At 68.2% G+C, this 56,348-nt stretch carries 54 protein-coding genes and 1 pseudogene; 28 read left to right on the top strand and 27 right to left on the bottom strand.

The window, feature by feature from the left end:
- Positions 1-490: 490 nt before the first annotated feature.
- The 5 genes from BQ8420_RS00855 to BQ8420_RS00840 form a co-directional block, all read right to left on the bottom strand.
- Positions 491-988 carry a cytochrome ubiquinol oxidase subunit I gene (locus BQ8420_RS00855; RefSeq protein WP_369825456.1) on the bottom strand — a complete coding sequence of 166 codons (498 nt, stop codon included), beginning with the start codon at positions 986-988 and terminating at the stop codon, positions 491-493.
- A gap of 230 nt (positions 989-1,218) precedes the next feature.
- Positions 1,219-1,533, bottom strand: a complete 315-nt coding sequence (locus tag BQ8420_RS33120; protein ID WP_304528874.1) for a response regulator transcription factor — start codon at positions 1,531-1,533, stop codon at positions 1,219-1,221.
- Complete coding sequence (locus tag BQ8420_RS33115) at positions 1,530-1,796, bottom strand: response regulator transcription factor (RefSeq protein WP_304528875.1); 267 nt, start codon at positions 1,794-1,796, stop codon at positions 1,530-1,532. The genes BQ8420_RS33120 and BQ8420_RS33115 overlap by 4 nt, the downstream gene beginning before the upstream one ends.
- Positions 1,765-2,421 (bottom strand): sensor histidine kinase, encoded by a 657-nt coding sequence (locus BQ8420_RS00845; RefSeq protein WP_087095862.1) that lies wholly within the window; start codon positions 2,419-2,421, stop codon positions 1,765-1,767. The genes BQ8420_RS33115 and BQ8420_RS00845 overlap by 32 nt, the downstream gene beginning before the upstream one ends.
- 102 nt (positions 2,422-2,523) lie before the next feature.
- Positions 2,524-3,513: a lytic polysaccharide monooxygenase gene (locus BQ8420_RS00840; protein WP_087095861.1), complete on the bottom strand. Its 990-nt coding sequence runs from the start codon at positions 3,511-3,513 to the stop codon at positions 2,524-2,526.
- Positions 3,514-3,913: 400 nt separating this feature from the next.
- On the opposite strand from BQ8420_RS00840, the gene BQ8420_RS00835 reads away from it, so the two are divergent.
- Both BQ8420_RS00835 and BQ8420_RS00830 read left to right on the top strand, forming a co-directional pair.
- Positions 3,914-4,846: an ABC transporter ATP-binding protein gene (locus tag BQ8420_RS00835; protein WP_087095860.1), complete on the top strand. Its 933-nt coding sequence runs from the start codon at positions 3,914-3,916 to the stop codon at positions 4,844-4,846.
- A complete protein-coding gene (locus tag BQ8420_RS00830) occupies positions 4,843-5,664 on the top strand; it encodes an ABC transporter permease (RefSeq protein WP_087095859.1) in 822 nt (273 codons plus the stop codon). Before BQ8420_RS00835 ends, BQ8420_RS00830 begins: the two co-directional genes overlap by 4 nt.
- A 61-nt stretch (positions 5,665-5,725) precedes the next feature.
- On the opposite strand, the gene BQ8420_RS00825 is transcribed toward BQ8420_RS00830, so the two are convergent.
- Positions 5,726-7,441, bottom strand: coding sequence for a hypothetical protein (locus BQ8420_RS00825; RefSeq protein WP_369825455.1), 1,716 nt, complete (start codon positions 7,439-7,441; stop codon positions 5,726-5,728).
- 115 nt (positions 7,442-7,556) lie between these two features.
- A complete protein-coding gene (glpX, locus tag BQ8420_RS00820; protein WP_087095858.1) occupies positions 7,557-8,582 on the bottom strand; it encodes a class II fructose-bisphosphatase in 1,026 nt (341 codons plus the stop codon).
- A 171-nt stretch (positions 8,583-8,753) separates the two neighbouring features.
- Here glpX and BQ8420_RS00815 point away from each other — a divergent pair, with 171 nt between their 5' ends.
- Both BQ8420_RS00815 and BQ8420_RS00810 read left to right on the top strand, forming a co-directional pair.
- On the top strand, positions 8,754-9,395 hold the full coding sequence (locus BQ8420_RS00815; RefSeq protein WP_087095857.1) for a TetR/AcrR family transcriptional regulator: 642 nt from the start codon (positions 8,754-8,756) through the stop codon (positions 9,393-9,395).
- Between the two features lie 49 nt (positions 9,396-9,444).
- Positions 9,445-10,029 (top strand): DUF4245 domain-containing protein, encoded by a 585-nt coding sequence (locus tag BQ8420_RS00810; RefSeq protein ID WP_087095856.1) that lies wholly within the window; start codon positions 9,445-9,447, stop codon positions 10,027-10,029.
- A 4-nt stretch (positions 10,030-10,033) separates the two neighbouring features.
- Here BQ8420_RS00810 and BQ8420_RS00805 read toward each other — a convergent pair whose 3' ends face one another.
- Both BQ8420_RS00805 and BQ8420_RS00800 read right to left on the bottom strand, forming a co-directional pair.
- A complete protein-coding gene (locus BQ8420_RS00805; protein WP_087095855.1) occupies positions 10,034-10,426 on the bottom strand; it encodes a VOC family protein in 393 nt (130 codons plus the stop codon).
- 254 nt (positions 10,427-10,680) lie between these two features.
- Complete coding sequence (locus BQ8420_RS00800; protein WP_200815735.1) at positions 10,681-11,652, bottom strand: 4-hydroxy-3-methylbut-2-enyl diphosphate reductase; 972 nt, start codon at positions 11,650-11,652, stop codon at positions 10,681-10,683.
- A 298-nt stretch (positions 11,653-11,950) separates the two neighbouring features.
- Here BQ8420_RS00800 and BQ8420_RS00795 point away from each other — a divergent pair, with 298 nt between their 5' ends.
- The 6 genes and pseudogenes from BQ8420_RS00795 (at position 11,951) to BQ8420_RS00770 (ending at position 16,609) form a co-directional block, all read left to right on the top strand.
- Positions 11,951-12,694, top strand: a complete 744-nt coding sequence (locus tag BQ8420_RS00795; RefSeq protein WP_087095853.1) for a hypothetical protein — start codon at positions 11,951-11,953, stop codon at positions 12,692-12,694.
- 154 nt (positions 12,695-12,848) lie between these two features.
- Positions 12,849-13,397, top strand: a complete 549-nt coding sequence (locus tag BQ8420_RS00790; protein ID WP_087095852.1) for a TetR/AcrR family transcriptional regulator — start codon at positions 12,849-12,851, stop codon at positions 13,395-13,397.
- Positions 13,398-13,524: 127 nt separating this feature from the next.
- Positions 13,525-14,379, top strand: a complete 855-nt coding sequence (locus BQ8420_RS00785) for an SDR family oxidoreductase (protein ID WP_087095851.1) — start codon at positions 13,525-13,527, stop codon at positions 14,377-14,379.
- 98 nt (positions 14,380-14,477) lie between these two features.
- A complete protein-coding gene (locus BQ8420_RS00780) occupies positions 14,478-14,747 on the top strand; it encodes a hypothetical protein (RefSeq protein WP_143847046.1) in 270 nt (89 codons plus the stop codon).
- A gap of 63 nt (positions 14,748-14,810) precedes the next feature.
- Positions 14,811-16,022 (top strand): annotated as a pseudogene (xseA, locus tag BQ8420_RS00775) (exodeoxyribonuclease VII large subunit); the annotation flags it as partial.
- Positions 16,023-16,366: 344 nt separating this feature from the next.
- On the top strand, positions 16,367-16,609 hold the full coding sequence (locus tag BQ8420_RS00770) for an exodeoxyribonuclease VII small subunit (RefSeq protein WP_087095849.1): 243 nt from the start codon (positions 16,367-16,369) through the stop codon (positions 16,607-16,609).
- Between the two features lie 24 nt (positions 16,610-16,633).
- Here BQ8420_RS00770 and BQ8420_RS00765 read toward each other — a convergent pair whose 3' ends face one another.
- The 3 genes from BQ8420_RS00765 to BQ8420_RS00755 form a co-directional block, all read right to left on the bottom strand.
- Positions 16,634-17,242, bottom strand: coding sequence for a DUF6542 domain-containing protein (locus BQ8420_RS00765; RefSeq protein WP_087095848.1), 609 nt, complete (start codon positions 17,240-17,242; stop codon positions 16,634-16,636).
- Between the two features lie 465 nt (positions 17,243-17,707).
- Entirely contained in the window at positions 17,708-18,949 is a 1,242-nt protein-coding gene (gene rmuC / locus BQ8420_RS00760; RefSeq protein WP_087095847.1) for a DNA recombination protein RmuC, read from the bottom strand.
- A 200-nt stretch (positions 18,950-19,149) separates the two neighbouring features.
- Positions 19,150-20,115, bottom strand: a complete 966-nt coding sequence (locus tag BQ8420_RS00755; RefSeq protein WP_087095846.1) for an FkbM family methyltransferase — start codon at positions 20,113-20,115, stop codon at positions 19,150-19,152.
- Positions 20,116-20,325: 210 nt separating this feature from the next.
- Here BQ8420_RS00755 and ychF point away from each other — a divergent pair, with 210 nt between their 5' ends.
- Entirely contained in the window at positions 20,326-21,411 is a 1,086-nt protein-coding gene (gene ychF / locus BQ8420_RS00750; protein WP_087095845.1) for a redox-regulated ATPase YchF, read from the top strand.
- Positions 21,412-21,545: 134 nt separating this feature from the next.
- Positions 21,546-22,526: an LLM class flavin-dependent oxidoreductase gene (locus BQ8420_RS00745; RefSeq protein ID WP_087095844.1), complete on the top strand. Its 981-nt coding sequence runs from the start codon at positions 21,546-21,548 to the stop codon at positions 22,524-22,526.
- Positions 22,527-22,575: 49 nt separating this feature from the next.
- Here BQ8420_RS00745 and BQ8420_RS00740 read toward each other — a convergent pair whose 3' ends face one another.
- The 3 genes from BQ8420_RS00740 to BQ8420_RS00730 all read right to left on the bottom strand — a co-directional run bounded on the left by BQ8420_RS00740 (position 22,576) and on the right by BQ8420_RS00730 (position 24,297).
- Positions 22,576-23,187 (bottom strand): NAD(P)-dependent oxidoreductase, encoded by a 612-nt coding sequence (locus BQ8420_RS00740; RefSeq protein ID WP_160049262.1) that lies wholly within the window; start codon positions 23,185-23,187, stop codon positions 22,576-22,578.
- Positions 23,188-23,323: 136 nt separating this feature from the next.
- A complete protein-coding gene (locus BQ8420_RS00735) occupies positions 23,324-23,668 on the bottom strand; it encodes a DUF6204 family protein (protein WP_087095842.1) in 345 nt (114 codons plus the stop codon).
- Positions 23,668-24,297 (bottom strand): TetR/AcrR family transcriptional regulator, encoded by a 630-nt coding sequence (locus tag BQ8420_RS00730; protein WP_087095923.1) that lies wholly within the window; start codon positions 24,295-24,297, stop codon positions 23,668-23,670. The genes BQ8420_RS00735 and BQ8420_RS00730 overlap by 1 nt, the downstream gene beginning before the upstream one ends.
- Before the next feature lie 391 nt (positions 24,298-24,688).
- Between BQ8420_RS00730 and BQ8420_RS00725 the strand changes: the two genes are divergently transcribed.
- Complete coding sequence (locus BQ8420_RS00725; RefSeq protein WP_087095841.1) at positions 24,689-24,946, top strand: DUF2798 domain-containing protein; 258 nt, start codon at positions 24,689-24,691, stop codon at positions 24,944-24,946.
- A 17-nt stretch (positions 24,947-24,963) separates the two neighbouring features.
- Here the strand turns inward: BQ8420_RS00725 and BQ8420_RS00720 are convergent, their stop codons facing one another.
- Genes BQ8420_RS00720 through BQ8420_RS00710 form a run of 3 tightly spaced genes read right to left on the bottom strand, consistent with a single transcriptional unit; the run spans position 24,964 to position 26,851 of the window.
- A complete protein-coding gene (locus BQ8420_RS00720) occupies positions 24,964-25,407 on the bottom strand; it encodes a VOC family protein (RefSeq protein ID WP_087095840.1) in 444 nt (147 codons plus the stop codon).
- A 27-nt stretch (positions 25,408-25,434) separates the two neighbouring features.
- The gene (locus BQ8420_RS00715; protein WP_235005847.1) at positions 25,435-26,145 is read right to left on the bottom strand and encodes a hypothetical protein; all 711 of its coding nucleotides are present in this window, start codon (positions 26,143-26,145) and stop codon (positions 25,435-25,437) included.
- Positions 26,146-26,155: 10 nt separating this feature from the next.
- Positions 26,156-26,851, bottom strand: a complete 696-nt coding sequence (locus BQ8420_RS00710) for a lysoplasmalogenase (RefSeq protein WP_087095838.1) — start codon at positions 26,849-26,851, stop codon at positions 26,156-26,158.
- Positions 26,852-27,250: 399 nt separating this feature from the next.
- On the opposite strand from BQ8420_RS00710, the gene BQ8420_RS00705 reads away from it, so the two are divergent.
- From BQ8420_RS00705 to BQ8420_RS00695, 3 genes are all read left to right on the top strand, one after another.
- Entirely contained in the window at positions 27,251-28,195 is a 945-nt protein-coding gene (locus BQ8420_RS00705; protein WP_087095837.1) for a conjugal transfer protein, read from the top strand.
- Positions 28,196-28,267: 72 nt separating this feature from the next.
- Positions 28,268-28,588, top strand: coding sequence for a hypothetical protein (locus tag BQ8420_RS00700; protein WP_087095836.1), 321 nt, complete (start codon positions 28,268-28,270; stop codon positions 28,586-28,588).
- An 18-nt stretch (positions 28,589-28,606) separates the two neighbouring features.
- Positions 28,607-32,134, top strand: a complete 3,528-nt coding sequence (locus BQ8420_RS00695; RefSeq protein ID WP_087095835.1) for a TcpE family conjugal transfer membrane protein — start codon at positions 28,607-28,609, stop codon at positions 32,132-32,134.
- A 250-nt stretch (positions 32,135-32,384) separates the two neighbouring features.
- Here the strand turns inward: BQ8420_RS00695 and thpD are convergent, their stop codons facing one another.
- A complete protein-coding gene (gene thpD, locus BQ8420_RS00690; RefSeq protein ID WP_200815734.1) occupies positions 32,385-33,290 on the bottom strand; it encodes an ectoine hydroxylase in 906 nt (301 codons plus the stop codon).
- 468 nt (positions 33,291-33,758) lie between these two features.
- Here thpD and BQ8420_RS00685 point away from each other — a divergent pair, with 468 nt between their 5' ends.
- The 4 genes from BQ8420_RS00685 to BQ8420_RS00670 all read left to right on the top strand — a co-directional run bounded on the left by BQ8420_RS00685 (position 33,759) and on the right by BQ8420_RS00670 (position 39,690).
- Positions 33,759-34,418 (top strand): HNH endonuclease family protein, encoded by a 660-nt coding sequence (locus tag BQ8420_RS00685; protein WP_087095834.1) that lies wholly within the window; start codon positions 33,759-33,761, stop codon positions 34,416-34,418.
- 149 nt (positions 34,419-34,567) lie between these two features.
- Positions 34,568-37,018, top strand: a complete 2,451-nt coding sequence (locus BQ8420_RS00680; protein WP_087095833.1) for an ATP-binding protein — start codon at positions 34,568-34,570, stop codon at positions 37,016-37,018.
- A 64-nt stretch (positions 37,019-37,082) separates the two neighbouring features.
- Entirely contained in the window at positions 37,083-38,126 is a 1,044-nt protein-coding gene (locus BQ8420_RS00675; protein WP_087095832.1) for a hypothetical protein, read from the top strand.
- A 262-nt stretch (positions 38,127-38,388) separates the two neighbouring features.
- On the top strand, positions 38,389-39,690 hold the full coding sequence (locus BQ8420_RS00670) for a DUF6891 domain-containing protein (RefSeq protein WP_087095831.1): 1,302 nt from the start codon (positions 38,389-38,391) through the stop codon (positions 39,688-39,690).
- A gap of 93 nt (positions 39,691-39,783) precedes the next feature.
- Here BQ8420_RS00670 and BQ8420_RS00665 read toward each other — a convergent pair whose 3' ends face one another.
- From BQ8420_RS00665 to BQ8420_RS00635, 6 genes are all read right to left on the bottom strand, one after another.
- Positions 39,784-41,877, bottom strand: a complete 2,094-nt coding sequence (locus BQ8420_RS00665; RefSeq protein WP_087095830.1) for a serine/threonine-protein kinase — start codon at positions 41,875-41,877, stop codon at positions 39,784-39,786.
- Between the two features lie 367 nt (positions 41,878-42,244).
- On the bottom strand, positions 42,245-42,664 hold the full coding sequence (locus tag BQ8420_RS00660) for a hypothetical protein (RefSeq protein WP_087095829.1): 420 nt from the start codon (positions 42,662-42,664) through the stop codon (positions 42,245-42,247).
- Entirely contained in the window at positions 42,640-42,951 is a 312-nt protein-coding gene (locus BQ8420_RS00655) for a hypothetical protein (protein ID WP_087095828.1), read from the bottom strand. Before BQ8420_RS00655 ends, BQ8420_RS00660 begins: the two co-directional genes overlap by 25 nt.
- A 40-nt stretch (positions 42,952-42,991) precedes the next feature.
- A complete protein-coding gene (locus BQ8420_RS00650) occupies positions 42,992-44,164 on the bottom strand; it encodes a hypothetical protein (protein ID WP_087095827.1) in 1,173 nt (390 codons plus the stop codon).
- A gap of 107 nt (positions 44,165-44,271) precedes the next feature.
- Positions 44,272-44,742, bottom strand: a complete 471-nt coding sequence (locus tag BQ8420_RS00645; protein WP_087095826.1) for a hypothetical protein — start codon at positions 44,740-44,742, stop codon at positions 44,272-44,274.
- A 371-nt stretch (positions 44,743-45,113) separates the two neighbouring features.
- Positions 45,114-45,899, bottom strand: a complete 786-nt coding sequence (locus BQ8420_RS00635; RefSeq protein WP_143847044.1) for a hypothetical protein — start codon at positions 45,897-45,899, stop codon at positions 45,114-45,116.
- Between the two features lie 638 nt (positions 45,900-46,537).
- On the opposite strand from BQ8420_RS00635, the gene BQ8420_RS00620 reads away from it, so the two are divergent.
- From BQ8420_RS00620 to BQ8420_RS31215, 4 genes are read left to right on the top strand one after another with little or no spacing between them, the layout of a single operon-like run.
- Entirely contained in the window at positions 46,538-48,871 is a 2,334-nt protein-coding gene (locus BQ8420_RS00620; RefSeq protein WP_143847042.1) for a type IV secretion system protein, read from the top strand.
- Between the two features lie 33 nt (positions 48,872-48,904).
- The gene (locus tag BQ8420_RS00615; protein ID WP_200815733.1) at positions 48,905-49,576 is read left to right on the top strand and encodes a hypothetical protein; all 672 of its coding nucleotides are present in this window, start codon (positions 48,905-48,907) and stop codon (positions 49,574-49,576) included.
- A 4-nt stretch (positions 49,577-49,580) separates the two neighbouring features.
- The gene (locus tag BQ8420_RS00610) at positions 49,581-50,747 is read left to right on the top strand and encodes an NlpC/P60 family protein (protein ID WP_235005846.1); all 1,167 of its coding nucleotides are present in this window, start codon (positions 49,581-49,583) and stop codon (positions 50,745-50,747) included.
- A 2-nt stretch (positions 50,748-50,749) separates the two neighbouring features.
- A complete protein-coding gene (locus tag BQ8420_RS31215; protein ID WP_143847039.1) occupies positions 50,750-51,535 on the top strand; it encodes a hypothetical protein in 786 nt (261 codons plus the stop codon).
- A gap of 25 nt (positions 51,536-51,560) precedes the next feature.
- Here BQ8420_RS31215 and BQ8420_RS00600 read toward each other — a convergent pair whose 3' ends face one another.
- Positions 51,561-52,112: a thymidine kinase gene (locus BQ8420_RS00600; RefSeq protein WP_087095820.1), complete on the bottom strand. Its 552-nt coding sequence runs from the start codon at positions 52,110-52,112 to the stop codon at positions 51,561-51,563.
- A 495-nt stretch (positions 52,113-52,607) separates the two neighbouring features.
- On the opposite strand from BQ8420_RS00600, the gene BQ8420_RS00595 reads away from it, so the two are divergent.
- Complete coding sequence (locus BQ8420_RS00595) at positions 52,608-53,495, top strand: ion transporter (protein WP_087095920.1); 888 nt, start codon at positions 52,608-52,610, stop codon at positions 53,493-53,495.
- A gap of 303 nt (positions 53,496-53,798) precedes the next feature.
- Here the strand turns inward: BQ8420_RS00595 and BQ8420_RS00590 are convergent, their stop codons facing one another.
- Positions 53,799-54,065: a GntR family transcriptional regulator gene (locus BQ8420_RS00590; protein WP_087095819.1), complete on the bottom strand. Its 267-nt coding sequence runs from the start codon at positions 54,063-54,065 to the stop codon at positions 53,799-53,801.
- A 173-nt stretch (positions 54,066-54,238) separates the two neighbouring features.
- Here BQ8420_RS00590 and BQ8420_RS00585 point away from each other — a divergent pair, with 173 nt between their 5' ends.
- The 3 genes from BQ8420_RS00585 to BQ8420_RS31760 form a co-directional block, all read left to right on the top strand.
- The gene (locus tag BQ8420_RS00585; protein ID WP_235005845.1) at positions 54,239-54,442 is read left to right on the top strand and encodes a hypothetical protein; all 204 of its coding nucleotides are present in this window, start codon (positions 54,239-54,241) and stop codon (positions 54,440-54,442) included.
- Entirely contained in the window at positions 54,439-54,915 is a 477-nt protein-coding gene (locus BQ8420_RS00580) for a hypothetical protein (protein ID WP_235005844.1), read from the top strand. Before BQ8420_RS00585 ends, BQ8420_RS00580 begins: the two co-directional genes overlap by 4 nt.
- Positions 54,916-55,767: 852 nt before the next feature.
- On the top strand, positions 55,768-56,348 hold a 581-nt coding region (locus BQ8420_RS31760), incomplete at its 3' end, for a hypothetical protein (protein ID WP_160049261.1).

Raw genomic sequence — 56,348 nt, 5'->3', positions numbered from 1 at the left:
ATACCCACCTGTCCTAACGTCCGGGGAGCCTGGCCCCGGATCGAGTCCGTGTTCCGATCCGTCCCGTCGACGGTAGCCGGGCGGTCCCGGGCACGGCAACGGGTTTTCCATGGCCCACCCGGAACACGGCGGCGCGGCCCTCAGAAGAACGATCGCCGGGTCGACTCGGCCCGCTCGAAGTTCCGGGACATCCAGCGCAGCCCCCACCATTGCACCGCCACGACCAGGGTGTAGCACGGCAGCGCGAACACGGTCAGGACCAGAAGGGTGTTGGTGGAGGTAACCGACCAGCACCGTCACGAAGACGACGAACCATAGGACGCTCATGTGTTCTCTCCGGAGATCGAGACGGGGGAAGGGGGCTCTGGCTCGACCGGTTTCGAGCCCAGGAGGACGTCGCCGGGGCCCGGGCGGCGGCCTTGAGGATCAGGACGACGTCGGTCAGCGTGAGCGAGCCCAGGACCAGGGTGAACACCACGAGGGAGACCGATCACCATCGGTGCGGAGACATGGGGAGAAAGCCCCTCCGCGACGGTGAGGTGTTCGTACACCAGCCACGGCTGCCGACCCATCCCAGGGCGGAGGCCACCACCGGCAGCGGGGCGAGGGCGATGAGCACCAGACGGCCGTCCACCACCCGGGACCCCACCGGGTTCTGGAGGTAGGAGTTCGCGGTGAGGATCCAGAACGCCGACACCGTTTCGATGGCGAGAGGGGCTCCGAAGACGTCCCCCGAGAAATGTGACAGCCCACTCCAGTTCATGCCGAACTGGAATTCCAGGACCAGTCCCGTGACGATTCCCAGGGCATAGTTGATCAGGTAGATCTGCCCCCAGAAACGGGTCGACAGCTCGTCGCGATCACGTCCGGTGAACGTGTGCCGGGTCTGCATGATCGCCACCATCGGGACGAGCCCGAGCGTCAGTGCGACGAAGACGAAGTGCAGGTTCGTGGTGATCGCGAACTGAAGCCGTGCGAGGTCCAGCACATCCACAGTTCCTCCCCATGACGGGGCCGGAGAATTCCGGCCGCCACCGATATTCCATCGGGAAAGGGTGTGGATTCGGAAGATCGGAAAGGAGGGGACGCCCCCTACGAAAGTAGCGATCCGAATTTCCCGGTCGGGCGTCGTCGACGCACACGGTGAGTTCATGTACTGGCGGTAAAGGGGTTCACCACGTGGTGTCGCGCCCGGCGGTCGTTCGGGAGCGGCCGTTCCTACCGGTTCCGATCGAGGCCGGCCTCGTAGGCGAGCAGCCCGGCCTGGGTCCGATTGCCGCAGCCGAGCTTCTCCAAGAGCCGGGAGACGTGGCCCTTGACCGTGGCCTCGGTCAGGAAGAAGCGTCGGGCGATCTGTCCGTTGGTCAGGCCCTCGCCCAGACAGGTCAGGACCTGGACCTCCCGGTCGGTCAGGGTGGACACCAACGTCGCCCGGTCCAGGCGGTGCTTCCGGTCCGTCCGCGCTGAGACGATCAGGCGCTGGGTGGCCTCGGGCGACATCACCGTGTGCCCCTGGGCGGCGACTCGGATCACAGAGCCGCCAGTTCCTCCGGCGGGGTGGACTTGAGGAGGAAACCCGCGGCTCCCGCGCGCAGGGCGCGCAGTACGTACTCGTCGGTGTCGAAGGTGGTCAGGGCGACCACGACCGGCGGCGCGGTCAGGGAGGTGATCTCCTCCGTCGCGCCGATGCCGTCACGGATGGGCATGCGCAGGTCCATCAGGACGAGGTCGGGTCGGTGGCGCCGTACCGCTTCGACGGCCGCGTCACCGTCGTGCGCTTGGCCGACGACGTCGATGCCCGGGTCGACGCTCAGGATGGTCCGCAGGTGGGAGCGAAGCGGTGGGCCCGTAGGACAGCTGGATCGAAACCCGTGACCCGGGAGCGTGCTTGTGGGCGTTGGTCAGTGATTCTTGGAGCAGCCGGTACAGAGTGGCGGCGACCAAGGGGGAGGCCGATGAGGGGTCGCCCTTGGTCTCCAGTTCCACGGGCGTGCCGGTGCGGCGGGTGTCCTCGACGAGCGCACGGGGGTCGGGGTCGGTGAGGGGTTCGAGCCCGTGCCCTTGGGAGAGCACCCCGGTGAGGTCGCGGAGTTCCCCCAAGGCTCGGTACCCGGTGCCGCGCATTTCCTCGGCCGCGGAGCGGACGGCGTCGTCGGTCGCGGTGACGCGCAACGCGCCGGCCTGGAGCACGATCAGGCTGACCCTGTGGGTGACGATGTCGTGCATCTCGTTGGCCAGCCGGGCACGTTCCTCGGCGCGGGCCCGTTCGGTGCGCAGGTGCTGTTCGTTCTCGGCCCGCTCCGCCCGTTCGCCCAAGGCCTCGACCAGGCGGCGATGGGTGGACAGGTACAGGGCGCTGACGCCGATGGCGATCGCGTCCATCCAGGTGCGCCGGTCCAAGGGGGGAAGGCCGAGACGCATACGCCCAACCTAGCGCAGGGCCCGGGGGGAGTCTCGGGTCTTGTCGGTGCCCCGGTCGAGCCGTTGCCCGCTCGACCGGGGCACCGATGGCACCAGGGGTTCCTAGACGGTGCCGCGGCGCTTGCGGGCCAGGTGCAGGGCGCCCGCGCCGGCGGCCATCAGGGCGATGGCGGTGACGAACAGACCGGTGATGGCGGTGCCGGTCTCGGCCAGTTCCGAGCCGCCGGAGGCGTGCGTGCCGTGGTCGGCGGCGGGCGCCTCCTCGGGCTCTTCCGCCTTCTCCTCGGTGGGCTCCTCCGCGGCCTCGGCCCCTTCGGCGCTCTCGGCGTCCTCTTCGACCGGGGCCTCGGCGGCGTGGTCGCCGTGGTCGTGGTCGAGGTCCTCGTGGGCGGCCGGGTCCACGGAGAACGCCTCGGTCTCCTCCACGGCGGTGTTCACCGCGTCGCCCTCACCACCGAAGGTGACGTCGGAGCAGCTGTAGAACGCCTCGGGGCTGTCGGTGCGCTGCCAGACCGTGTAGATGAGGTGCCGGCCGCTCTTCTCCGGGAGCTGGGCGGTCATGGTGTAGCTGCCGTCCTCGGCGACCGGCTGGTCGTCGACGGCGAACGGCTCGGCCTCCAGATCACCCCAGGTGAGCGGGGTGCTCGGGTCCCAGCCGTCGGTGGTGACGTAGTACTCGATGTAGCCGGCGTGGGGGACCGCCGCGGTGTAGTCGAAGGTGTACTCGGAGCCGGAGGGCAGCTCGGTGACGGCGGTGCTGGCCCAATCGCCCGGGTTGTCCAGGGCGGAGTACTTGTCGCGTCCGGCGCTGCACAGCTGACCATCGGGGATGATCTCGCGGTGCTGCCCGTCGGCGTTGGCGATGTTGACCTCGTGCCAGTCGTAGAGCGGCTGGGTGCCGTTCTCCTCCACGAGCCGGACGCACATCTCGGACCGGGGACTCTCGGGGCCCTCGGCGTAGCAGGCGGCGATCCTGCTGATCGGGTCGCCCAGGGTTCCGTGGGCCTGCGCCGGTGCGGCCACCAGACCGGTGACGGCGATGGGGGCGGCCACCAGGACGGCGGCGGAACGGGCGAGTCGTCCGAACCTCATCGGGGTTCTCCTCAAGTCGTGGACTAGCGGGGGCCGTGCGGGTCGCGAACCCGCACGGTCGTCCGGGCTGGAGGGACCACCTTTCGGACAGTCCATGAGCGCAAGGGTCATGGGGTTCCAGCCCGTCCGAAAGGTGTGGGTGGCGACTATACAGACATGAATCCGAAAAGGAAGCTTTCGCCTGATAAAAGGCACTGACCTGTGGATTTGACGGATGATCCTGCGATCAGTAAGGTTTGTTTTCGGTTGATTATGGAACTCTGACCCGAGCTGCGGCAGTGTGTCTCTAAAGGGCGATGACGCCCTTCTTTCGCAATGGTCGAAACCCCCGGAAAACGGACACGCGATCCGCTCGGAAAACCAGTGGAAATCCCGAGCCGGCTCTCCTTACTGTGTTTCCATGACCACACCAGAGCCCGGACGCCACGTACCGGCGATCCGGCTGAGCGGGGTCGTCAAGCGCTTCGGCCCCCTCACCGCCGTCGATGGCCTCGACCTCGAAGTGCCCCAGGGAATCGTGCTCGGGTTGCTCGGCCCCAACGGAGCCGGCAAGTCCACCACCATGAAGATGCTCACCGCGCAGGCGATCGCCGACGAGGGCACGATCAGGATCCTCGACCACGAGATCCCCGCCGAGTCCAAGTGGGCCCGCGCCCGCATGGGTGTCGTCCCCCAACACGACAACCTCGACGAGGAACTCACCGTCGAGCAGAACCTGCGCATGTTCTCGTTCCTGTACCGGGTCCCGCGCCGGCAACGCCGCGAGGCCATCGAACGCACCCTGCGCCTGGCCCAACTGAGCGACCGCGCCGACACCCCCGTCGACGACCTGTCCGGGGGCATGCGCCGTCGGCTGCTCATCGTCCGGGCCCTGTTGCACCGCCCCGAACTCGTCCTCATGGACGAACCCACCGTCGGCCTCGACCCGCAGGTGCGTCAGGACCTGTGGGGCGTCATCTCCGCACTGCGCGACGAGGGCGTCACCGTCCTGATGTCCACCCACTACATCGAGGAGGCCGAGCGCCTCTCCGACGAGGTCGCCCTCATGGCCAAGGGCCGGGTCGTCGAACGCGGCACCCCGGTCGACCTCGTCGCCAAGTACGCCGGCACCACCGTGGAGGAGTACACGCCCCAGGGCTCGGGTGGCATCGCCGAACTCGAACGCCTGGTCCACGAACAAGGCTTCGACACCCGACGCACCGGCACCAGCCTGTCCGTCCTACGCGCCGAGGAACTCCCCGACTCCCTCCGGGACCGCCTCGGTGAACCCGAACGACGCGCCGCCAACCTGGAGGACGTCTTCGTGACCCTGACCGGGGAGGCCGTCGTATGAGCCTGACGCAACAGCGCGCGGACGCAAGACCCGAGCGCCACACCCGCCCCGGCCGGTTCGAGGCCGACGCCGTCCTGGGGGTGGTCGCCCGGGAGTGGATCCTCTACGGGCAGTCCTGGCGGGCCACCACCTTCGCCGCGATCGTCGAGCCCACCCTGTACCTGCTGTGCTTCGGCTTCGGCATGGGCGCCCTCATCGGCACCCTCGCCGGGTTCAGCTACATCGACTTCCTCGGCACCGGCATCGTCGCCGTGTCGGTCATGTTCCAGTCGATGATGCCCGCCGTCATCAACACCTTCATCAAGCGCCGCTTCCTGCACACCTACGAGGGCATCCTCGCCGCCCCGGTGGACGTGCGCGAACTGGTGACCGGGGAGGCGCTGTGGTTGGCCCTGCGCTCCGGTGTCTACGGGTGCGTGCCGCTGCTCGTCGCGATGGGCTTCGGCCTGCGACCGGGCCCGGGCATGCTGCTGGTGCCGTTCGTCGCCTTCCTCGCCGGGTTCGCCTTCGCGCTCTTCGGCATCTGGATCTCCGCGGTGATCACCTCGGTGCGCTCCATGGACTACGTGTTCAGCGGCCTGTTCACCCCGTTGTTCCTGGTGGCCGGAACGTTCTTCCCGATCACCGAACTGCCCGCCTGGGTACAGACCGCGGCCATGGCCAACCCGCTCTTCCATGCGGTCGAGCTCATCCGCGGTTGCGTGTTCGGCGGACTGGGACCCGGTACGGCCCTGCTGCACGTGGCGGTCCTGGCCGGGTTCTCGTTCCTGATGTGGAACCTGGCCGCGTTCCAGATGCGACGCCGGGTCGTGGACTGAACGCCGACGGCGCGGCGAGGATGGTTCCTCGCCGCGCCGTCTCTCGGGTCGGGTTCGCGGGTCAGGCGCCGCTGGGCGCCCACCGCAGCTCGAACACGGCGCGCTCGCCGCCCTCTGCCACGCTCAGACCCACACCGACCGCCCCCCACTGCTCGGGGGCTTGGACGTCGTCGCGCGTGACGGCTTGGCGCATGTCCACGTAGCCGGCCATGACGGCGTCGTCCATGTCGGCCATGGTCTGTTGGAAGACCTCGTCGTCGGCGAGCACGCCACCACCGGCGTCTCCACTGGTGACGACCACGGTGTCGCCGTCCTCGGTCACCGTCGGTGCCGGGACGGAGGAGTACGGATTCGCCACGATCTCGTCGACGAACGAGTTCAGAGCGGTGGCGTCACCGCCCACGGCACGGAACACGACCGTCGGGTCGGCTGCGGCTCCGGGACCGTTCATCCCGCCCATGTCGAAGTCGGACAGGCCGACGGCGGTGGAACCGCCCAACAGGGAGGTGAACCCTTCCGGCAACGGGGCGCCGATGGAGTTCATCTCGGTCTCCATGCTCTGCCGGTCCTGCTCGTCGAGGAACGGCAGTTCGTCGTTCTCCCAGGCGGTGCCCAACATCTGGTCCAGGCCGCTGCCGCCCAACGCGACGGTCGTGTTCTCCGGCAGACCGCCGATGGCGTCCAGGCTCGCCCCGGACCCCTCCGCGAGCCAGCTGACGTCGGTGCCCTCGACCTCGAAGCCGAACACGTCCATCCGCGCCTCCAGGTAGTCGCCGGTGACCCGGAAGGAGGCGGTCATGCGGCCCTGGAGGGAACCGGCGGAGCCGAGCTCCGAGGCCAGTTCCTGCTCGATGGTGCTGATCTGGCCCAGGGCTCCCAGGTCGGCCCAGGCCAGGGCGATGCTGCCACTGGCGACGCCGTCCAGGTCACCGCTGTAGGTGTCGTCGCTCTCCAGGTCGCCGTTGGTCGACATCTGGTCGTTGTAGTCGGCGATCCCGCCGGGCTGGTCGGTGAACACCACGAAGTCGTCGACCATCGTGTACTCGACGTCGTGGGACTGCGTCAGGTCGGTGAACTGCTCCTCGGCGGCACCGGCGTCGTTCACCGCCAGGGCGATCGCGTAGGTCGCGCCCTCGCTCGACTCGAACTCCGGGTTGTCGGTGATCCAGGAGGCCGCGCCCACCTTCTGGCCGATCCACCCCTCGACCGCGGAGGGGTCCAGGTCGTAGGACTCGGCGAACGCCTCGGCGAAGGGGGCCGAGGTGTCGTCCTCGTCCACGTCGCCGATCTCCTCGCTGACCTCGTCGGGGAGCTTCTCGACGAAGCGGAGCAGGTCCATGGCCTGGGAACCGTCGATGTCGAGGTCGGCCTTGGCGAAGGCGACCGAGTTGCCCGGCAGCACCGACTCGGGCTGCGGGCCACCGAAGCTCACCAGCGACACGGTCGCCCACACGGTGCCGGCCATCAAGACGACGGCGGTGACGGCCGCCGCGGGGATCAGCCACTTACGGCCGCCACCGCGACCGTCGCCGCCGGGCGGCATCGGGGCGCCCTGGTACTGGCCGCCGTAGGGAGGCTGGCCGGGGCCCTGCGGGCCACCGGGGAAGGGTGGTCCGGGCTGACCGGGACCCTGCGGGAAGCCCTGTTGGGGACCCTGCGGGGGAGGGAACGCCTGTCCCGGTTGCTGCGGCGGCTGCCACTGAGGCTGCTGCGGGGGATCAGGGTAGGACATCGGACCTCCGGCGAGGGTGGTGCAGAAGAAGGGATCACCGGCCACGCGGCCAGTGTGGAATACGACGCCGTCCAAGGTCGGAAGGTTCCGAGAATAACCCCGGGAACAGCACCGACGCCGCCTGAGCGGCGCCGGTGACCGAATCCGGAGAGGCCCTGATCTACTCCGGGGCGGAGGTCAGATCGACACCGCTGTAGGCGGACAGCTTGCTCAGCCGGTGTTCGCTGCGCACCTGGCGCACGGTGCCGCTGCGGCCGCGCATGACCAGTGAGTCGGTGATCACACCCGTGGACTCGTAGCGCACCCCGCCCACCAGCTCACCCTCGGTGATGCCGGTCGCCGCGAAGAACACGTCGTCGGAGGTGACCAGGTCGTTCGTGTACAGGACACGGTCCAGGTCGTGCCCGGCGTCGAGCGCCTTCTTCCGCTCCTCGTCGTCCTTGGGCCACAACCGACCCTGGATGACGCCGCCCAGGCACTTCATGGCGCACGCCGTGATGATGCCCTCCGGGGTGCCGCCGATGCCCAGCATCAGGTCCACACCCGTGCCGGGGCGGGCCGCCATGATCGCGCCCGCGACGTCACCGTCGCTGATGAACTTGATGCGGGCGCCCGCGTCCCGGACGTCCTGCACCAGCTGCTTGTGGCGCGGACGATCCAGGATGACGACCGTGACGTCCTGCGGGGACTTGCCCTTGGCGCGGGCCACCGCGCGGACGTTGTCGGCGACCGGGGCGGCGATGTCGACCACGTCCGCGGCCTCCGGACCTGTGGCCAGCTTCTCCATGTAGAACACCGCGGACGGGTCGAACATGGTGTGGCGCGGGCTCATCGCGATCACCGCGATGGCGTTCGGCATGCCCATGGCCGCCAGGGTGGTGCCGTCGATCGGGTCGACCGCCACGTCCCAGTCGTGCCCGCCGCCATCGCCGACGCGCTCGCCGTTGTAGAGCATGGGGGCGTTGTCCTTCTCGCCCTCGCCGATCACCACGGTGCCGTTCATGGACACGGTGCTGATCATGTGGCGCATCCCGCGCACGGCGGCGCCGTCGGCCCCGAGCTTGTCACCTTTGCCGACCCAACGGCCCGCGGCCAGTGCGGCGGTCTCGGTGACGCGGACCAGTTCCAGCGCGAGGTTGCGGTCGGGCACCGAGTGCTGCGCGGGTGGGTTACTGGGCTGCGACATGGAGGTGACACCTTCCGTCTGTGAACAGGGTGGAGTTCACGCCTTAGGGTAGTCACCTCGGGTGTTCCCTGGTCATCGCGGGTGGGCGCGTCCAACCGGGATGTAGCCGCCCCCCAGTGGCCTGCGACGGTCTACCCTGGCGGGGAGCCGGACAGGAGTGAGGGCGTGACAGTGGACAAGACGGACAAGCCCGCGCGGGTCTCCTCGCGAGGCGCGGCCACCCGCACCTCCCTACTGAAGGCGGCGACCCAGGTGTTCCGCACGGTGGGGTTCGCGAAGGCGGGTGTGAGCGAGGTCGTCTCGGTCGCGGGCGCCAGTGTGGGCAGCCTCTACCACCACTTCACCGGTAAGGCGGACCTGTACCTCGCCCTGTACGAGGAATTCCAGCAGCGACAGCAGGAACGGACCCACCAAGCGGTGCGCGACGCTCGTTCCGGCGGTGAGAGTGATCCCACACGGCTGATGAACATCGCGGCCCACGCCTACCTGCTCGGCGCCATAGAGGAGAGGGAGACCACTCGGCTGTTCTTCAGCGGCGACGGTCCTCCCGGGTTCGACTACCAACTGCGGTCGCGGCTCACCCAGTGGACCGACCGCAACGTGGCGCTGTTCCGTAAGGCCGACGAGCCGGTCGACGAGGCGTTGCTGATCGTGGTGAGCGGATCGATGCTGCTGGCCGTCGCCGAGGTGGTCAACCGCGACGACATCGACTCCCGCAAGCTCGCTGACGACATCACCGGCCTGCTCACCGAGTTGGAACCCCGCAACCGCCGCCCCGAACACCCGGAAACCTCCGTCCAGGATCCCTCTTGAGGGACCCCGGGTCGAAGGGGCTGTGGACCTGCGGCAAGCTGGACGGGTCATGAGTAAGTACAGCAGGGCCAACGCCACCTTCAAGAACTACGCCATCTCCCTCGGGGTCGTCGTCGGCATCCTTTTGGTGATGGCCTTCGTTGTCTCCACGCGTTCGGGCGAGAACATCCCCACCGTGGACTATCGCCCGGACATCGAGGTGATGCGTCAGTCCGCCGACTACGAGGTGACGGCGCCCTCGGAGGACATGCCGGACGGGTGGACCCCCACCAGTTCGCACCTGAACGTGACCGGCCCGGTGTCGTGGAGCATCGGCTTCGCCACACCGCAGGACAGTCACGCCATGTTGACCCAGAGCGATGACGACCCGGAGACGGTGATCGCCGACCGCGTCAAGGATGCGGAGCCGGTCGGTTCCGTGATGGTCGCCGACCAGGAGTGGGAGCAGTTCGAGTCCGACGACTGGGGCGCCCTCGTCCAGCGCGGCGACGACCGGACCCTGATCATCTCCGGCAGTACCTCCCTGGACGAGTTCGCCGTCCTCGCCGAGCACATGGAGACCTACCCCGTCCCCGAGAAGGACGACGAGGCCTCCGAGGAACCCGAGGAGTCCGAGGAGTCCGAGGAGTCCTGAGCGGTCAAGCGCCGCTCTCTCCCATGGCCTCTCGGTCGGACGCGCTGCGAAGTACGCAGAACTCGTTGCCCTCGGGATCGGCCAGGATCGCCCACCCCGAGCCGTCGGGCTCGCGGTGGTCGCCGACGAAGGCGGCGCCCAGCTCCAGCAGCCGTTCCACCTCCCGTTCACGGGTGGTCTCCGGGCGCAGGCACAGATGGATCCGGTTCTTGCTCTCCTTGGACTCGGGCACCTGGTTGAAGTGCAGCACCGGGCCCTCCGCCAACAGCACTTCGGTCTCCGCGTCACCCGGTTCGCTCTCCGGATGCACGGGACGGCCGGTCACCGCGCTCCAGAACCGGGCCATTTCATAGGCGTCCGCACAGTCGATCGCCACGTTCTGCACTATCGAAACCATGGGCGTGAGTATCGTGCACCCGTGCACCGGACACAAAGGGTTTACGTGCCCCTGGGCGGTCGTCGGTGAGTTGTCCACAGGCGGGAGGGGCAGGGGTGGCGCCCGCCCGGCGAAGTGGTGTCTCCTTGTTATCGGGGGAGCCCGGGCTTTCCCCGACTTCGTGCTGCCCACCCCCCGCTCGCGAAACGGGCCCCGAGCAACCTCGGAGGTTCCTCGGGGCCCGCTCGTCACGCAGGTCGTACTCGCACCTCGCGCTACTCGGCGCGCAGGTCGCGGCGCAGTTCCTTGGGCAGCGAGAAGGTGAGCTTCTCCTCGGCGGTGGTCACCGGGGTGACGGAGCCGTACCCGTGCGCGGAGAGCTTCTCGAGAAGCTCGCGCACCAGGATGTCGGGGACGGACGCACCACTGGTCACACCCACGGTGGTGACGCCCTCCAGCCAGGCCTCTTCCATGAGGGTGGCGTTGTCGATGAGGTAGGAGGCGTTCGCGCCGGCGTCGAGGGCGACCTCGACCAGGCGGACGGAGTTGGACGAGTTGTCCGAACCCACCACGATGACCAGCTCGCACTCGGGCGCCATGGCCTTCACGGCGTCCTGGCGGTTGGAGGTGGCGTAGCAGATGTCGTCGCTGGGCGGAGCCAGCAGGTTCGGGAACTTCTTGCGCAGAGCGTCCACGGTCTGGTTGGTCTCGTCCACCGAGAGGGTGGTCTGGGACAGCCAGGACACGTTGTTCGGGTCGCGGACCTGGACCTTGTCGACCTCGTCCGGGCTCTCCACGATCTGGATGTGCTCGGGGGCCTGGCCGCTGGTGCCTTCGACCTCCTCGTGGCCGATGTGCCCGATGAGGACGATGTCGCGGTCCTCGGAGGCGAATCGCTGCGCTTCCTTGTGGACCTTGGTCACCAGCGGGCACGTGGCGTCGATGGTCTTGAGCTGACGCTTCTCGGCCTGCTCGTGAACGGCGGGCGATACACCGTGGGCGGAGAAAACGACGATGGCGCCCTCGGGCACCTCCTCGGTCTCCTCGACGAAGATCGCGCCGCGCTCCTCCAAGGTGCGTACGACGTGCGTGTTGTGCACGATCTGCTTACGTACGTAGATCGGGGAGCCGTACTGTTCGAGGGCTTTCTCGACGGTGATGACCGCTCGGTCGACACCGGCGCAGTAGCCCCGGGGGTTGGCCAGGAGCACACGACGTTGGTTCGTGGCAGTCGTCATCGCAGTCATGGGATACATCCTAGGTGCGATCGTGGGATGTGGAAGTGGGTGTGGGATACGGCACCGAAGCGGACATGGCTATCGTGGAGGCCACGACCAGGTGACGTCACCGCAACAGAACGTACCCGGTCGGGCCGCGACGTGGCGAAATCGTTCACTTCCGGCCCGCTTATGGTGATCCTCCCTCATCTATCCTGGTTCACCATCGCATCAGTTCATGAGGCGGTTCGCCCTCAACTCGGCCTTGCCTGGTTTGCTGGACGCGCGCCGCCGGCCCAACGCCGAGAGCATCAGGAGCCCCCGTCCTATGTCGAACCCGACCATCGTCACGAAGCTGACCTCCCTGTTCAAGGGCATCTTCGGGCGTAAGGACCCGGTCGTCACGACCGTTCCGGAACAGCCGGAGAAGAAGGACGAAGCCCCCGCGTCCACGACCGAGGCGCAGGAGAGCGCCGAGGTGGAGACCACCCACGAGGCTCCCCAGGAGCAGGAGAAGGCCGCTGAGGAGGCCGACACCACGGAGAACACCGAGGTCGAGGCCGAGAGGAAGCCCGCCGAGCCCGCTGAGCCCACCAAGCCCGCCGAGCCCGCGGAGAAGAAGCCGGAGCCGGTCGCCGAGGCGACCCCGGAGACCCCCGCCCCGGCCGCCACCGACGCGGACGTGGACTCCACCGAGCCCACCGACGCCGCCGAGGCCGCGAAGCTGGTCGAGGAGTCCAGCGGTGAGCCCGGAATCCCCGCCACCGTGGACCTCTCCGAGGACGGTTCCGCTCTGGCCGAGGAGCTCACCGCCGCCGAGGCGCACACCACCGTCGCCAGCGACGAGGTCCTGGAGAAGGTCCGCAAGGGCAACGCCCCGGCCGTCGAGGACCTGGCCGTCCCGACCTACGACGAGCTCACCCTGCCGTCCATCCGGGCCCGCCTGCGTAAGCTCACCATCGAGCAGGTGCGCGACCTGCGCGCCTACGAGGTGGCCCACCAGGGACGCCCGGAGTTCATCAAGATGTACGACAACCGCATCGCCAAGCTCGAAGCCGAAACCGGGGCCTGAGTACCGTTTCGCGGACCAGGGGGCGAGGGGCCGACGGCCCCTCGCCCCCTGCGTGTCCGGGGGAGGGTCGATCGCCCCGAGCCCCTGCCGTGGTCGCTTTTCCGTCGACCGGAAGGGTTGACACCTTTTTGATAGTGAGTGTTAACTATCAATCATGACGGCAGGGCGGAGACCACGGGTCGGTATCGAGCAGCGTCGTGAGCAGATCCTCGCGGCGGCGTTGAAGGAGTTCAGTCACAAGGGGCTGCACGGTGGCTCGACCGTGACCATCGCCAAGGACGTCGAGATCTCGCACCCCAACCTCTTCCGGATCTACTCCACGAAGAAGGAACTCTTCGTCGCGGTCCTGGAGAGGACCTTCGCGGACATCGAGCGGGAGATGCTCGTTCCGGGGGAGAAGGCCGAGGACGAACCGTTGCGGACGATGGCGGACGGCTGGGGTGTGCTGATGGAGCGCCGCGAGGTGATGCTCATCCTGCTCCAGGGTTACGCGGCCGCCAACGACCCCGACATCCGCGACGTGATGCACGAGTGGACGCGGGACGTCTTCGAGCGCTTCGAGGCGCTGCCGAAGGTCGACACCGACCAGGCCCACGAGTTCTTCGCCGACGGAATGCTGTACATGGTGGCCGCCTCGATGGGGCTGCCCGGCCGGGCCGAGACCGACGAGTGGGCCGACCGCTTCCTGGCCTCCGGGAGCTGAGCTTCCCATGGGCGGGGGAGGCCCGCCTTTTTTCGCCTATTGATAGTGATCACTCACTACCTGAAAACGCCGACCACCCCTCGCCGAGGAACACGCCTCGGCGCCGACCGGAAGAGGACCCTCGAAGATGAACTCACCCACCGTGCTCGTGACCGGAGCCACCGGCACCGTCGGATCGGCGCTGATCCCCGAACTCCAGGCGCGCGGCGCCACGGTCCGCGCCATGACCCGCGACCCTCGACGGGCAGTGCCCGGCGTCGAGAACGTCGTCGCCGACCTGAAGGACCCCGCATCGGTCGCCGCCGCGCTCGAAGGCGTCGACACGGCCTTCCTCAACAGCCCCTCCGAGGAGGGCGCCGCCGCCCTCCAGATCCGGTTCGCCGACCTGGCCCACGAGAGCGGGGTGCGCCGCCTCGTGCTGCTCTCGCAGTACGCCGCGCGCACCGACTCACCGGTGCGGTTCCTGCGCTGGCACGCCGAGGTCGAGGAACACGTGCGGCGGCTCGGCATGGACCACACGGTGCTGCGCCCCAACCTCTACCTCCAGGCCCTGACCGGCTTCGCCGCGACCATCGCGCAGGGATGGTTCGCCGCGCCCATCGGTGGCGCCGCCGTGAGCGCGATCGACACCCGCGACATCTCCGCTTCCGCCGCCGAGGTGTTGACCGGCGAAGGGCACACCGGCCGGATCTACACCCTGACCGGTCCCAGGGCCGTGACCCACGACGAGATCGCCCGGGCGCTGTCGACGGCCACCGGACGGGAGATCACCTTCCAGGAGGCGACCGCCGAACAGTTCTCCGAAGCGCTCGCCGGTGTGCTCCCCCCGTGGCAGCTGGCGGGCCTCGTCGAGGACTACGCCCACTACGCCAGGGGAGAGGCCGCCGAGGTGCACGGCGCCGTCGCCGAGCTGACCGGACGCCCCGCGCGCGACGTCACCGACTTCGCCCGCGAACACGCCGACGCGTTCGGTGGGGCCTGACCACCGGAGCGGACACCCCGCCCACCACCCGGTTCCCCATTCCGACACCCTCTGAAGGAACGTGAGGACGTCCCTGGCGGTTCACGGGGACCAAGGCCGTGCGTTCTCGGAGCCCATGGGAACTCCTGACCGGATTGACCACGTTGCGCTCCGAGGCCTTCCCCCTCGACGCCGAACAGGGCGAGGGGCTGTGCCTCGTGCTCACGATCGGAATCGGCGACCTGGCCCGGCTGGGAACGTCGATCTCCGGTCGGAGGTTCACCCGGGCGCGTCGGGCCCGCGCGGTCGCGCGTTTCCTATCCTTCTTCGCGACCTCCGCCCTGCGTCGGCGCTCCCGCTCCGATGACCGGGCCGCGCCGAACCGGTGACGCCCGGCCCACGGTCACCGTCGAATCGGGAACTGTCGCCACCCTGGCCTAGGCTCTGGACCCATGGGTATGGAGAGTTCCGCGGAGTCACCGCAGCCGGTCCGGGCCGTGCTTCAGGCGGTCGGTGGTTGGGTCGACCGGTTGGGCGCGATCTGGGTCGAGGGCCAGGTCGCCGAACTCAACTCGCGTGGGCGGATGAGCTATCTGACCCTGCGCGACCCGGTCGCCAACGCCTCGGTCCGGGTCATCTGTGAGACGGGTGTGCTGCGCCGTCAGGATCCACCACCAGGCCCCGGCGACCGCGTGGTCGTCCATGCCAAACCCGACTTCTACCAGCTCAGGGGCACGTTCTCACTGCGTGCCCGGGAGATCCGGCACGTCGGTATCGGCGAACTGCTGGCCCGACTCGAACAGCTGCGCCGCACCCTCACCTCCGAGGGCCTGTTCGCCCCCGAACGCAAACGCCCCCTGCCGTTCCTGCCCAACACGGTCGGTCTGATCTGTGGCCGCGACTCGGCGGCCGAGCGCGACGTCCTGGAGAACGGGCGCCGTCGTTGGCCCGCGGTGCGTTTCGAGGTGCGCCCGGTGGCCGTGCAGGGCGACCGCGCCACCCGCGAGGTCATCGACGCCCTGCGCGACCTGGACGCGCGACCCGAGGTCGACGTCATCGTCATCGCCCGCGGTGGCGGCTCCATGGAGGACCTGCTGCCCTTCTCCGACGAGGCGCTGGTGCGAGCCGTGGCCGCGGCGGGCACCCCGGTGGTCAGCGCGATCGGGCACGAACAGGACACCCCGCTGCTGGACTACGTCGCCGACGTGCGCGCCTCCACCCCCACCGACGCCGCCAAGAAGGCCATCCCGGACGTGGGGGAGCAGCTGGAGATCATCCGGCAGCTGCGCGACCGCGGTCGCCGGGTGATCGGCGGTGGTTTGGAACGCGAACTCACCTGGCTGGCGGGGATCCGGGCCCGTCCGGTGCTGGCCGACCCGGTGCGCGAGACCGAACGTCTCACGGACCAGGTCCTGGAACTGCGCGATCGGGCGCGGCGCAGCCTGACGATCTCGCTGGACCGGGCCCAGGAGGCCTTGGGTCACACCGAGGCGCGCCTGCACGCGCTGTCCCCGGCCACCACCTTGGCCCGCGGGTACGCGATCGTGCAGCGCGAGGACGGTTCGGTGGTGCGTTCGGCGACCGAACCCGAGCTGGGCGAGAAGCTGCGATTGCGCTTCGCCGAGGACGGTCTGACCGCCACCGTGGACGAGGTGGACACCGACCCCGCGACCGGTCCGGAGCCGGGTCCGGAGGAGCCCCCGGAGCCGGAGGAGTCCTCGGAGCCGGAAGAGCCCCCGAGGTCGGAGGAGTCTCCGGAATCGGAGGAGGCTTCGGAGTCGGAAGAACCGGCCGAGGAGGCGGCCACGGGAAAGGCCCCCGCCAAGAAGCCCGCGGCCCGCAAGAGCCCCGCTGAGAAGGCCACCACCACCAAGAAGACCGGCGGTGCCGGTAAGGGCGCCAGAACGAAGGGCGCCGGCTCGAAGTCCTCCGGGGCGAAGACGAAGTCCACCGGCGCAAAGAGCACCGCGAAGAAGACCACGACCGACGACACCCAGGGGGAACAGGCATGACCGAGACCAACGAGGCCCCGGAGCCGAGCTACGAGGAGAGCCGGGAGGAGCTGAACGACGTCGTGCGAAAACTGGAGTCGGGCGGCCTGACCCTCCAGGAGTCCCTCGCCCTCTGGGAGCGTGGGGAGAAGCTGGCGCGGATCTGCGAGCGTTGGTTGGAGGGCGCCCGCGCCAAGCTGGCCGCCGCCATGGACGAGCGTCGCGAGGACGCGCCGGCGGACCCCGACACCCCGTTCTGACCGGTCCCGGGCTCCGGGTTCCGGTCAGTTGCGTCCGTTGAGCTCGTCGCCCAGGGTGCGGAGGTTTCCGGGCAGGCCCCGGAAGACCGCGATGACCAGCACGAGCGCGGTACCCAGGAACAGCCAGGGGGCGATCTCGGCGAGCCGGGCGGCCAGGCCCAGGATGAGCACCCGCACGAAGCCCTCGTTGCCGGCGGCGAGCACGCTCTCGGCGCAGACCACCGCGATGAAGTAGGCGATCGGCGGGCTCACCGACAGTGAGAGCAGGTCGACCGGGCGGACCAGGGCGGCGGTGGCCAGGCAGGCGAGCGTGAAGATGATGCCTGGGACGGCGGGGATGGAGGTCAGGTTCGCGATCATCGTTCCGGCGAAGCTGCTCAGGACGATGACCAGGACCGCGCCGCGTCCGGTCAGCCGGGGCGATCGAACGGTTCCGGAGGAGGTGGTCCGACCGGTGGCACCGCGTTCGGCGCTGGATCGCACCGTTCCGGTCCGCCCGTTGGTGGTGTTCTTGGTGGTCGTGGGTCGGCTGCGTGTCTTGGACGCGCTCGAAACGTTCCGGCCACGACCGTTGGACCGCACGAAATACGGAGCCTGTCCCGGCTCCGGACCGTCCGACTTGCGTGGGGGCATGGTCGTGCGCCTCCCAAGTTTGTTACTCACAGTGTTTAGTGTGTCACTTCTAGTAAGGCTTCGTGGGTCTTTCACGGGATCGTGTCGTCATTTCGGCCACTTGCCCGTTCCGGGACGATCGTGCCTTCCACCCCTTGGACGCCGAGATCACCCCACCTGGTTCGGGCCGATTCCGGAGACTCGGGTGGTTCGTCACCCTCCGTGTCCGAACCTCTTGCTCCCGGTTTGGGTCATGCCCATCTATTCGTTGTTCGCACACCGAATACCGTCGAGCTTGCGAGGGTTCGCGCCGGACGCTCCACAGATGTCCGAGTCGTTGGCGCCCGGCCCGTACTTTCGACCGATTCCGCACCTCGACCGGCCCGCACTTCGATCAGCCCACACTTCGATCAGCCCGCGCCTCGACCGGCCCGCGCCTTGACCGGCCCGCGCCTTGACCGGCCCGCGCCTCGATCGGCCCGTATCTCAACCGGTCCCGTTCGTCCCGACCCCGTCGAGCCCGCCCTCGCTCAGTTCCGGTGAGGACACCCCGCGCGGGCGCTCCTCCACCCCGGACGGTCGGTCCAGCTCACCGTCGACCAAGCCCAGCTCCCCGAAGCGCCGCGCGGTCACCAGCACCCGGCTCTCCAGGGAACCCACCGTCTGGTTGTAGGCGGTCACTGTCCGGGTCAGCGCCCGACCCAGCCCCTCCACGTGCCCGCCCAGTGTCGACAAGCGACCGTGCAGCTGCTTGCCCAGGTCGAACACCTCGCGCGCGTTCTCGCTCAACGCCTCCTGTTGCCAGGCGTACTGCGCGGTCCGCAACAGCGAGATGAGCGTGGTCGGTGTCGCGATGTGCACGCGGCGGGCCATGGCGTCCTCCAACAACCCGGAGTCGCGTTCCAGCGCCGGTGCCAGGAACGCCTCGCCGGGGATGAAGAGCACCACGAACTCCGGTGACGGGGTGAACGACGCCCAGTACGACTTCGCGGCCAACTGGTCCACGTGGGTGCGCAGGTGCTTGGCGTGCGCGTGCAGCCGCTCCTCCGCGCTCGGCCCCTCGCCCACCTCCACGGCGTCCAGGTAGGCGGCCAGCGGCACCTTGGAGTCCACGACGATGTTCTTGCCGCCGGCCAGCCGCACCACCATGTCGGGGCGGTGCGCGCCCGCCACGGCCTGTTCCTGGAAGTCGCAGTGCGCGTCCATCCCCGCCAGCTCCGCCACCCGGCGCAGTTGCAGTTCGCCCCAACGGCCGCGCGCCTCGGGTCGACGCAACGCGGTCACCAGGGACTGGGTCTGGTCGCGCAGGCGTTCGGAACCCTCCCGCACGAGGTCCACCTGCTTGGCGAGTTCGGCGTGCGCCGCGGCCCGCCCGGAGTCCACCTCGCGCAGCTGCGTTTCCACGCGGTTCAGGGTCTGGGTGAGCGGTTCGACCATCCGTTCCACCGCCCGGCGACGCTCGTCCAGGTCACCGCCCGCCTCGGCGTTGACCGCGCGCAGCCGCCCCTCGGCCAGTTCCATGAATCGTTGATTGGTCTGGTCCAGCGCCTGCGCCGACATCGCCCGGAACCGGTCGGCGAGCTGTTCCTCCACGTAGGTGGCGCGTTCCTCCGCCGATCGGGCGTCGGCCCGGGCCTGGGCGTCCCGACCACGGGCGAGGGCCCATCCGACCGCGACGCCGATGGCGATGCCGATGAGGAGCATGAGTACGAGTGCGAAGCCGTCCATGGTGCCCCATGTTCCCGCAGAGGCGGTGGGGACGGGGGCGATGACGGACGTTTTCCTCGGGTTGTTGGACCGCCCTGGAACTTTCGGCGACTCCCATCGGCACCGGGGATCGACGGCCCGGCATCGTCACGCGAGGGTGCGCCCGTCGAGGGCGGCCGGGTGGGCCGGCCCCCGACGGGCGCATCGTGGGTGAGCCCCGCTCAGTTCCGGTTCCCTCGGCACGACTCCAGGGCGGTGCGCCACTCCCGCAGTGAGCGCCAGAACGCCTCCGGTGGTTCCTCGGGGGTGAGCAGCCACATGCGCTCCCAGGAGGGGGAGGCACGCCCACAGATCTGGGTGCGGGATTCATAAGGCGGATCGCCGGCCACCGGAAACCACAGGTACTCCAACGGTTCCATGAGGGCCATCAGGCGTTCCTCCAGGCCGCGGTCGGGCCGGACCTTGACGAGCATCCAGGGCCGGTAGCGGCGCAGGATCTCCAGTCCACCGGCCACCACTTCGGGTTCGCTCCCGGCGGTGTCGATCTTCACCACGGTGGGAAGACTGCCCGCCGTCTCGTTCCACCGGGCCAGTGTGGTGGCCCCGACGGTCAGGTGGTGCAGGCCGGGGCGGACGTTGTGCACGACCTGATGACACATGTCGTTGTGCAACGCCCGCTGGAGTCGGGCCGTGCCGTTGTGGTTGCTCAGGGCCAGTTCGACCACGCTGAAACCGAGATGGGCCGCCGACGACACCGAGCGCGCCGCCGCGGCGAGCTCGGGTGTGGGCTCGAAGGCGAATACGGGCCGGCGCGAACGCGCGGCGGCGAGCATCGCGTACACGCCCACCCCCGCCCCCACGTCCAGGACCGCGCCCGGTCCGGTGTGGTCCAGGATCGCCATGAAGCAGGAGAGGCTGTCGGGCTCGTGCCAGGACAGCCCCTGGGCGGCCAACCTGCGGGGGACCGTCAGGTCACCCGGCAGTTGGAGTTCGACCCGGTCCGGGCCCAGGGCCCGTGTGTCGCTCTCGGTGCGAGGGAGCGTGAGGGTGAGGTGGCGGCGGCGCGGCGGGACACGGGCGGGGTCCAGGCCACCGAGTCGTCTGGGCAGGTGGACGCGGATCCGGCGGGTGGCGAAACGCACGATCGGGTATCGGCGCACGAGTGCGCGCAGTTGGTCGTGGACCACAGTGTCCTCTTCCCCCAAAGAATGGTGCCGTGGGCGTCGCCGGTCACCCCGCCGTCCGATCTGTGTACTTGTTCGGACGTCTCCGTCTCCCCGTCCGAGGTGCCCGGCTTCGCACCTCGAACCTACTCTGAGTAGCGATGTCGGTGCACTGGGTTTTCATGAAAGTTCTCGGTCCTCGCCCACCCGTCGGGACGCATACACTCTGAGCTTGTGAGTCTGTCTATCGGGATCGTCGGCCTGCCCAACGTCGGCAAGTCCACCCTTTTCAACGCCCTGACCAAAAACGACGCTCTGGCCGCGAACTATCCGTTCGCGACCATCGAGCCCAACGTCGGGGTCGTGGGTGTTCCCGATGCCCGGCTCGGAAAGCTGGCCGAGATCTTCGGTTCCGCGAAGATCCTTCCGGCGACGGTGGACTTCGTGGACATCGCGGGCATCGTCCGCGGCGCCTCCACCGGTGAGGGCCTGGGTAACAAGTTCCTCGCCAACATCCGCGAGAGCGACGCGATCTGCCAGGTCATCCGGGCCTTCGAGGACGCCGACGTCACCCACGTCGACGGTGACATCGAGCCCTCCCGCGACATCGAGACCATCAACACCGAACTGATCCTCGCCGACCTCCAGACCCTGGAGAAGGCGATCCCGCGCCTGGAGAAGGACGCCAAGCGCAACGCCAAGGACAAGGGCGCCCAGGAGCTCCTCGTGGCCGCCAACGAGGCCCAGGAGATCCTGAACGAGGGCACTTCGCTGTCCCAGGCCAAGGGTGTGGACCTGGGCCGGCTGCGCGAGCTGAGCCTGCTCACCGTCAAGCCGTTCATCTACGTGTTCAACCTCGACAGCGACGAGCTCGAAGACGAGGCCCTGCGCACCAAGCTGCAGGAGCTGGTCTCCCCGGCCGAGGCGATCTTCCTCGACGCCAAGATCGAGGCGGAGCTGGCCGAGCTGGAGGAGGACGAGGCCCAGGAGCTGCTGGAGTCCCTCGGCCAGACCGAGTCGGGCCTGGCCCAGCTCGTCCGCGTCGGCTTCGCCACGCTCGGGCTTCAGACGTACCTGACCGCGGGTCCCAAGGAGGCGCGCGCCTGGACGATCAGGAAGGGCGCGACGGCCCCCCAGGCGGCCGGTGTCATCCACACCGACTTCGAACGCGGCTTCATCAAGGCCGAGACCGTGTCCTTCGACGACCTCGTCGAGAACGGCGACATGGCCGCGGCCCGCGCCGCGGGCAAGGTCCGTATGGAGGGCAAGGAATACGTGATGTCGGACGGCGACGTTGTGGAGTTCCGTTTCAACGTCTGATCCGATGCGAGGGCGGTCCGGGGAGTCCTGGGCCGCCCTTCGTGACACCTGGCGACGCTCGCTCTGGGTCACACCCGAGTCGGGGCCGCGTCACCGCGGCCCGGCCAAGCTTTTCGTGAAGGAGAAGACCTACTGTGCCGGTCCCACTGAGTATTCTCGACCTTGTCTCCATCTCCGAGGGGTCGACGGCCCGCGAGGGCATCGCGGCGTCGATGTCGGCGGCGCGTGTGGCCGACCGGCTCGGCTATACGCGACTCTGGTTCGCGGAGCACCACAACACCATGAACCTCGCCGCCAGCGCCACGGCGTTGCTCATCGACCAGGCCGCCACGGTGACCGAGCGGATCCGCGTGGGATCGGGCGGCGTCATGTTCCCCAACCACGCCCCGCTCATGGTGGCCGAACAGTACGGCACGCTGGCCAACATCCACGGTGACCGTATCGACCTCGGTCTGGGCCGGGCGCCGGGCACCGACATGATGACGGCCCAGGCGCTGAGCCGTTCCTCGGCCGAACCGCAGGCGTTCGCGGAGAACATCTTCGACCTCCAGGGCTGGTTCGGCAGCGAAGGCACGAGCCGGAGCGCGCCGATCGCCTCGGCGGTGTCCCAGGGCACCGAGGTCCCGATCTGGGTCCTCGGCTCGACCGTCAACGGTGCTTCCATCGCCGGTCAGCTCGGGCTGCCGTTCTCCGTCGCCTCGCACTTCGCGCCCGACCAGCTCGACGACGCGATCAAGGTCTACCGGAGCAGCTTCACCGCCGACGCTCCGACGGCGCAGATCGACAAGCCCTACGTCATGGCCGGAATCAACGTGATGGTGGCCGACAGCGACGCCGAGGCCGAGCGCGAGTACACCACCCTGATCCAGATGTTCGGCGACATCTCGACCGGCCGGCGTCGCAAGCTCCAGCCGCCGATCGACCCGGCCCAGGCGCGGGGCGGGGACAACCCGATGCTCAGCATCAAGGCCGTGGGCGGCCCGCGGACCGCCGTGCGTCAGCTGACCGAGTTCGTCGAGCGCACGGGCGCCGATGAGCTCATCACCGTCACCTACGCCTACGACCCGGCCGTCCGTGAACGCTCACTCCAGCTGCTGGCCGAGAACTGGTTCTGACCCCGCTTCTCGTCCTCACCGGGGATCCGGTCGACGGCGCGGCCCGGGGTCAGTTGCTCACCCCGATGGCCTTGCCGATGGTCGCGTCGTCCTCCAGGACCCGGAGCATGTACGCGGCGAGGTCGGCCCGGGTGATCGTGCCACCGAGCCGGCCCTGGTCCGCCACCTCCAACGCACGCCACGCACCCGTGGGCCGCTTGTCGGTGAGTCCCGTCGGTCGGACCACGGTCCAGTCCAGCCCCGAAGTCCGGACGGCCGCCTCCTGCTCGTTGTGGTCGGCCAGGGGTTTGGCGAGCAGGAGCCGGGTGATCAGACCGATCGGGCCGGGGAGTTGTGAAGTGGAGTCGCCCGCGCCCAGGGAGGACTGAACGAGGAGGCGGCGCACCCCGGCCTCCTCCATCGCCTTGATCACGCTCTTGGTGACCGCGGTGCGCTGATGGGGCACTCCCTTCGCGCCGCCCACGGTCACCACGACGGCGTCGGCTTCGGTGACCGCTTCCGCGGCCACGGTGGGATCCGTGGCGTCGCCGGTGATCACGCGGCCCGCGCCTGCGGCGTCGGCGGCGCGCGAGACGATCGTGACGTCGTGTCCCGCCTCGCGCGCGAGGGCGGCCAGTCGCGCGCCGGTGCCCTGAGAACCGCCGACCAAAGTGATCTTCACGGAGTCCTCGTTCGTCGTTCGTGGATGTCGTAGGAACTCTAGTCCCGGGGCGACGTCGTGGAGTTCCGCTTCAAGGTCTCGAATCCACTCGACGGACGAGCACCCACGAGAGGTCCTCCACGGGCCCGTGGCGGAGTCATGAGCGTGAGCTTCCTCTTCGGACGCGTATGTCGTTCATGCATACGGCCGATACGTCGACGATCCGCCCCTGGAAACCGCGGTTCTCCAGGTCGGTGGTCGCGTGGTCCTCCGCCTGCATTCGCGCGAGCGTCTCCGCGTCGACCGGGTCGGGCTCGTCGATGACGACTTCGGATCGGAACTGGTAGCCGGCGAGTTCGGGACCGTACAGGAAGGTTCCCTCACGGCTGAAGGTCGCACTGAACAACCCATGATCGCTCTGCTCGGCCAACAACCGGGTGCGTTGTTGCGATGTCAGATCAGTGAACCTGCCTCGAACGGTCACTCGATAGGTTCGTTCCATCAGTTCGTCTCTCTCCGTGTCGCCAGGTCGAATATGTCGACGACCTCATTGATCGTTTCCTCCGCTGAGGTCGGCAGTGTTCCCGCGTCGATACGGGCCGCGGAGGCGTCGAGCGTCGTGCGGAGCACGTATGCCATGAACCACGGGTCGAAGGGGCGCATTTCGTCGCGGTTCTGACCGTCCTCGAACAGTCCGATCAGGCCGCGGAACGACTCTTCCATTCGGGAGGTGAACCGGGCGGTGTCGAACCGGCTCTGGAACCCGACCACGGCGATCAGCGCTCCCGTCTGGACCGGGTGCTCCGCGCAGAAGCTCAGGTAGCCGCGAATGTAGTCCCGGAGCCGCTCGGAACTCGGGGAGGGGCCGGACAACAGCGCGTCGAGTGTCGGCCCGATCGTCGAGGTGGCGCTCAACGCCACCGCTTCGGCCAGTTCCGCCTTGTCGGCGAAGTTGCTGTGGAATGCTCCCCTGCTGTACCCGGCGTGCTCGGCCACAGTGTGGAGCGAGGTGTCGGAGACACCGAACCGGGCGAAGAGCTCGGTCGCGGAGTCGACCAACCGCCGTCGCGTCTCCTCGCGGCTCTCATCGCGCGACAGTCGTGTCCGAGCACCCTGGGTCTGACTCGTCATGGCCACGAGCATACCAGTATGTATCTGGATCCTGTTGGGTATCTGGATCGGCGCAGCGGCGGATTCGGTGAACTGGTGGAGCGAGGGCCGGTTCCACGCCGTGCCCGCCACGGAGGCTGTTCGGCTCCGGAACCCGTGGAGCCCATGGCCGAGCGCGGATGGGGCGAGCACGTAGGAGACCGGTGGGCATCGCCACACCGGCACCGTCGCCTGGACGCGATATCATGGACGGGCCTGAAAGATCTTGGCTGGTGTGGTTATTCCAGCCCTCACTCTCTTGAGATGCAGTCGTACCCGACGGTGCGAACCCGAGGCGCCCGATACCTCTTACCCAAGGGGCGGCGCCACCGTCTGCATCGATGGCGTCGTCGTCCCTGAAAAGGAACCGACGTTGAGCAAGAAGAGCATCTTTCTCTCCCAGATCATCATGACCTTCATCATGGCCTCGACGATGTCGGGCCTCCTGGGCATGATCTTCTCCGGTGGCCCGTCCATGGAGTGGCTGGTCACCTGGCCCAAGCAGTTCATCATCGCCTGGCCCATCGCCTTCGCCCTGACCATGGTCGCCTGGCCCGCGTCGATGGCGCTCACCGGCTTCATCCTTCGCCCCCGTGGCGAGCAGGCGGCTGCCGTTTCCGAGGCGAACTGATCCGCTGAGGCCGCGCCTCAGCGGGCGACCGGCGGGGTCAGGTACAGGCGGCCGTGTTCGTCGATGCGCATGAGCGCCTGTGAGGGATTGTGCGCGATCTCCCACAGGTGCCCGTCCGGGTCGGCCACGTAACCCGAATGGCCGCCCCATTCCTTGGACTCCGGGGCGCGCACGGCGGTGGCCCCCGCCGCGACCCACGCGGCGAACACCTGGTCGACCTCGGATACGGAGTCCAGGTTCATCGCCAGGGTGACCCCGCGGAAGCCCTCGCCGGCGGCGGGCCGCCCGGTGTCCGCCGCCAGGGCGTCCCACCCGTACAGGGCCAGGGCCGTTCCGGTGGTGGGCAGGAACACGATGCCGCCCAGGTCGTGTCGGCGCTCGAAGCCCACGGCCACGTAGAAGTCCGCGGCGGCGGCGACGTCGTGCACGCCCAGGGTGACGAGACTGAGTCGTTGGTCCATGGCGGGCACACTACGCGGGAGTGGCCGTCACAGGTCGTGGCGCTCGCGGTGGGCGGCCGACTCGATGGTGTCCGGACCGGCTTGCGCGAGGCCGGACTTCAGGGCTCGGCGGTAACCGATGACGGAGACGACCAGCGCGGCGACGCCCAGGACGGTGAGCGAGGGCACCTCGACGCCCATCCCGATGGCGGTCGCGAAGAGGCCGGCACACAGCAGCGCGCCCGCCCACCACCAGCGCGGACCGCCCAGAGCGATCCCTCCGTAGACGGCCGCCCCGATGATGGTCCCGACGACGAGGAGGACGCCCAGGCCGATGAGACCGATGATCACGGGGATCAGCGAGTCCGGGGGTTCGGCGTCGGGATGGAAGTACAGCGGGAGTCCGACGGCCGCGACGCACACGACGCCCAGGACGAGCGCCGTGGTGGCCGCCAGGGTGAGCTTCGCGGTCGTATCGAGGGAATCCTCGTACCGATCCAGGGTCGCCGACCACGAGGCCCACATGATCCAACCCACGGAGGTCAGAAGTACGCCCGACCCGAGCGGGACGAGGAACACGGGGCCTCCGAGGCCGCCGGTGAGCAGTTCGATCACGATGCCGATCGGAACGCCCGGGAACAGGAACGCCAACCCCACCAGCGCGGCGTAGCCGAACACCCGCGTCGCCCGTCGGGCCGGGTGTTCGTTCTTTCGGTTCTTGCGGAATTCGCGCCGTAATCGGCGAAGTCGTTGGTCCATGGCGTGCACACTACGCCGAGGTGCCGACGCCGGCCCGGGTGTGGGTGCGGGGGCGGGCGAGCAGGCCCAGCACGATGAGGGTCTGCGCGACGATGTAGGTGCTCATCACCCAGAACCCGCCCAAGGGCACCGCGTCCCATCCTGGCGCGAACGCGCGCAGGGCGATCAGGGCGTCCGAAATCAGGAACAGCGCGCCGCCGGCCGCCACCCACGGGCCCAGCCCGGTGGAGAGCACCGCCATCAGCCCCAGCACGAGGCCGTACAACAGCACCGGGACCAAGAGACCGCCGGCGTGCGGGGCGCACGCCCACACCAGGAGCGCCACGAACCCGATGTAGGGCGCCAGCAGCCACCTGCGCCGGGTCAGCACGCTGTCGGACCGGTAGGGCCAGAACGCCGCCACGTACACCACTTGCGCGATGAGGAAGAACCCCACCATCAGCAGGAACGCGAGGTCGCCCGAGGCGAACGCCGGGGCGGTGTCGCCGAGCCAGGAGAACACCAGCGCGACCATCGCCAGGATGATCAGTCGGCCGCGCGGTCGCCCGGTGGCGCCGGCGAGCACCAACAGCAGGGCGGGCATGAGGAACACCTGCGTCGGTCGATCCCAGGCCGCTATCCCGAGCAGTTGGATCACCAGGTGCGCCACCGCGAGTACGGCGAAGAGGATCAGGAGGACGCGGGGAAGTGTGCGACTGGGGATCATCCGGACATCTTAGGGGTGATGCAGGTCACTGAGGTGTGAATGTCCCCTTTTCGAACGGGTTCGCCGGAGGTCCCCGCGGCCCGGTCGGCCCCGAATCGATGCCGGGATCGGTGCCCGCAAGCCACATCTTGCTCTCCAGCGGGTGACTAATCCCTTTACGGTCTGGCCAGAAATGCGCCCGTCGACACCTCTTCACAGAGGTTTCTGTGGAGAATTGTCGTACTCTAGGCCCTTTGGGTGGTTTTCCCTTGGGGTGCAATGTGCCCTCGATGGGGAAACGCGGGCCCTTCCTGGGCGCTCCCAACCCGCACAATGCCTCACTATAGGGATGGGGTAGACAAGTGCATGACCGAAGCGTCGGCGACAACGTCGGCGCGTAACCGTGTTCAGGAGGCGGGGATGGCCAAGGTGCGTGACCGGGCCGACGACGACCACGATCTCGACGCCCCGCGCACCCGCACTCCACGCGCGGGCGCGGGCGGTCGCTGGTGGGTCGGTGTGGGGCGCGTCCTGCTGTGGGCGTTCATCATCGTCGTCGTCTTCAACGGCATCTGGTTCCCCATCCGCAACGGGTTCTCCCTCCCCATCTCCTCGGCCTCCGAACCCGAGACCTCCGAGTCCGCGGCCTTCCCCGAGACCTCCGCCGCCGCGTTCGCCCTGCGCTTCGCCGGCACCTACCTCGATACCTCCGACCCCGAGGCCCGCCAGAGCGCCCTGGCCGCGTTCGTCCCCGAAGACGAGACCGGCGGCCTCGCCCTTCCCGCCGACAGCCTCACCGGCGACAACCTCACCGTCGTCGCCGTCGACGTCCTGGACGACCACAACGCCCGCGTGGTGGTGCGCGCCGACGTCAACGGCGAACCCATGGGCCTGGAGGTGCCCGTCTACAGCGACGGCGACGCCCTGGTGCTCTCCGGACCTCCCGCGCTCATGGCCGCCCCCGCCCAGGCGGAACTGCCGCAGGGGCAGTCCTACGACACCGACGAACAGGCCGCCGAACAGCTCACCGACACCCTCTCCGGCTTCTTCGAGGTCTACGCGGAGGAAGCCGGGCACCTCGACCGGTACGTGGAACCCGGCGCCACGATCGCCCCACTTCCGGCGAACACCCTGGAATTCGCCGAACTGACCGATATCACCGTGCCATCTCAGTCCTCGACCGAGGATGATGACGTACGTCAGGTATCGGCCACCGTGTCCTGGTCCCTTCCCGCCGCCGAACCGGCGGAGGGCGCCGCGGGGACCGGGACGATGGCACAGAACTACCTGGTCACGGTCGTCAACTCGGGCAACGAGTGGTACGTGCGTGACATCCAGGGCGCCCCGCATTCGTTCGGCGGATGACGGGGCCCGTAGGCAAGGAGACGAGAAGGACCATGCGCACACCAGTAACGACACCGGAGGGAGACGCCTGACATGCTCCCCCTGCTGTCCTCCACCGCCGACGCCATGACGGCCCTCGGCGGTACGGACCTTCTCCACCTGGCGGCCGAGACCCCCACCGAGAACGCCCCCGACACCGGCGGCCTCGCGGAGTTCCTGCGCGGGTTCTTCGGTCCGCTCTTCCTCGTCATCGTGTCCATCGTCGCGATCTTCTTCCTGTTCACCAGGGAGATCACCCGGTTCGCGCAGTTCATGATCCTGGCGATCTTCATCGGGATCGTCTTCTACGTCCCCGGCATCATCGAGGTCATCGCGGTGGCCATCGCCCGAGCGATGGGCGTACCGACGGAATAGGCGAGGGAGGCCGGAAACGTGGATCTGCCCACATACACCAACATCTGGCGTATCGAAAAGCGGCTGTACAAGCTCTACGATTTCCGGCTGCCCATGCCGCTTCCGGTCGGTACCTTCGGTGTCGCCCTGGGCGTCTTCGCGCTCTGGGTGGTGCTGCTGACCCTGCTGCGGGCCCCGTTCGACTTCGGTAACGGCTGGCACCTGGTGCTGTGGGTCGTCCCGCCCGGGGTGATCACCGTGCTCGCGACCCGGCCGGTGATCGAGGGCAAACGCCTCACCGAACTGCTCATCTCGCAGACGCGCTTCCTCGCCGAGGCGCGTGTGTACACCCGGATGGCCCCGGAGTACGAACCGGCGCAGGTCCGGGTCGCGGTGCGCGTGTGGCACCGGGACCCGGCCGCCGGTCCACTGCCCCTGGCCCGCGGTGGCCGCCGCGGGCGCGTGGAGGAGGAGACGGCGCTCGCCGAACACGAGGCCTCCGTCGAGGAGGCCCCGGTTCCCGAGGTCTCAGAGAAGGAACTGGCCCTGCGCGCCGCTCGGGAGGCCGCCCCGCCACTGCGCGGGGTGCCCACCCCCGAACCCGCTGCCGAACCGGAGCCCGAACCCGACGACGCCGTCGAGTACACCCCGGCCCGCAAGGTCCCGGTCACCGTCGGGGCCACGGCGGAGGCTCCCGACCGGGAGGAGGCGCCCATGGCCATGACCACCACGCGGCCCCCCGGTCAGGACGAGGGCGAGGAGAATCGTCCGCGTCGCGGCGTGGGCCGCCGGGTGCTCGGATACTTCGGGTTCGGCCTGTCCGCGAACGACGACGGCACCCCGCCGCCCCGTGAGGATCACCGCGCGCTCTCACACGCCGGTGGGGAGGAAGAGGACGACGTCGACTTCGGCGAACCCCTCTACGTCTCCGAGGAGGACGAGCAGCGCGACCGCGACGAGTGGTTCGCCCAGCTGAAGGCCTCCTCGGGTGAGACTCCCGTGGGGCTGACCTCCAAGAGCGCCTACGCCCCCAGCGACACCGGGGCGATGAGCAGCGCCGAACTCGGCGAGGCCGTACGCCGAGAGCCGGAACCGGAGTCCTCGCTCGATTCCGTGCCCTCGCGCCGCCTGCGCGGGCGCGTGCAGGGGATTCAGGTGGCCCGGGACCTGGACGCCCGCCGTGAACGTGAGGGCGAGCCCACCGACGTCACCGCGCACACCGAGGTGAGCGACGCACCCGAGCGCGCCCGCGAGAGGGTGCGCCCGCCGGCGGAGTCGCAGAAGGCCCGTGGTCGGGCACTGCCCGTCACCGACGACGAGAAGGTTCAGAAGAAGGAGGCCGAGCGGCCGCGCCGCAAGGAGCGCCCGCACGCCTCCCCCTGGGAGCTGGAGAAGCCGGAACGCCGGGGCGAGTACCCGGACCTGTCGGACTACGCGGCCCGATACGCCGAGGCGACCGGTCGCCCTTCGGCGGCCCGCAACGTCGCACCGGCCCCCTGGCTGCCCCCCGCCTCGGGCACTCCGAAGAAGACCGAGGAGCAGCGCCGGGCCGACGTCGAGGTCGAAGAGACCGAGACGGACGCGCCGGTGGAGAAGGTCGAGACCGAGACCGAGGCGCCCGCGGCCGTAACCGAGGCGCCCGCAGCCGTAACCGAGGCCCCCGCGGCCGTAACCGAGGCGCCCGCTCAGAAGGCCGCGACGGAGGCGCCCGCTCAGCAGGCCGAGACCGACGCCTCCTGGGAGGATCACGGAACCCCGGACCGGGTCGGCCGTACGGAAGCCGGTCCCCAGGTCTCGCACGCGGCGCGACCCCGCCCGCAGGTTCCCGAACTGGACCACGGCACCGGCGAGCAGGACAACCACATGTCCGTGCTCGACCGGCACCTGATCAAGGCCGACACCCCCGCGCCGCCGCGGCCCAAGTTCGCCGACGCGATCCCCGTGGAAGAGCGACCGGTCGAGCCCACCGACTCTTCCGAATGGTTCGACGACGGCAAGCGCCGCCACCCGGACCAGCCGAAGGTCGGCGACAAGGACAACCCGGTGATCCCCGTCAGCGAGCTCCGTGAGGAGCGCCGTAAGCAGGAACGCGAAGAGGAAGAGGAGCGGCGGACCGCGGAGGAGGCCGCCGAGGCCGAGGCCGTCAAGCCCGCCACCCAGCTGGACCACGGCACCGGGGAACTCGTCAGCTTCGTCGAGGTCCGTGCGGAACCCAAGCCCAGGCCCAGGCCCAGGCCCAAGGCGAAGCGCCCCGAACCCAAGCCCGAACCCCGAGCCAAGCCGCAGCCCGAACCCGAGCCGGCCCGCCCCACCGAGGCGGAGCTCGCCGAGGCGGAGGAGGCCGCGCTGCGGGCGCGGCGCCGCGACAAGGAGGCGGAGCGGCCCGGCGAGGACCTCCCGACCGAGAAACAGGCCGAGAAGCAGGCCGAAGAACCCGCGGAGAAGCAGGCCGAGGAACAGACCGATGCCGCTCACGACCCCCACGACCCCCACGACGGGGTGTTCCACCGGGTGGCGCACAACGCGCGACGCATCGGGCAGCTCTTCGGCCAGCCGACCCCCGGCGAGGAACCCGAACCGCCCGAGCACCACCCCGCCACCACCGAACCCGAACCCGAACCGGCCAAGCCGGGCCTGGAACTCGACCACGGAACCGGTGAACAGGACCGCCTGACCGAGCCCGCCCCGGCCACCGAGGAACCGGCGACGGACTCCGGTGGAACCCGCGGCTGGCGCCGGCTCGCCAAGGTCGTCACGGGCGGCGGCACCCCGGTCCGATCGGACCTGCCCACCGCCGACATCGAACGGTTGCGCGCCCCGCTGGCGGAACCGCGTTCCCTGGTGGTGCTGGGCTGCACCGGCGGTGCCGGGCAGACGGTGACGGCGCTGATGGTCGGCCACACCCTCGCGGTGCACCGCGACGATCGGGTGGTGGCGGTCGACGTCAATCCCGGCGCCAACGGTCTGTCCCGCCGGGTGGGCGCCCAGGCCCCGGAGACGCTCACCGCGCTGCTGGCCAACGCCGACGCGATCGACGAGTACGAGCACATGCGCTCCTACGCCGGCCGCGCCCGCACGGGTCTGGAGGTCGTGCAGACCCTCGACGACCCGTACGTGCAGACCCTGGACGATCGTGACTACGGTCAGCTCACCGACCTGCTGGGTTCGTTCTACGGCATCACCCTGCTGGACCCGGCCGCCACCGGGGTGGCCCGTGCGCTCCCGGTCGCCGACGGGCTCGTCCTGGTCGCCCCGGCCAGCGCCGACGCGGAGAGGGCGGTGTCCATGACGTTCGAGTGGTTGGACGGCAATGGATACGCGGCCCTGCGCGCCAACTCGGTCCTGGTGGTCAACGGGGTGAGCAAGCGCAGCCTGCCGGACGTCGACGCCGCCGAACGGGTGGCCCGCGGTCGCTGCCGCGCGATCGTGCGCATCCCGTGGGACGACCACCTGGGCGCGTCCTACACGAAGATCGACGTGGGGGCGTTGAAACCGGCCACCAAGCGCGCCCACGGGGCGTTGGCCGGGGTCCTGGTCAACACGCTGGAACCGGTCGGGCAGTCCTGAGGTCGACGAACGTGTGAGGCCCGCCCCGTTCAGGGGCGGGCCTCACAGGTTTCGTTCGTAGCCGTGTCGGCGTCTCCAGCGCCGGGTCGGCCGGGGTTCGCCCGTGACGGAGCGGCGTTCGAGATGGTGCGTCGCAAGACGGTGGAAAGCCCGCATAGCGGTTCCTCTATGGTCCGCTATGGGCTTTTCGCCACTACGGCGAGGTGCCGTGCCGAACTCCTGGACGGGGTGAACCTTGGCCGACGTCGCACTAACGTCCGGCCGGGGTGGTGTCCGCGGCGCCGAGGAACTCGGGTCGTGCCGTACCCGCGCTGAACGGCTTGGTGCAGGCGTTGTCCACGCTGTTGAACACGATGAACACGTTGGACCGTGGGAAGGGCGTGATGTTGCCGCCGGACCCGTGCATGCAGTTGGAGTCGAACACGGTGACGTCGCCCGCGGCGCCGGTGAGGACGTCGATGCCGTGCCGTTCGGCCAGCATGGACAGTGATTCCTGGTCCGGGGTGCCCACGTGTTGGCTCTTGAGCGATGCCTTGTAGTGGTGGTCCGGTGTCTCTCCCACGCACGAGACGAACGTCTTGTGCGAGCCCGGCATGATCATCAGGGCACCGTTGTGGGTGTAGTTGTCGGTGAGAGCCACCGAGAAGCTGACGGCGCGCATCCGTGGCATGCCGTCCTCGGCGTGCCAGGTCTCGAAGTCCGAGTGCCAATAGAACGAGCCGCCCCCGAAGCCGGGTTTGTAGTTGACGCGGCTCTGGTGCACGTACACGTCGGTTCCGAGGATCTGACGGGCGCGATCGACCAGTCGGGGATCGTTGACCAGGTCGGAGAAGACCCCGCTGATCTTGTGCACCTCGAACACGGACCGCACCTCGTCGGAGGCGGGTTCCACGACGACGCGCTCGTCCTCGCGCAGCTTCGGGTCGCCTGCGAGACGGCGTAGTTCGGCCCGGTAGGTCTCCACCTCGTCGGTGGTGACCATGGACGGGACCTGGGTGTATCCGCGCTTCTCGTAGCCGCTCAGTTCGTCGGGTCCGAAGGGTCCATCATCCCCACCACGCCAGGCGACGGGGTCGCGACGGTAGAGCAGGGAGGGTTCGGATGCCTTACGGGTCGGGTAGTCGTCCGCGGTCGGAAGATCCATCTGCAGAGTCATGACCGTTCCCCTCGATGAGGGGAGCTCCTCTCCGTTCGGGTTCTCCGTACGACTCGTGAACTTAACAAATTCACATGGTGGGGACGAGTGGTGCATTCGTGCGCGCTTGTTTACCATGCGGTCATCTGGGTATTACTGCCATACTATATGGGCGAAAAGCGAAAACCCGGAGGTTATTTCTTCGGGTTTTTCGGGCGTTGTGGCGAGGTATGTCCCGGCTTACCTGCGTTGTGTCGCCCGGGTGGTCGACCGGCCTCCTGAAGATCATCTTCCCAGGTCGTCCGGTTATGGAGCTTTGGTTGCGTCCCCCACCGCGCCGAGAGCCGGGTTTTCATGTGACCTATTTCACAAGGATTCGGTGTGCCATATGGTCCAAAGAATTCACCCCCGGGGGACTGGCGTTAAAGGCTGGATTACTCCACAGTAGGGTCGTCCTGTTCACCTCGACCCGCTCTTGAGGAGAATCACTTGTCCCCCTACCCCCGCGCGCTCTCGCGCGCCTTCGCGGCGATCTCCGCGCTCACCCTCGCGGTGGTGCTCGGCTGGTCCGCCCCCGCCGCCGCGGACCACACGATGCCCCCCGCCATCCCCGGCGAGGCGGAAGCCCGGACCCAGCTGGACTCGCTCACCGTCGCCGCCAAGGGACCCCAGGACGGCTACGACCGAAGCCTCTTCCCGCACTGGAACGTGGTGGACAGCCCCTGCACCGCTCGCCAGGTCGTGCTCCAGCGCGACGGCCACGACGTCGTGACCGACGACAGCTGCCAGCCCACCGCCGGCAGCTGGTGGAGCGCCTTCGACGACGAATGGGTCTACGACGTCCCCGGTGACATCAGCGTCGACCACATGGTCCCGCTGAGCGAGGCCTGGAAGACCGGTGCCGCCGACTGGTCGACCTCCCAGCGCGCCGACTTCGCCAACGACGTCGACACGTCCCAGCTGTGGCTGGCCACCCCCTCCAGCAACGGCTCCAAGGGCGACAAGGACCCCTCGGAGTGGATGCCGGACAACTCCGCCGTCCACTGTGACTACGTCAAGTCCTGGATCAACGTGAAGCACGAGTACGACCTCACGATCACCTCGGACGAGGAGTCGACCCTGGGAAGCACCCTCGACAGCGCCTGCTAGAGAGCCTGCCGGGACTGTTCTGGAAGGTCGGGGTCGTGCGTTTCGGATGACGCGCGGCCCCGTCCGCTTCTACGGCCCGTCCTCGATGCTTCACTATGAGAGGCGGCACTCTCCGCCGTAAGCGACCAGAAGGGCAGGGCGATCGCGCGATGACCGGTACCAGGGGGACTCGTGGGGCGACCCGTCTCGCGGTCCGCTACTTCGACGACCGTGTCCTGCTCAGCGATAACGAGGCCTGGGCCTATTTCCGGCTGCCCACGGTCTCCTACGAATTCACCACCCCCGAGGACCGCCAGGCCCTCGCCACCAACATCACCATCGCCCTCGCCGCCATCCGGATGAACGACGCCGAGGTGCACCTGCGGGTCGCCCACCGCACCTACCCGGCCGCCCAGTGGGCCACCGAACTCGACGGCACCGCCGACAGCGGCCCCGGCTGGTACGACTACCTCGACGAGATGTACCGGCACGTGTGGGCCAAGGACTTCTGGACCAAGGAGGTCTACCTCGGCGTGCGCCTCGGGCAGCGCAACTCCGGTGTGGGGATGGGCCTCTTCTCCCAGGTCTTCGGCGCCTACCAGCGCACCGAGCAGGCCCTGGGCATCAACGACGACGCCATCGACGACAAGGAACTCGCCCGCTGGACCGACCAGGCCGAACGCCTGGGCCGCGCCCTGGCCGCCAGTTCCCTGCACGCCCGCCACTCCACCGCCGACGAGATCGCCTGGCTCATCCGGCACGCCGTCAGCGGCACCGCCGAGGAGATCCAGCCGTCGGCGGCGGGCCGCCGCACCTGGGGGCGCGGCGAGATCGAGGCGCTCGTCGACGGCGTGGTCCACAACGGCCGCTCCGCGCTGCGCCTGGAGCAGCCCGCCGGCTCCACCCACGTGGCGTTCCTGTCCTTCACCCGTTTCCCCGACCTCATGCCCTTCCCCGACGGGGAGCCCTGGCTGCACCACGCCGACGCGCTGCCCTTCCCCGTCGAGCTGTCCCTGCGCATGAAGCTCGTCCCGCCGGCGAAGGCGTCCAAGGACGTGGGCCGCAAGCTCGCGCACGCGCGTGACATGGACGCGCACATCCGTGAGGCCGGGGTGGAGGCGCCCATCGCCCTGGCCGAGCAGATCGACGCCGCCCGCATGCTCGAACACGGCATCACCAAGGAACGCCTGCCGTTCGTGTACGGCTGGCACCGCCTCATGGTGTCCGCGCCCACCGAACGTCTCCTCGTGCAGCAGGTGGAGGCCGTCGTGGAGCACTACCGCGACATCGGCATCGACGTCATCAACTCCACCGGCGACCAGTTCTCCCTGTTCAACGAGTCCCTGCCGGGGGACCGCATCCGCCTGAACGCCTACGCCCAGCGCCAGCCGCTGCGCACCATCGCCGGCGGCATGCCCACCGCCACGGTCGACGTCGGCGACCGGGTGGACGGCACCGGCGGCGGCTGGATCGGTCCCTACGTCGGCGAGACCACCGGCCGGACGCGTTCCATCGTCCACTTCGACCCCATGGTCGCCGCCGCCCGCAACCGGCCCACCGCCATCGCCATCACCGGCGAACCCGGTGGCGGCAAGACCACCCTGGCGCTGCTGATGATCTACCAGCTCGCGCTGCGCGGGGTCACCGTCGCCGCCATCGACCCCAAGGGCGACGCCGAGTCACTCGTGGAGTTGCTCAAGACCCGTGGTCGCAAGGCCAGGATCATGTCGCTGGGTTCGGCCCAGCCCGGCCTGCTCGACCCCTTCGCGTTCGGCGACGACCTCGCCGCGAAGAAGACCATGGCCACCGAGACGCTGCGCCTGCTCCTGCCCCGCATGAGCGAGGAACGCGAGTCCGCGATGATCCAGGCCGTGGCGACCGTCGCCAACCAGCCACAGCCGTCCCTGGCCAAGGTCGTCGACCACCTCACGGCCTCCGAGGACGCCGCCTCCCGCAACCTGGGCGCGGTGCTCGGCTCCATGTCGGAGATGCGCCTGGCCTCCCTGTGCTTCGACCCCCAGGGCGAGGCGCGCATCGACACCGAGGGCTGGACCACCGTGTTCACCCTGGGCGGCCTCACCCTGCCCGACTCCGGTGTCCACCGCGACGACTACTCCTACGAGCAGCGCCTGTCCGTGGCCCTGCTGTACCTGGTGTCGCAGTTCGCCCGCCGCCTCATGAACGGTCTGGACCGTCGCCTGCCCAAGGCGATCTTCCTGGACGAGGCGTGGGCGGTCACCTCCACCCCCGAGGGCGCCAAACTCGTCCCGGAGGTGTCCCGCATGGGCCGCTCCCGCAACACCGCGCTCATCCTCGTCTCCCAGAACGCCGGTGACATGCTCAACGAACAGGTCACCAACTGCCTGTCGTCGGTGTTCGCGTTCCGCTCCAGCGAGGCGCACGAGGTCGCCAGCGTCATGGACCTGCTCGGTGTGGACACCAACGAGGACCACATGGCGGCGCTGCGCAACCTCGGCAACGGCGAGTGCCTCTTCCGCGACCTCGACGGCCGCACCGGCCGCATCGCCGTCGACCTCGTCTCGGAGTCGCTGTTGCGCTGGCTGGACACCAACCCCACCCGCGAACGGCCACTGGTGTCCGCAAACGGCCGCGAGGAGTAGGGCGCCCCGGTGGTGGGGACCTATAGGGGGAGCCCTCCCCCCCACCACTCACAAGGGACCGCCCATGAGTGAGGACGTCAGCCGGCCCCGCCCCGTAGTCGACACCGCCCTGACCGAGGACGCCCGCGAGGACGCCTACCGATGGGCCATCACCGCCCCGCACCGTTCCGTCGCGCGGACCGAGGAACTCCTGCGTTCCAAACGCCTGCGCGAGGCCTGGGCCCAACTCTTCTGGGTGGGGCTCACCCTCGCCCTCTCCCTGGGACTGGCCGGCGGCTTCCTGGGCATGGTCATCGCCACCATCAGCCTGGTCGCCTACGTCACCGCTCTGGGGCTGCGCCCCGACGCGGCCCGCTGGGTACAGGTCACCGGCTGCCTCCTGGGCGCGGGAGCCTTGACCATCACACCCCTGTGGCTGTTCGGCCTCATCGCCGCCGTTCCGCCCGTCCTCACCTCGGGGGCGTTGTTCGTGGTGCTCGCGAGCACCGTCACCGCCGACGTGCTGACCTCCGGTCGAAGACGGGAACCACCGGCCGACCATCGGGACCGGGTACTGCTGCCGGGTGACATCAGCGCCGCCGATCACGGGCTGCTGGTGGACGTGCAGCACACCATCGACCGGGTCGTCGACGCCCGGGTGGAACTCGCCGGGGCCGATACGCTCGACACCGACCGTGGACTGACCGTGCTGCGCGAACAGGAGTGGCGGATCGCCTCCCTGCTCTCCCGCCAACGGGAGCTGCGCAGGGAGTACCTCCTGCGCCGTCAACGCGCCACCACCGACCGGGTCCGAGAAGTGCTCCGGGCACAACGGGAACACCTGGTCGCCACCGAGGAGCACATCCGCGCCCGAGTCGAACAGATCGTCGAGTACGGGCATCTGGTGGAGGCCGCGGTGACGGCACACCGGGAATGGGAACAGTGCGAGGAGGCCGTCGGAGCACTCGGCGCCTACGCGGAACTGCGGGTCGAGGCGTCCTTGCTGGCGGAGGAGTCCCCGGAGGTCGCCGAACTCGCCCGGACCGCCGAGGCCGCCCGGAGGGTGCGCGACGAGAGCGCCGCCCGCGTGCACGCGTCCGCCACGGGGCTGACTGGTATCTCCGCCTGAGGGGGCGGCGCTCGTGCCCTATATCCGACCCCGTGACCGACCCCACGGCCGACCCATGGCCGACCGTGTCTGACCCCGCGACCGGACCGCGACCGAGCGGCGGCTGACCCCACGGCCGAACCACGGCCGAACCACGGCCGACCCACGACCGGACCGCGTCTGACCCCGCGACCGGACCGCGACCGACCCACGGCCGCAAACGGTCGGTGAAGCTTCGCCCGTTCCCCACCCATGGGCCGCCCGGGTCTGACACATTGTGCGGATGAATGATGAACGGGTGAGCGGCGAAGACCCTCACGCCGCCCTCCGGGAGGAGATGGCCGTGCGCGTGGCGACGGGCCGGCAGGGGTTCGGGGAGATCCTCACCGAGGTGTCCGACATGCTGGAGGAGAACGGTGGCCGTGATCCTCGGACGGAACACCCCGGCGTGCCGGCGTTGCGGGAGATGCTGGACCGGGCCTTCTCCCGACAGCTGAGGTGGCAGCGCAGATGGCCGGTGCGCACCGAGGTGGACCGGCTCGAACGCGCGGGCCAGGCCCTCGCCGCGATCGGGATCCCCTACTTCGAGGCGCTGGACTGCTGTGACGGCTGTCTCGCCGACAGCGGTGGCGAGGTCCACCTGTGGCGGCTCGCGGTCGCCCAGGACCCGCGAGCGCGCGCGGCCGTCTACTTCTTCGACACCGACATCGAACTGGCGCTCGCCGGCGAGAGCCTGTGGTTGACCTTCGATCCCGGACAGGGCCGGCTCACCCACGCGGTCGCCAAAGAGGTCCTGGAGGTGCTTCAGGCCCACGGTCTGGACGCGATGTGGACGGACGAGTCGGTCAACCGCATCCGGATCGACATGGAATGGCGGTGCCGGCGGCTCGGCCAGTCGGCGGCCCACCCCGGCCCCGACGTGGACCGGGAACCGACGATCGACGTGGTGCTGACCAGCCCCGTCGACAACTCGCTCGCCTGGTGGGGCGAGGATCGGTCCCGCTGTGTCCCGGTCCGCGAGTTCACCCGGCTGTTCCTGCCGTGGCTGCCCTCCTCCATGGCCGTCACGGTCACCAGCCTGATCACCGGCAAGAGCATGACCCTGGACCGCGACTTCGACCGCATCCGCGTGCTGGGATCCGGGCGCCGTCTGGACCGCCGCCACCTCGACGAAATCCTGGGCCGGTGGGCGGTGGACGGGTCGCTGCCGGCCCGCGACGCCCACCCCGACCCCACCGGATTCGTGGAGGTCAGCCACGACGACCCCCACCCGCTGGGCACCGGATCGCGGGCGTCTCCGGTGCCGCTGGAACTGGTCGAGGCCCGGTCGTTGCTGTACCGGACCACCCCCAGCCTCGGCGCGTTCCTGGTCTTCCGGTCGCATACGGGGGCGACGCTGCAACTGCTGTGGCAGGACGAGAACACCCTGTGGCTGGAGAACCCGGACCCGGACCGGCGGATGTCGTACGGGTGCTTCGGGAGTCTGGCGGACGCCGAGGATCTGGTGTGCCGGCTCGCGCTGGACGGGGACTCGGGCCTGCCGGAGAAGGAAGGGGTCCGCACCATCGCGTGGGACCAGGGTTGAGGTAACGCCTGTTTGGGCTTCAGGCGTTTCCGTGTGGTGGGCGGGTGGATCCCGGGTCGTCGGTGGGGCCCCGCCTCGCCCGCCCCTCCCGGCTCAACCGAGGTGGAAGAAAGCGCGGGAGGGCGCGGGCAGGAGCAGGAGCCCGCCGACGGTGAGCGTGTACAGCAGCGACAACGCGTAGATGACGATGAGGTCCGGGGTGTAGACGACCACCTCGAACATTCGTAGGGCCAGGAACACCGCGCCGCAGGCCTGGCCGATCACCACCAGTGCGAACACCGGTCGGGAGCGGGTCGGCAGTGCCAGGGCGCCGACCGTCGACAACAGGCCCCAGCCGCCGAGGAACAGGGCGCTGCCCCAGGACGGGTCGGTCGAGCCCGCCGAGCCGACGATGGTCACGACGGTGAGGACGAACAGCACCAGCGCGTTGAGGCCGAGCATGGCCATGGCGGTGAGCACGCCGGCGGGCTTGTCCGGTTCCGGGCCGGTGGGAGCCGTGGAAGGGGTGTAGCCGGTGCCTTCGATGAAGTGCTGGGCCGCACCGGTGGCCGCGCTCGCCTGCCGCCGGACCTGTTGTGGGTGTTCTGGTCGAAGGACCGGCTGGTGAGTCTGGAGTCGAGGTTGTGGCCGGGCGCCGGGGGTGGGGTGGCCGTGCGGCACCGGGGTCGGCTGTCCCCAGGCGGGCACGGGCCGGTTCCGCGCCGGGGATCCTTGAGCGGGCGTGCCCCGGGCCGGGATGCCCTGCGCCGGGCCCTGCCGCATAGGTGCGCCGTTGGACGAGGCGCCGTGCCGCGCCGGGACGCCTTGCCCGGGGGTCCCCGGCCCCGGGGTACCGGTCGCCGGGTCGCCTGTCCCCGGGCCGCTTTGACCTGAGGTGGACCATGCCGGGGCGTCCTGTCCGGGCGTGCTCGGCCTTGGAGTACCCGTCTCCGGGCCGCTCTGCCCCGAGGAGGACCATGCGGGAACGCCTTGCCCGGGCGTGCTCGGCCTCGGGACATCGGTCGCCGGGTCGCCTGTCCCCGGGCCGCTCTGCCCCGAGGAGGACCACGCCGGAACGCCCTGCCCGGGTGCCGCCCGCGCCGGCTCGTCCCGCGCGTCTCCACTCCGCTGTGAGGGGTTGGCCCCGGTACCCGAAGCACCCGGACCCCGCCCCGACCTCGACCCTTCGGCGGGCCCCGTCGCGGCCGGTCCCTTCTCGTCGGGCCCCGTCTCCACGGGTCCCACGGTCTCCGAAACCGCCGCCGACTCCACCGCCGACGCCACGGCGGACTCCACCACCGCGTCCGATTCCACCGTGGTCTCGTCCGGGAAGGGCGCCTTCCTGGTCCGCACGTCCTTCTGCGCGTTCTGCCGTTCCCGCTTCAGCAGCTCCAGGGCCTCCGCCGGGCTCGGCCGGGCCGCCACGTCCCGGGTGAGCAGCGTCGCGATGAGCGCTTGCAGGGCCGCGCCGCGCGGAGACCCCGCCGCCTCGTTCCGGCTCAGGTGCGGCGGGACCGGGGAGGTCAGCACCGCGCTGATCATCCCCGTGATGCTGTCCCGCTTGAACGGTGAACGTCCCTCCAACAGCGCGTACAGGGTCACCCCCAGGCTCCACAGGTCCGAGGCGGGAAGCGCCCGCTCGCCCTCGAACCTTTCCGGGGCCATGTACTCGGGCGAACCGATGTACACCCCCGTCTGGGTGAGCGCGGTGCTGCCGTCGACGTTGGCGATCCCGAAGTCCATCAGGACGGTCCGGTCGTCCTCGGTGAGCATGATGTTGGCGGGCTTGACGTCCCGGTGGGTCACCCCGACCGCGTGGGCGGCCTTCAGCCCGCCCAACAGCGCCCTGGCGGCCTGTTCCACCCGTTCCACCGGCATGGGGCCGTGCGCTTCGATGTGGTGGTGCAGGGAAGAGCCGCTGAGCAACTCCATGACGATCCACGGGCTCTCGTCGTGTTCGAGGACGTCGTGGACGGTGACGATGGCGTTGTGGTGGATCCGTGCGGTCGCCTGGGCTTCGCGGAGGGTGCGGGTGTGCGCCTCGGTCCGGTCCTCTTCGCTCATGCCGTCCGGCAGCAGGACCTCCTTGACCGCCACGTCCCGTTGCAGGGTGGGATCGAAGGCGTGCCAGACCGTGCCCATCCCACCCGTGCCCAGGCGTCCGCGTAGTTCGTAGCGGCCGATGGTGGTGTGCTGGGGGGTCGGCATGGGGGGAAGGTTTCCTTTCTGGCGGTGTGATGCGGTGCGGGAGGGGACGCCGTTTCAATGACCAGTCGGAACCAAAACTCCACTGTAGTCCGGTGGGGTGAAGAATGCATTGGGGACCAAGGACAGTTGACCGAAAGCGGTCAGGCGCGCGGTCCGGTGTTTCAAGCCTTTTCCAGCGCACGTAACGTGCCCGAACCTGCGCTGTCGGTCACGTGATTCATCCGGCGGCGGCCATCGAATACCTCTTCCTCACCCCTCTCGGACAAAAGCGGGAATGCCGGCCTGCCGCTCGGTTTTTTCCGCCCTCCGGGTCGTCACCGTCCGACCGAGAAGAGGTAGGGAGAAGTTCACTTGAGTTCACCCGAGTTCACTGAAGTTCGTCGATAGACACCGAATATTTCCCCTCCGCCACCGATCGAATGCCCGAGGTGGGTTCGGCCGACACACAGACCCCGGGAACGATCCCGTCCCGGGGGTCGGCAGCTCCCGACGTGAACGGTCGCGCCGACTCCGACTGCTCTTGGACGCACCTGTCCCGGGCCTCCTCTGCGGTCCACCCCCACACCAAGGAGGTCACGGGGACCAGCAGGACGAGGATCACCGTGCCCCAACGGTTGCGGGTTCCTTGTGGGTCACGCTCGTCGGGCGGCAGGAACCCTCGGGTCCACAGCAGGACGGCGACCACCGACGCGACGAGTACGTAGGGCAGCAGCCACACGGGGAACGGGAAGGTCGAATGGCCGGGGAGCATCACCATCTGGATCACGCCCACGGCGGTCGCGCCCAACAGCAGGACCCACGAAAGGCGTGGCCGGGGGAAACCGACCCGCTCCAGCGCGGCGGGGCCTTCCAGACCATCAACACGAAGACGATGCCGGCGGCGCCGGCGAGTGCCTGACCGACCGTCGACCCCAGGGCACCGAGGTACACGAAGAGCAAGGTCAGTGGGCCCAGTAGGAGCACCATCCCGGGGAAGAGGGCCGCGATGGTGACCAGGAGGACGATCGCCCCCACCGGTATCCGGAAGGGCGGGAAGCGTGGCACGTGCGGGGGTTCCGGGGGGATGTGCGGCATGGGGGATGCGCTCTCTCGTTCGGGGGATTCGCGCCGCCGTTCACCAGGCGAGCCGGGCGGCCAAGGCCAGGTCGTAGGCGGCCTCGGTGTCGTCGGGCTCCAGCTGGTACAGCCCCTCGGCGAGCTCCAGGAGCTCCCGCTCGGAGACGTCGAAGCGGACCCTCCCTTGCAGGAAGCTCCGGCTCTGGTCGATGCCGGGCAGCAGCATCACCATGCGGTCGCTGTCGGGGACCTCCAGGTACACGATGGTCGATGTGTCGATGGGCTTCGCGGGGGTGTCCAGGTTCAGCGCCGCTCGGAGCTCACCGTCGCCCAGCTCCGGCACCCGGATCCGCGTCATCTCGCAGTCCGATTCCTCGGGTTCCTCCCAGCACTCCACCACCTCGGATTCGAGTGGGACCGTGTACACCTCCAGATGAACGCCGTCCTCGCGGTGGTAGTCGACCCGGTACCGTTCGCTGTCGAGTTGCAGGTCCATCCACCAGGGGCCCCACTCCGGGTCGTCGAGGACCGTCAGCGGATGTTTCAACTCGCCGATGTCCGCCACGTCCTGGGCCACGTCGTCGGCGGTCTCCCGGGCCGCGCTCTCGTAGGAGACGGCGGTCATGGGCGCGGCGGCCACCAGCAGCGACAGGGCGGCCAGGACGACCCCGCCCCACCCGGAACCGGCCCGTTCATCCCGGCCACGCCGCGCCCGAGCCAGGGCCAGGGACTCCACCGCCACCAGGGTGAGGAGAACGGCGCCCACGAGCAGGTAGGCCCAGGGGAACCAGGGCGGTTCCTCGGAGTGCATGCTGACCGGTTCGGGGGTGTGCAGCAGACCGGCCTCGGACAGGAGCACCATCCCCGTCACCGGCAGCAGCGGCAACGCCAACGCCACGTACAGCACCAGCACGATGCCCAGGGGACGCCGCCATCCGGAACGCTTGAGCACGTACCGCGCCGCTACGGCGATGCCCGCCAACGGGATCAGCACGGAGACATAGGTGAGGACGGTTCCGAGGGTGCTTCCGGGTAAGAAGGCGAACGTCGTGATGACCCCGACGATCATGCCAATGGGCATCACCGTCACGGCGACCAGCACCGGCAGGAGTACCACCGTGGCGGCCAGTGTCAGCAGCCGCGCCCTCCAGAACGGCCCCTCCGGCGCGGGTTCCCGTGCCTCCGGTGATTCCCGCGGTTCCAGTGGTTCCGGCGAGGGGTCGAGACTCATGGTTCTCCAGGGGGTCGGGGGCGGCTCGTACGGTACTCGGTTCAGCACGGCCGTCTCGGATCCGGTACCTCGTGGGTTCGGGGACCCGTGATCTCGACCGTGCCCACCTACCGGGCCGGAGAGATGTCGAGCAGGTACGTCTCCATCACCGGGCCCTCGTCGGGTGCGTCCGTCGTCCCGCCGCCGATGGTTCCGTCCCCGGGCTCGTGGGCGTCTCGGCGCCCCGCGTGGGAGACCCGCACCTGTGCCGGCCCCTGAAACGGCGCACCCCACAGGAAGTTGGACCCTGGGGAGCCGTAGACCGCCACGAACTGGGAGCGGAAATCCAACCGCGCGGTCCCCGAGCCCTCCATCGAGGTGACGCCGTGCTCCCCGGGCACGTCGAAGAAACGAGCGGTCAGGCGCACGCGGGCCACCTCACCGGTGCAGTGGATGTAGAGGTGGTTGCCCCTCTCACTGATGATCGGGGAGATCACCTTTCGCGGAACGTCCGGGTCCAGGACCTCCTTGAAGTCCGCGACGCGGATCGTGCCGTGGACGACTGGAACGACGATGGAGTTCCGCGCGATCTCTGCCATTTCCGGCTCCTGTCACCTGGTCGGGATCTGTGATCGTCCCGCCGTCACCCGGGTGGTGATCGTCGAACGGAACGCGTCCGTGTCCGTCGGGTACGTGTCGAGTACCGCTCCGCCGGTTCCGCATGGGAACCGGAAGCGGGTGGGGACCAGGGACAGGGGTGCCGGTGCGGCCCGTGACGGCACCGAAGTGTTCTGTTCGACGCGCTGTGTGATGGTGGGGTTCCGGTGACCGGCCCCGGCGGCCGTCTGTGGTCGGCGCTCGATCCATCGGGGAGCGACACCGTGGTGCGCCTCGTCCCGGAGAGGGCTCTCGCGCGCGTTCGCGCCCGCACCACCGATCGACACGACCCGGCCACTCCCGGACGGAGCGTTCAGCGGCCGTCGAGACCCACCACGGCGACCGCCACGGGTTCGGGAGCGCTCGCGTCCGGCGCGGCTCGGTATGTCATGGCGACCGAGATCACGGACGTCGCCAGCACCGCCACGATCAGTCCCACGGCCGCCAAGACCATCCCGGAGCGGACCGTGGCCCGATACTGACCTCGCAGGACGGGCCAAGCCAGCAGAGCGGCCACAGGCAGCAGGTGCACGAGGGCGGACACCCGCCACTCCGGGCCCGCCACAGGGGGACCGGCCACCGCTCCCAGTGCCGGGGACTGGAGCGCGGCCAGGGCGACGGCGGCGACCAACAACAGCGTCACCGCCCACGGACGAGGCCACCCGACGCGACGGAGCAGGGACCCGACGAACAGCGCGCCGATCACGCCAGCCAGGACGTGGGGCGACCAGGCGGGCAGGTTCGCGGAGCCCGGGCCGGCGGGGGAGTCCAACAGGTACAGGGGGATGTGCAGGGGGAAGGCGAGCCACGTGATGGCGCTCGGCAGCAACAGCGCGATGAGCCCGAGCACGACGACACCGCCCAGGCCGGGGGCAGGGACAGGGTCGGGAGTGGGGGCCGGAGTCGGAGCGGGAGAAGCGGTGGTTCCGGGAATTTCCGGGGTCTCCGGAGTTCCCGCGGCCTCCGGGGCTTCGGGGAGGGCTTGAGGACCGGAAGCCGGGGGCGGGGTGGCGGAGGCGCGGCGGTCGCCCGGGAAGCGTCGACCTCGGGCAGGTCGCCAACTCATCCGGCGTTCGTTGTTCGGGGGCTCGGGGTCCATGGCCGGTGGCTTCTTCCTGGCGTGGGGGAGGGGACGACGGGAGCGGAACACGCGCGTGCTCCCGTTCGTCTAGACGCCCGGCCGGTGGATCCGGTTCGCCGGGTCGGGCCCGGCGAGACCAGGGACGGGTGAGGGCGGAGAGGGATGGGCGGGGCTGAGTGCCCGGCCCCGGGAAGGATCCTGGGACCGTTTCGGTCCAACGCCAATGCCGACTGTGGCTCTCACGGAAGCAGTTATGGGTACCCGGTGTCAGTCCGAAAGATTGCGCTATGTCCGCTTTCCATGACGAAAGGTGTTGTGACGCCCCTCATAGTCCGTGAACGGACAGCAAATTGTGGCCTCGCGGTTTTTGGGAGTTACGGGCGTCCGTTCAGAGTCCTTACCTGCGGAAACGTCACAGAATCAGCGATTCGTCCCCCCATGGTGGAGTGGTCCGGAGGTGTCGTGGAGAAAACGGGTCGCGTTGCAGCCAACCCCCGGCCCCGTGATGGCGCACCATGGAGGATGGGGTAAAGACATGCGGGGGCCTTGTTGTCGCGGACGGATCGCGTGCCGGGTGGCGCGTGGACGAGTGTGCGGCGTGAGGCCTTCTGGTCTGCCATCATCCCGTACGAACACACGACGCAGGAGCTCAGCAGATGACGCATCAGCACGTCCACCGGCGGGGATGGCGACGCCTCCTGATGACGTTCCTGATGCTCTGCGGGTTCATCCTCATCCCGCTGACCAGCGCCCAAGCGAACCCACTATGCCCCGGGGAGCCGGCTCCACTCCCTGAGTCCGCGGGCAGCGGATCCGACGGCCTTCTTGTTCCCCCGCAGTCTCAATCCGCGATCCAGGGCTCCCCGGACGGCCTTCCTCCTGACGCCAGTATGTACGGCCAGTACGGAACGGCCGGGCAGCAATGGCACATGATCACCGAGTCCTGCGTCGATGGAATGGCGAATGGGCCCCAGGCCACCCTCGCGAACTCCGCTTGGGACCTTTCGAAGACGATCAACCAGTCGACGATCACCGTCTACCAGGCTGCGACCTCCGACGGATTGCTCTCCAGCTTCACCGAAACGGTGGAAAGTGTCGTCGTCGCCTTGCGCGAAGGTGTTTGGCGGCCTCTGATCCCGACCATTGTCATCCTGGGTGCGATCTGGCTCGGGTGGTTCGGTCTGATCCGTAAGCGGATGACCCTGACCATCGAGTCAACGGTCTGGATGGTGGCCGCGACCGCGCTCGGCATGTGGATCCTGATCAACCCGGCTCAGGTGATGGGGTTGGGCAGCAGCCTGGTGAACTCCGGAACTCAGCTGGTGACCAGCGCCGTTGGGCAGGTTCCTTATGGCGGTGGGTCTGCGTCATGTCCAGCTGGTGCAGAGCCACCGGAGCGAGCTGATTGGGAATCTGAGGCTGACTTCCAGGTCCGACGTAACGCGGACATGATGTGGTCCAGCCTGGTGTGTCAGCCTTGGGTCGCGGGTCAGTTCGGCAGTGGCCCCTTTGCGAGTAGTGCGGTTGAAGACCATGCTGTCGACTTGATGGCGTCTCAAGGGGTAAGTCGGATTGAGCAGCAGCAGATTCGTGATGGTGAAGTTGACGCTAATACTCTGATCGCTGATAAGCAAGAAGCATATGAGTCAATTTCGGCCGACGTTGAGGAGTATTACCCGAGTGTCTACCCCCTTTACTCTGGGCAAGATCAGGGGAGTCGCCTCGGGGTTGCGACATTAGCGCTGTTCGCTTCGGTTTTTGCAGGTGGATTGATCCTGGCAGGTTCAGTCGCACTGATTGTTCTGAAAATCGGCTTCATGTTGCTCTTCATGCTCTCGCCGATATTCCTGCTCATCGGAATCCATCCAGGTTACGGACGAATGGTGTTGCTCCGATGGGTTGAGCTCATGGTGGGCTTCCTGCTAAAACAGATATTTGTGGTATTGCTGATCGCGCTTTTGGTCATGAGCTACGGCATCGTCATGTCAACGAGCCTCGGCTGGGGCTTGCAGATGATTCTGCTGGCCCTGTTCACCCTGGCGCTCTTCATCTACCGCAAGACTTTCGCTTACCTGTTCGCCTCGGTGAACGCGAACACCTTCACCTCGCGGGTCGTCAGTGATGCGGCACGTAGCCAAGCACTCGAAAACAGCGCGGTGGCTTTGCCTCCCGTCGCCTATCTCAAGGCTCAGAACTGGGGACGCCGCCGGGCGGGAATGATCGCGGGGGCAGCAGCCGGTGTTCCGGCGAACGGGACCGGAGCGCCTGGTGCCACCACCGATACCCGAGCTCCAGAGGACACCCCCGGCGAGACCGGAGAGCCCGCACGGGTGCGAGGTACCAGCGGCTATGGCCGGGTCCGTGGCAACGAAGCCGCGCCACCCCTCAACGTCAATCGACGCAACACCGCATCCACCGCAAGCACCGGAGTCGGTGGACGTCCCAGCGGTGGCAATCGCACCACTGACCAGGCCCCCAACCTCGGTGGTGGAAACGCCAACAGCGGGAACATCCCGCCCAGGCCCGCGGGCGGCTACACCGGAACCGGTGACAGTGGCTGGGCCGCGGTGTTCGGTACCGGTGGGCGGAATGACAGCCCGACCCGTAACGAGGGCGGCGGTTCCGGCAGGGGTGGAGCGTCCGGCGGGGGCTCAGGAAACTCTCGGGCCGCCGGCTCCGAGCGCCCAGAACCCAGTTCCGGGCGTGGCATCTTCGGTGGACGTGAGGACACCCCCGCGCAGGGCAACGTCGGAAACCGTGGCTCCCGGTGGGGAGCCCCTCGGGAGAAGCGTGACCGTCCCGCTCCTCAGCGGCCGTCGCGTCAGGCTCCGCCTCCCGCGAGCAGCGGGCGAGGCGACCGGGAAGGCGGCTGGCTGACCGGTTCGGACAAGCGTCGTGACGACGCCCCCATCACCCCCTTCTGGGGCGAGGGTGGAAACTCGACCCGAGACCGCAAGCGGGACGTGCCCTTCTGGCTGAACGATGACTAGGCCACCGAGTAGACGACAAGGCAACTGAAGACCATGCCCAACCCTCTCTCCGAGCGCACACAGCGGCTGGTCGTGATCGGTCTGATCACGGCTCTGGCCGGGTTCGGGATCTATTTCAGCCTCGGTGGATTCAGTGACGAAGGCGAGGATGCCGCCGGTCCACCTCGGGAGGTCGCTCCCACAGAGGAAGCGACGGGTTCTGCCGGGAGTGATCCCGGTGGACTGGCTACTGTTCCGCCGAGTCCGATCCCGACCACCGACACCGAGGACCAGGACGTCATCGGTTGGTTTCCGTTCACCGAGGCGGAGTTCCAGACCGCCGGTGCGACGGCGAAGGCCTTCGCCGAGGCCTACGGAACGATCGACTACTCCGAGTCGCCCGAGTCGTACTACGCATCGATGGAGGAGCTGGCCGCCGATGAGTACGCGGAAGTGCTATCCGATGAGAATCGTGCCGGGGCCTTCTGGGCGGAGATGAGCGAGGCGGAAGCCGTTGCTCAGGGTCGGTCCGAGGTGGAATCCATTCGCACCTTCGGTTCGGACTCCATCACCTTCGTGGTCACGGCCCAGTCCATCACCGAGACCGGGGAAGCCGAGTTCGATGAGGATCTGGGAGAGTTCGCCGTCACCGTGACCAAGGAAGGCGGCTCGTGGGAGGTCTTCGACTTCCAGCCCGCCGATGCCGGTCAGTTCGGGGAGGAGTAGCCACGTGCTCTGGCAGCGTCAACCCCCGGCCTCGGATTCGGGTGGCTCATGCCTGACCCGCATAGGGCTGATCGCGGCGATCGGTGTCGCCGGACTCGTCTTTCTGACGCTGATGGTGATTCCCGCGATCACCAGCAACAATGCCGGTACCTTGCTCGCCTCCGGGGTGGTCTGCGGCCCCAACGCCGACGCGGATCAACCGGACAGCAGCGAATACGCCATGGACTCCATCCCGGAGAACTATCTGGAGGCCTACCAGGACGTGGGTGAGGATCGAGGGATCCCGTGGAACGTCCTCGCCGGGGTGGGTCAGGTCGAGTCGCACCACGGACGGTGGGATGGACCAGGGATCACCGAGGGCCATAACGACTGGGGGGCCGCCGGTCCGATGCAGTTCGGGTCCTTGGATGGCTCCGCCGCCGGGAACAGTTGGGGTGGTGAGCCGATCCAGCCCGTGGCGGAGCGTCCGGAACAGGGATACGGAGTGGACGGGAACGATGACGGCATCGTCAACGTGTACGACCCCGCCGACGCGATCCCCGCCGCTGCCGACTACCTCATCGCCCACGGGATAGAGGATGACGTGCGGCAGGCCATCTACGGCTATAACCATGCCTGGTGGTACGTGGACGATGTATTGGAGTGGGCCGACCGCTATGCGGAAGGTGACTTCAACTCCACCGATTCCATTCGCACGGCGGTGCTCTGCCAAGTGGACCAAGATGGTGCACCGATCGGAAGCGCCCCGGATGACCTGACCCAGGCCGTCGTCGATTGGGCTCTTGACCAGCGAGGAAAGCCGTATGTCTGGGGTGGCACCGGGCCGAACGGCTTCGACTGCTCCGGGTTGACCATGAAGGCCTACGAGAGCATCGGGGTGACCGTTCCTCGGGTTTCCCAGGACCAGTGGAACTTCGGCCCAGAAGTGCCGATAGGTGAAGAACAGCCAGGTGACCTGGTCTTCTTCAATGTCACGCGAGCAGGAGAACCGCCAGGTCCCGGTCACATGGCAATGGTCGTCGGCGATGGTCTGATGGTCGAGGCCTGGTGCACCAACTGTGGACCGATCGCGGTCCGCGAGTACGATGACCCCAATCGTGCGGACATCGTGGGTTTCACCCGTCCGCTTGAGCACCCCGAAGTGAAGGCCCAGCTGGAAGCGCAGGCTTAACCTTGTCGGATACGAAGACCGAAGAAGAACCAAGGAGCAAGGAGCCGGCGAAGAAGGGGCTGCATGGCTGGAAGGCAGCCACGGCAGTCTTCGGCTGTGGCACGCTGGCTGCTTTTGGTGTCTTCGGGGTGATCGTTGGTGTTCTGAGCATGTTCCTCAACGTTGCTTCGTCGGGCTTGTCCTCTGCTGAGGGAGAAGAGCAGAACGGTCAGATCGTCGTTCCAGAACAAACTATAAAGCCGCGTGACAGCCTGGATACAGGTGCGCTTGACCTTTGCGGGGGTACTATCCCCCAAGCTGAGGTTAGCGCGACCAGGGCGGATCCCGGGGATGCATACGAAGACCCTGGCGAAGGGGAAGTTCCACGTGTTGTGGTCGATCATTGTATTTGGAACGTAATTCCGGCTGGTGGTGTGGGATCGCCGTGGGAACTTGATTTCTCCTATGCGGCTTTTGTTACTGGTGATGAGACTGCGGAATCCAGTGAAGAAGCCGTACAAGACTACGAGGAGAGGGTTTCGCAAGCTGACAGCCTTGGACTCGAAGCAGGATCATCAGGGGAAGCAGGCGTGGCTGACGATTCGCAGTTCTTCCATGGCCTGACAGGGGTTGGAACGACGGCGTATGTGGTGATTCTGCGTTCTGGGGACACCGTCTATGAGATGAACTTCGAGTCGAACACTGATTTTCCTAGCGGTGACCTGATCCCTGCTGAGGAATTTGAGTATGAACGGGATTCCTTGCTGGAATACATCGAAATTCGACTAGGCGTGGTTGGCCCGGGCTGATAGGACGTCACCGAGTGGGGTTGGGCTAGGCGATGCCGGCCATGAAGTGGTGGCGGCACAGGGTCGTGTACGACTCGATACCGCCGATGTGGACCTGTTCGCCCCTGTACACCATCACCCCGTCGACCACCCGCGCGTTATGCGTGGCGCGGTTGCCGCACCAGCAACGCGCATAGACCGGCAGGACCTCTATCTTGTCGGCGAGCTCCACGAGGCGCTTCGAGCCCGGGAACAGCTGCCCCTGGAAGTCCGTGAGGATCCCGTAGCAGTAGACGTCGATCCCCATGCCGTCGACCACGCCCGCCAACTGGCCGACCTGCTTGTACGACAGGAACTGGGCCTCGTCGCAGATGACGTAGGGCACCTTGCGGTCGGCGACGTCGTCGTACAGGTCCAGCACGTCCCCGACCTCGATCGCGGCGGACTTCAAACCCAGCCGGGACGAGATGATCCCGGCGCCGGCCCGGTCCTGCTTCGTGTAGAGGACGCCTTCTCCGCCCCGGGAGTGGTGCTCCTGGAGAGCCATGGTGCTCTTGCCCGAGTTCATCGAACCGGTGAAGTATTTCAGCTCCGCCATGCTTCTTCCTCGGTCGGGGCACTGGGCAGGGGTGCGGCCCGGAGCGTCACCGAGGCCAGAGGTGAACATACCAGCGGCGGGACCCGCTTATCGCACCCGCTCGGACGCTGTCACCCCTCTATGCGCACGGCGCATCATGCGTCTTACCGATCGTCATGCGTCTCGCGCATCGCGTGGTTGGGCGCTCTTGCGTCAGGCGGGTAGCCGACGAGGCCGAAAAGTTGTCCGAGTTGTGGTGGAGCGCACCTGTGACACGAGTGTCGGGTGATGGGTTCATCACGCATTCGTCTTCGGCTCGTCGTACCTTCGTGGGGTGGCGTTCGCTGCTGAGGAGGGGGACCATCGGCCCTGGGTCGCATGGGTGTACTTCGGTAAGCGAGAGGCACTTAGGCGCGCGAACAAGCGCTTCGATATATTTGGGTGCACCTTGTCCTATTTCAAGGTCTCAACGTTGAGGGGGATGTGACATTGCGGCGTGACCAGGTCACACAATTGGTGGAGAGCCGATGGTTCTCGAACACGATGTTCGTCGTGATTCTGGGAAATGCCGTGATATTGGGATGGGCCACTTATGGGGGTGCAGCCCTTCCGTATCTCCGCATCGCGGAACGGGTCATCATCGGGGTGTTCGTCATCGAGATGGCCCTGAAGCTCTACGCCTGGCGGGGCAAGTTCTGGAAGGACTCCTGGAACTGGTTCGACTTCGGGGTGGTCGTCATCTCGCTCATCCCGGCGGTCGGACCGTTCGCGGTGCTGCGGATCCTCCGGGTGCTGCGGATCCTGCGACTCATCACCGCGGTCCCGCAGATGCGGCAGATCATAGGAGCACTCTTCAAAGCGGTCCCCGGCATGGGCACGGTGATCGGGCTGCTGTTCATCGTCATCTACGTGTCGGCGATCCTCGGCCAGCAGATGTTCGGCGAGGACGTGCCGGAGTTCTTCGGTGACCTCGGCACCACGCTGTACACGATGTTCCTGCTCATGACCACGGAGAACTGGCCGGACGTCTCGGACGCGGTGTTGGAGCAACATCCCTACGCGTGGATCTTCTTCGTCCTGTACATCGTGCTCACGGCGTTCATCATGCTGAACCTGGTGATCGGTGTGATCGTCACCGCGATGGAGCAGGAGTACAGCGAGGGCCGTTGGGAAGAGGACCAGGAGCTCGAACTGGTCCAGCACAATCAGGTGATGTTGAAGCTTGAGGAGCTCACTGCCCAGGTGCAGGACCTACAAGGCAGGATTCAGGCACAGGACCGGGCCCCTCACGCTGATCACTCCGTACCCCCGGCCGCTCCCTCTGCAAACGGTACCCACGGAGTTCCCCCTTTGTCCTCAGCGGAGGGTCCCGGTCCTGAGACCGAATCCCGGGAAGTTGATTAGTCCCCATCGCAAATCACATATCCCGGGAAAGGGAGGGTAGACGGGGACCCACCGGGGAAAACGAGTAGTGAAACCCCCGGCGGGCCGTCCCCACCCTCAATCAGAATTATGTAGGACGGAGGCCGGGCCTCGCGACGGTTTCGAGCACTCTCTTCGAGATTTTCGCGGCGGTGGACGCCCTTACAGGGGCGAACCCGACAATTCTACGGTCACGGATTTAATACGCTCCGCACTGAACCTCCGGAAGCCCTGTCCGTTGAGGTGGCAGTGACCGAATCCCCCTCCCGGCGACCCATCAGGCCCTCAGCCCCGAGGTAGGACGAACACCCCTCGGCCGTGTACCGGGCGCACGAGACCCTGATCGGCGAGGAAGTTGGTCACCTTCACGATGGTGCCTCTGGCAACCCCGAACTCCTGGCGCAGTTGGCTGAGTGAGGGGATGGCTCGACCGGCGGGGTACTGTCCCGCGTCGATTCGAGCGACGAGGATCGCGGCCAGCTGTACCCATACGGGGTCCATGGCTTCGTCGTCGATCTCAGAGTCCGGCCTGTAGCCGCTCGGCAAGTCCATAGAACGAGCATGGTTGAGGGGGGTTCACGGGTATCTTTTGGGGACGTCTGAGGATAACCATGTAACAGTGAGGGAAAGACAGGTAGAGTAAAGGCTCCGTGATGTACGGAACCCCGGCGACGTGCTGGAACACGCCCCGGGGCCATGGCCGACCTGAAACAGACAGGACGACAATGAAGATCCTAGTGGCCCTAATCGTGGCCCTGCTTGCCCTACTCGCCATGCTCGTGCGGCTCTCTCGCCCCTCGCGAGGCCTGCACGCCGCCTCCTACGGCTACGCCCACCAGCTCACCTCGGAGATCCGCCGCCGCTCCCGTCGGGTGCGGCGCTACGCCAGGAATCTGCCCGAGGCGACCGTGAGGGTGTGCTGCGCATGAACATCAACGTTCCCGACAGCTCCACGACCTCCGTGACCGCCGAGTCCTCCCCGGCTTCGCAGCCCAGGACCTCCCCGCACTCCAGTGCCACGCGGTCCGATGAGTTGGTCGCCGGGATCGGCCGGCTCCTCGAACACCCCGGGCGACCGGCGCACGCAGTGTGGACGTTGGCCCGGGCCGATCGTCTCTTCGCCGAACTCGACCGACGGATCCGTTCCGGTGAGCCCCTGCCGTCGGCCTGGCTGGCCTCGATGGTGCGACCGCCCGTTCCGCCGGCCGCGCGGGGGATCGCCTACGACTACGCCACCCATTGCTACGACTCGGTGAGCGAGGCGCTGCGCGAGGTCGGGGGAGTGGTGGTCGCCTGGCGGGCGTTGGCGGAGGCCGGCCGGTACTGGCGGCGGTTGAACGACGCGCTCGTCGAGCGTTCCCCGTTGCCCGAACCCTGGTTGCGCGAGCCGCTCGGGGAGTAGGTCCCGGTCCGGTGGCCCCGGCGCTCGTACCCGCGCCGGGGCCGCCACCCCGCCCGGAAGCCTTCGCGCCAAGGCGATCCTGCCAACCCGGTGCGCTCCTCTCCAAGGCGTCCACAGCCCCGTCTCCGGTCCCGGTGGCCGGTTTCGGCCATCGGCTGGGGGCTCCAAAGGACTCGGTAGACGCCTTGCCGCCGTTCATCCGGGGCTCGCCGGAACCGTGCCGGGTATCAGGGCGGTGATCAGTGCTGATGACGATTCTTGGTGAATAGGCAACAGCCTGCTTATCACCCATCTTGCAACTGAGTTCCAACAAGGCTCGGATTCGCGAGAGACGTATAGGTGTTGGTGACTCACGGCGAAGGCGACGTACTCGCCAGTGGTACTTTCGCGAGCAGGTGTGCTGAGCATCCCCTGAGACATCCCCTAGGAGCGCAAATGAATCCGCCCGGGCAGCGTGACCCGGCCAGTTACTCCGCTCAGGAACTGGCCGACCCGAGCATCGACTCAGCGACATTGCGGCAGATCGCCGCCGTTCGCACGGATCTTTGGCCGCAGATCCAGAACCACTCGAATTGCGACCAGGAACTCGCCGGATACATTCGGCGGAACTCGTGGCCGGCCGCACCGCAGCCACCCACTTCCACCGGTGCGCAGCCGCCGTTCGGCGCGCAGACCGGCGGACAGCGACCTCCGGGGAATCCGGGCCCGCCGCAGGGTGGGCAGTCCTACCCTCAGCCCCAAGCCGGTCAGCCCCAACCCGGTCAGCACGACCACGGTCAGCCTCAGCCCGGCCCACAACCTCACCCAGGCGAGTCCCACACAGGGTCGCAGGCATCCCAGGGCGCGCAACAGTTGGCTTCGGGCGCCAAGCAGTTGGCCGGCGGCGCGAAGGACTACTTCGCCAACACCGTCGCCCCCGCCGCTGTGAACACCGCTCAGACCGTGAGCCAACGGTCCGGGCAGGCACCGGGCGGACCGGTGCACTGGACGATCTGGTTCCGGTTCGCGCTTCCCGTGATCACGTTCATCGCGATCATCTCGCTCTTCATGCCCATCGTCTCGGCTTCGTACAGGGGCCATTCGAGGAGCGTCAACTACTTCTCGGAGGAGGCCGATGGTGAGGGGGCGATCATGCTCGTCCTCTTCCTGGTGGTCATCGGATTCGCCGTGGTGTCGTTGGTGACCGGTAAGAAGTGGGCGATCATCACCGCGGGGGTCCTCGGCGTCCTCGCCGGCCTCATCGGGATGATCAACGGCTTCGGTAGCGCGTCCGCGGCGAGCAGCCAGAGCCATAGTTCTGCCGGCGCGGGGGCGGTCCTGTTGGGCATCACGGGTATCGGGATGCTGGCGACGGCGATCATCACTTTCCTGCCGCAGCATCGCCTCACCCCGCCGCCTCCGGCCCCGCCCTACCCCCCGCAGCAGCAGTACCC

The sequence above is a fragment of the Nocardiopsis sp. JB363 genome, from assembly GCF_900143625.1.
Classification (GTDB): domain Bacteria; phylum Actinomycetota; class Actinomycetes; order Streptosporangiales; family Streptosporangiaceae; genus Nocardiopsis.
The sequence above is the reverse complement of the archived record's forward strand: the minus strand, read 5'-3'. Positions and strand labels throughout refer to the sequence as shown.

Excerpts from the sequence above, each read along its gene's own strand:
- BQ8420_RS00845 (WP_087095862.1), bottom strand. The coding sequence starts at position 2,421 with ATGCGTCTCGGCCTTCCCCCCTTGGACCGGCGCACCTGGATGGACGCG.
- BQ8420_RS00840 (WP_087095861.1), bottom strand. The coding sequence starts at position 3,513 with ATGAGGTTCGGACGACTCGCCCGTTCCGCCGCCGTCCTGGTGGCCGCC.
- BQ8420_RS00835 (WP_087095860.1), top strand. The coding sequence starts at position 3,914 with ATGACCACACCAGAGCCCGGACGCCACGTACCGGCGATCCGGCTGAGC.
- BQ8420_RS00830 (WP_087095859.1), top strand. The coding sequence starts at position 4,843 with ATGAGCCTGACGCAACAGCGCGCGGACGCAAGACCCGAGCGCCACACC.
- glpX (WP_087095858.1), bottom strand. The coding sequence starts at position 8,582 with ATGTCGCAGCCCAGTAACCCACCCGCGCAGCACTCGGTGCCCGACCGC.
- BQ8420_RS00810 (WP_087095856.1), top strand. The coding sequence starts at position 9,445 with ATGAGTAAGTACAGCAGGGCCAACGCCACCTTCAAGAACTACGCCATC.
- BQ8420_RS00805 (WP_087095855.1), bottom strand. The coding sequence starts at position 10,426 with ATGGTTTCGATAGTGCAGAACGTGGCGATCGACTGTGCGGACGCCTAT.
- BQ8420_RS00800 (WP_200815735.1), bottom strand. The coding sequence starts at position 11,652 with ATGACTGCGATGACGACTGCCACGAACCAACGTCGTGTGCTCCTGGCC.
- BQ8420_RS00795 (WP_087095853.1), top strand. The coding sequence starts at position 11,951 with ATGTCGAACCCGACCATCGTCACGAAGCTGACCTCCCTGTTCAAGGGC.
- BQ8420_RS00790 (WP_087095852.1), top strand. The coding sequence starts at position 12,849 with ATGACGGCAGGGCGGAGACCACGGGTCGGTATCGAGCAGCGTCGTGAG.
- BQ8420_RS00785 (WP_087095851.1), top strand. The coding sequence starts at position 13,525 with ATGAACTCACCCACCGTGCTCGTGACCGGAGCCACCGGCACCGTCGGA.
- BQ8420_RS00770 (WP_087095849.1), top strand. The coding sequence starts at position 16,367 with ATGACCGAGACCAACGAGGCCCCGGAGCCGAGCTACGAGGAGAGCCGG.
- BQ8420_RS00765 (WP_087095848.1), bottom strand. The coding sequence starts at position 17,242 with ATGCCCCCACGCAAGTCGGACGGTCCGGAGCCGGGACAGGCTCCGTAT.
- rmuC (WP_087095847.1), bottom strand. The coding sequence starts at position 18,949 with ATGGACGGCTTCGCACTCGTACTCATGCTCCTCATCGGCATCGCCATC.
- BQ8420_RS00735 (WP_087095842.1), bottom strand. The coding sequence starts at position 23,668 with ATGGAACGAACCTATCGAGTGACCGTTCGAGGCAGGTTCACTGATCTG.
- BQ8420_RS00730 (WP_087095923.1), bottom strand. The coding sequence starts at position 24,297 with ATGACGAGTCAGACCCAGGGTGCTCGGACACGACTGTCGCGCGATGAG.
- BQ8420_RS00720 (WP_087095840.1), bottom strand. The coding sequence starts at position 25,407 with ATGGACCAACGACTCAGTCTCGTCACCCTGGGCGTGCACGACGTCGCC.
- BQ8420_RS00715 (WP_235005847.1), bottom strand. The coding sequence starts at position 26,145 with ATGGACCAACGACTTCGCCGATTACGGCGCGAATTCCGCAAGAACCGA.
- BQ8420_RS00710 (WP_087095838.1), bottom strand. The coding sequence starts at position 26,851 with ATGATCCCCAGTCGCACACTTCCCCGCGTCCTCCTGATCCTCTTCGCC.
- BQ8420_RS00705 (WP_087095837.1), top strand. The coding sequence starts at position 27,251 with ATGGCCAAGGTGCGTGACCGGGCCGACGACGACCACGATCTCGACGCC.
- BQ8420_RS00700 (WP_087095836.1), top strand. The coding sequence starts at position 28,268 with ATGCTCCCCCTGCTGTCCTCCACCGCCGACGCCATGACGGCCCTCGGC.
- thpD (WP_200815734.1), bottom strand. The coding sequence starts at position 33,290 with ATGACTCTGCAGATGGATCTTCCGACCGCGGACGACTACCCGACCCGT.
- BQ8420_RS00680 (WP_087095833.1), top strand. The coding sequence starts at position 34,568 with ATGACCGGTACCAGGGGGACTCGTGGGGCGACCCGTCTCGCGGTCCGC.
- BQ8420_RS00675 (WP_087095832.1), top strand. The coding sequence starts at position 37,083 with ATGAGTGAGGACGTCAGCCGGCCCCGCCCCGTAGTCGACACCGCCCTG.
- BQ8420_RS00670 (WP_087095831.1), top strand. The coding sequence starts at position 38,389 with ATGAATGATGAACGGGTGAGCGGCGAAGACCCTCACGCCGCCCTCCGG.
- BQ8420_RS00665 (WP_087095830.1), bottom strand. The coding sequence starts at position 41,877 with ATGCCGACCCCCCAGCACACCACCATCGGCCGCTACGAACTACGCGGA.
- BQ8420_RS00655 (WP_087095828.1), bottom strand. The coding sequence starts at position 42,951 with ATGCCGCACATCCCCCCGGAACCCCCGCACGTGCCACGCTTCCCGCCC.
- BQ8420_RS00650 (WP_087095827.1), bottom strand. The coding sequence starts at position 44,164 with ATGAGTCTCGACCCCTCGCCGGAACCACTGGAACCGCGGGAATCACCG.
- BQ8420_RS00645 (WP_087095826.1), bottom strand. The coding sequence starts at position 44,742 with ATGGCAGAGATCGCGCGGAACTCCATCGTCGTTCCAGTCGTCCACGGC.
- BQ8420_RS00635 (WP_143847044.1), bottom strand. The coding sequence starts at position 45,899 with ATGGACCCCGAGCCCCCGAACAACGAACGCCGGATGAGTTGGCGACCT.
- BQ8420_RS00620 (WP_143847042.1), top strand. The coding sequence starts at position 46,538 with ATGACGCATCAGCACGTCCACCGGCGGGGATGGCGACGCCTCCTGATG.
- BQ8420_RS00615 (WP_200815733.1), top strand. The coding sequence starts at position 48,905 with ATGCCCAACCCTCTCTCCGAGCGCACACAGCGGCTGGTCGTGATCGGT.
- BQ8420_RS00600 (WP_087095820.1), bottom strand. The coding sequence starts at position 52,112 with ATGGCGGAGCTGAAATACTTCACCGGTTCGATGAACTCGGGCAAGAGC.
- BQ8420_RS00590 (WP_087095819.1), bottom strand. The coding sequence starts at position 54,065 with ATGGACTTGCCGAGCGGCTACAGGCCGGACTCTGAGATCGACGACGAA.
- BQ8420_RS00585 (WP_235005845.1), top strand. The coding sequence starts at position 54,239 with ATGAAGATCCTAGTGGCCCTAATCGTGGCCCTGCTTGCCCTACTCGCC.
- BQ8420_RS00580 (WP_235005844.1), top strand. The coding sequence starts at position 54,439 with ATGAACATCAACGTTCCCGACAGCTCCACGACCTCCGTGACCGCCGAG.